At 44.0% G+C, this 42,562-nt stretch carries 36 protein-coding genes and 3 pseudogenes; 17 read left to right on the forward strand and 22 right to left on the reverse strand.

Going from position 1 to position 42,562, the window contains the following annotated elements; genetic code table 11:
- Positions 1-64: 64 nt before the first annotated feature.
- Together ACX5KA_RS09905 and ACX5KA_RS09910 are read left to right on the forward strand one after the other, a co-directional pair.
- Positions 65-3,319 (forward strand): WD40/YVTN/BNR-like repeat-containing protein, encoded by a 3,255-nt coding sequence (locus tag ACX5KA_RS09905; protein ID WP_458731019.1) that lies wholly within the window; start codon positions 65-67, stop codon positions 3,317-3,319.
- Between the two features lie 251 nt (positions 3,320-3,570).
- Positions 3,571-5,526, forward strand: a complete 1,956-nt coding sequence (locus ACX5KA_RS09910) for a TonB-dependent receptor (protein WP_458731020.1) — start codon at positions 3,571-3,573, stop codon at positions 5,524-5,526.
- Here ACX5KA_RS09910 and ACX5KA_RS09915 read toward each other — a convergent pair.
- Positions 5,521-6,078: a PepSY domain-containing protein gene (locus ACX5KA_RS09915; protein ID WP_039218424.1), complete on the reverse strand. Its 558-nt coding sequence runs from the start codon at positions 6,076-6,078 to the stop codon at positions 5,521-5,523. The genes ACX5KA_RS09910 and ACX5KA_RS09915 overlap by 6 nt on opposite strands.
- Before the next feature lie 113 nt (positions 6,079-6,191).
- Positions 6,192-6,683 (reverse strand): hypothetical protein, encoded by a 492-nt coding sequence (locus tag ACX5KA_RS09920; protein WP_458731021.1) that lies wholly within the window; start codon positions 6,681-6,683, stop codon positions 6,192-6,194.
- Between the two features lie 214 nt (positions 6,684-6,897).
- Here ACX5KA_RS09920 and ACX5KA_RS09925 point away from each other — a divergent pair, with 214 nt between their 5' ends.
- The 5 genes from ACX5KA_RS09925 (at position 6,898) to gloA (ending at position 9,612) form a co-directional block, all read left to right on the forward strand.
- Complete coding sequence (locus ACX5KA_RS09925) at positions 6,898-7,083, forward strand: hypothetical protein (protein ID WP_458731022.1); 186 nt, start codon at positions 6,898-6,900, stop codon at positions 7,081-7,083.
- Between the two features lie 10 nt (positions 7,084-7,093).
- A complete protein-coding gene (locus tag ACX5KA_RS09930; RefSeq protein WP_458731023.1) occupies positions 7,094-7,336 on the forward strand; it encodes a hypothetical protein in 243 nt (80 codons plus the stop codon).
- 12 nt (positions 7,337-7,348) lie between these two features.
- On the forward strand, positions 7,349-7,996 hold the full coding sequence (locus ACX5KA_RS09935; protein ID WP_458731024.1) for a DUF547 domain-containing protein: 648 nt from the start codon (positions 7,349-7,351) through the stop codon (positions 7,994-7,996).
- A gap of 247 nt (positions 7,997-8,243) precedes the next feature.
- Entirely contained in the window at positions 8,244-8,894 is a 651-nt protein-coding gene (locus tag ACX5KA_RS09940; RefSeq protein WP_039218421.1) for a YehS family protein, read from the forward strand.
- Positions 8,895-9,063: 169 nt separating this feature from the next.
- Positions 9,064-9,612, forward strand: a complete 549-nt coding sequence (gloA, locus tag ACX5KA_RS09945) for a lactoylglutathione lyase (protein ID WP_014950300.1) — start codon at positions 9,064-9,066, stop codon at positions 9,610-9,612.
- 170 nt (positions 9,613-9,782) lie between these two features.
- Here gloA and ACX5KA_RS09950 read toward each other — a convergent pair whose 3' ends face one another.
- The 7 genes from ACX5KA_RS09950 to ACX5KA_RS09980 all read right to left on the reverse strand — a co-directional run bounded on the left by ACX5KA_RS09950 (position 9,783) and on the right by ACX5KA_RS09980 (position 20,439).
- Positions 9,783-13,271, reverse strand: coding sequence for a DUF748 domain-containing protein (locus tag ACX5KA_RS09950; RefSeq protein ID WP_458731025.1), 3,489 nt, complete (start codon positions 13,269-13,271; stop codon positions 9,783-9,785).
- Positions 13,272-13,404: 133 nt separating this feature from the next.
- Positions 13,405-13,995, reverse strand: a complete 591-nt coding sequence (locus tag ACX5KA_RS09955) for a DUF2780 domain-containing protein (RefSeq protein ID WP_039218415.1) — start codon at positions 13,993-13,995, stop codon at positions 13,405-13,407.
- 306 nt (positions 13,996-14,301) lie between these two features.
- On the reverse strand, positions 14,302-15,543 hold the full coding sequence (locus tag ACX5KA_RS09960; protein ID WP_458731026.1) for a M56 family metallopeptidase: 1,242 nt from the start codon (positions 15,541-15,543) through the stop codon (positions 14,302-14,304).
- Positions 15,536-15,928 (reverse strand): BlaI/MecI/CopY family transcriptional regulator, encoded by a 393-nt coding sequence (locus tag ACX5KA_RS09965; protein ID WP_039218410.1) that lies wholly within the window; start codon positions 15,926-15,928, stop codon positions 15,536-15,538. The genes ACX5KA_RS09960 and ACX5KA_RS09965 overlap by 8 nt, the downstream gene beginning before the upstream one ends.
- 251 nt (positions 15,929-16,179) lie before the next feature.
- A complete protein-coding gene (locus ACX5KA_RS09970) occupies positions 16,180-18,165 on the reverse strand; it encodes a class I adenylate cyclase (RefSeq protein WP_039218406.1) in 1,986 nt (661 codons plus the stop codon).
- A 180-nt stretch (positions 18,166-18,345) separates the two neighbouring features.
- Complete coding sequence (locus tag ACX5KA_RS09975) at positions 18,346-19,713, reverse strand: HAMP domain-containing sensor histidine kinase (protein WP_458731027.1); 1,368 nt, start codon at positions 19,711-19,713, stop codon at positions 18,346-18,348.
- Positions 19,714-19,725: 12 nt separating this feature from the next.
- Positions 19,726-20,439 carry a response regulator gene (locus tag ACX5KA_RS09980; protein ID WP_458731028.1) on the reverse strand — a complete coding sequence of 238 codons (714 nt, stop codon included), beginning with the start codon at positions 20,437-20,439 and terminating at the stop codon, positions 19,726-19,728.
- A 166-nt stretch (positions 20,440-20,605) separates the two neighbouring features.
- On the opposite strand from ACX5KA_RS09980, the gene ACX5KA_RS09985 reads away from it, so the two are divergent.
- Entirely contained in the window at positions 20,606-21,055 is a 450-nt protein-coding gene (locus ACX5KA_RS09985) for a Spy/CpxP family protein refolding chaperone (protein WP_039218401.1), read from the forward strand.
- A gap of 105 nt (positions 21,056-21,160) precedes the next feature.
- On the opposite strand, the gene ACX5KA_RS09990 is transcribed toward ACX5KA_RS09985, so the two are convergent.
- Positions 21,161-21,757 carry a DUF4136 domain-containing protein gene (locus ACX5KA_RS09990; RefSeq protein WP_458731029.1) on the reverse strand — a complete coding sequence of 199 codons (597 nt, stop codon included), beginning with the start codon at positions 21,755-21,757 and terminating at the stop codon, positions 21,161-21,163.
- Positions 21,758-22,089: 332 nt separating this feature from the next.
- On the opposite strand from ACX5KA_RS09990, the gene ACX5KA_RS09995 reads away from it, so the two are divergent.
- Together ACX5KA_RS09995 and ACX5KA_RS10000 are read left to right on the forward strand one after the other, a co-directional pair.
- Entirely contained in the window at positions 22,090-23,151 is a 1,062-nt protein-coding gene (locus ACX5KA_RS09995; RefSeq protein ID WP_458731030.1) for an L-dopachrome tautomerase-related protein, read from the forward strand.
- A gap of 28 nt (positions 23,152-23,179) precedes the next feature.
- Positions 23,180-23,725: a DsrE family protein gene (locus ACX5KA_RS10000; RefSeq protein WP_458731031.1), complete on the forward strand. Its 546-nt coding sequence runs from the start codon at positions 23,180-23,182 to the stop codon at positions 23,723-23,725.
- Positions 23,726-24,314: 589 nt separating this feature from the next.
- Here ACX5KA_RS10000 and ACX5KA_RS10005 read toward each other — a convergent pair.
- The 3 genes from ACX5KA_RS10005 to ACX5KA_RS10015 form a co-directional block, all read right to left on the reverse strand.
- Positions 24,315-24,791 carry an invasion associated locus B family protein gene (locus ACX5KA_RS10005; protein ID WP_052235418.1) on the reverse strand — a complete coding sequence of 159 codons (477 nt, stop codon included), beginning with the start codon at positions 24,789-24,791 and terminating at the stop codon, positions 24,315-24,317.
- 35 nt (positions 24,792-24,826) lie between these two features.
- Positions 24,827-26,113, reverse strand: coding sequence for a hypothetical protein (locus ACX5KA_RS10010; RefSeq protein WP_458731032.1), 1,287 nt, complete (start codon positions 26,111-26,113; stop codon positions 24,827-24,829).
- 299 nt (positions 26,114-26,412) lie between these two features.
- The gene (locus tag ACX5KA_RS10015; protein WP_458731033.1) at positions 26,413-28,089 is read right to left on the reverse strand and encodes an acyl-CoA dehydrogenase family protein; all 1,677 of its coding nucleotides are present in this window, start codon (positions 28,087-28,089) and stop codon (positions 26,413-26,415) included.
- Positions 28,090-28,317: 228 nt separating this feature from the next.
- Here ACX5KA_RS10015 and ACX5KA_RS10020 point away from each other — a divergent pair, with 228 nt between their 5' ends.
- The 3 genes from ACX5KA_RS10020 (at position 28,318) to ACX5KA_RS10030 (ending at position 31,066) form a co-directional block, all read left to right on the forward strand.
- A complete protein-coding gene (locus ACX5KA_RS10020; protein WP_458731034.1) occupies positions 28,318-29,118 on the forward strand; it encodes a PaaX family transcriptional regulator in 801 nt (266 codons plus the stop codon).
- 48 nt (positions 29,119-29,166) lie between these two features.
- Positions 29,167-30,279, forward strand: coding sequence for a hypothetical protein (locus tag ACX5KA_RS10025; protein WP_458731035.1), 1,113 nt, complete (start codon positions 29,167-29,169; stop codon positions 30,277-30,279).
- Positions 30,280-30,598: 319 nt separating this feature from the next.
- Positions 30,599-31,066: a DUF3718 domain-containing protein gene (locus ACX5KA_RS10030; protein ID WP_458731036.1), complete on the forward strand. Its 468-nt coding sequence runs from the start codon at positions 30,599-30,601 to the stop codon at positions 31,064-31,066.
- Positions 31,067-31,270: 204 nt separating this feature from the next.
- Here the strand turns inward: ACX5KA_RS10030 and ACX5KA_RS10035 are convergent.
- Positions 31,271-31,846, reverse strand: a pseudogene (locus ACX5KA_RS10035) (M24 family metallopeptidase); the annotation flags it as partial.
- A gap of 15 nt (positions 31,847-31,861) precedes the next feature.
- Here ACX5KA_RS10035 and ACX5KA_RS10040 point away from each other — a divergent pair.
- Both ACX5KA_RS10040 and rlmF read left to right on the forward strand, forming a co-directional pair.
- Positions 31,862-32,020, forward strand: a pseudogene (locus ACX5KA_RS10040) (redox-sensitive transcriptional activator SoxR); the annotation flags it as partial.
- A gap of 6 nt (positions 32,021-32,026) precedes the next feature.
- Complete coding sequence (gene rlmF, locus ACX5KA_RS10045; RefSeq protein WP_458731037.1) at positions 32,027-33,016, forward strand: 23S rRNA (adenine(1618)-N(6))-methyltransferase RlmF; 990 nt, start codon at positions 32,027-32,029, stop codon at positions 33,014-33,016.
- Positions 33,017-33,134: 118 nt separating this feature from the next.
- Here the strand turns inward: rlmF and ACX5KA_RS10050 are convergent, their stop codons facing one another.
- The 5 genes from ACX5KA_RS10050 to ACX5KA_RS10070 all read right to left on the reverse strand — a co-directional run bounded on the left by ACX5KA_RS10050 (position 33,135) and on the right by ACX5KA_RS10070 (position 40,028).
- A complete protein-coding gene (locus tag ACX5KA_RS10050) occupies positions 33,135-33,857 on the reverse strand; it encodes a TorF family putative porin (RefSeq protein ID WP_052235417.1) in 723 nt (240 codons plus the stop codon).
- Between the two features lie 138 nt (positions 33,858-33,995).
- Positions 33,996-35,213, reverse strand: coding sequence for a choline transporter (locus tag ACX5KA_RS10055; protein WP_039218377.1), 1,218 nt, complete (start codon positions 35,211-35,213; stop codon positions 33,996-33,998).
- A gap of 170 nt (positions 35,214-35,383) precedes the next feature.
- Positions 35,384-37,033, reverse strand: a complete 1,650-nt coding sequence (gene betA, locus ACX5KA_RS10060; RefSeq protein ID WP_458731038.1) for a choline dehydrogenase — start codon at positions 37,031-37,033, stop codon at positions 35,384-35,386.
- 18 nt (positions 37,034-37,051) lie between these two features.
- Positions 37,052-38,518 (reverse strand): betaine-aldehyde dehydrogenase, encoded by a 1,467-nt coding sequence (gene betB / locus ACX5KA_RS10065; RefSeq protein ID WP_458731039.1) that lies wholly within the window; start codon positions 38,516-38,518, stop codon positions 37,052-37,054.
- A 646-nt stretch (positions 38,519-39,164) separates the two neighbouring features.
- Positions 39,165-40,028, reverse strand: coding sequence for an META domain-containing protein (locus tag ACX5KA_RS10070; protein ID WP_458731040.1), 864 nt, complete (start codon positions 40,026-40,028; stop codon positions 39,165-39,167).
- 180 nt (positions 40,029-40,208) lie between these two features.
- On the opposite strand from ACX5KA_RS10070, the gene ACX5KA_RS10075 reads away from it, so the two are divergent.
- A complete protein-coding gene (locus ACX5KA_RS10075; RefSeq protein WP_458731041.1) occupies positions 40,209-40,724 on the forward strand; it encodes an Mpo1 family 2-hydroxy fatty acid dioxygenase in 516 nt (171 codons plus the stop codon).
- Between the two features lie 58 nt (positions 40,725-40,782).
- Here ACX5KA_RS10075 and ACX5KA_RS10080 read toward each other — a convergent pair whose 3' ends face one another.
- The 3 genes from ACX5KA_RS10080 to ACX5KA_RS10090 all read right to left on the reverse strand — a co-directional run bounded on the left by ACX5KA_RS10080 (position 40,783) and on the right by ACX5KA_RS10090 (position 42,119).
- Positions 40,783-41,439, reverse strand: a complete 657-nt coding sequence (locus ACX5KA_RS10080) for a crotonase/enoyl-CoA hydratase family protein (RefSeq protein ID WP_039218364.1) — start codon at positions 41,437-41,439, stop codon at positions 40,783-40,785.
- A 106-nt stretch (positions 41,440-41,545) separates the two neighbouring features.
- Positions 41,546-41,752, reverse strand: a complete 207-nt coding sequence (locus ACX5KA_RS10085; protein WP_014977119.1) for a hypothetical protein — start codon at positions 41,750-41,752, stop codon at positions 41,546-41,548.
- A gap of 1 nt (position 41,753) precedes the next feature.
- Entirely contained in the window at positions 41,754-42,119 is a 366-nt protein-coding gene (locus tag ACX5KA_RS10090) for a hypothetical protein (RefSeq protein ID WP_458731042.1), read from the reverse strand.
- Positions 42,120-42,302: 183 nt separating this feature from the next.
- Here ACX5KA_RS10090 and ACX5KA_RS10095 point away from each other — a divergent pair.
- Positions 42,303-42,562, forward strand: a pseudogene (locus ACX5KA_RS10095) (amino acid decarboxylase); the annotation flags it as partial.

A 42,562-nucleotide genomic window follows, 5' to 3' on the forward strand; every position in this document is an offset into this window, starting at 1 on the left:
GCCAGTCAGCTTAACTGACTGGCATTAGGCTTGAGCCTCTATAAAAACACACTGGATAACAATAATGAAAAAGCTTCTTAAAGCGGCAGTTGCTGTATCAGCTGTACTTTCGTGCACGCCCGCCTTTGCAGACAAAAATGACAAAAATGAAGTCTTCACCAGTTCAACATTCAAAGCGATGGAGCTTAGAAGCATTGGACCTGCATACATGTCTGGGCGTATAGCCGATATTGCAATTGACCAAAACAACCCATCCACTTGGTATACTGCGGTTGGCTCGGGTGGCGTATGGAAAACCACTAACGCGGGCACAACGTGGAAGCCAATATTTGACGACCAACCTGTTTATTCAATAGGTGACGTAACCATTGCGCCAAGTAACTCAAATATCATTTGGGTGGGAACGGGCGAAAATAATGGTGGCCGTCACATTAGCTTTGGCGACGGTGTTTATAAGTCACTAGATGGCGGCCAAACTTGGAAGAACATGGGGCTTAAGAAGTCAGAGCATGTTTCAGACATTATTATCCATCCTACTAACCCAGATATCGTATGGGTTTCAGCGCAAGGGCCACTGTGGAGCGGTGGCGGCGAGCGCGGTCTATACAAAACCACCGATGGTGGCGAAACTTGGAAGCAGGTACTAAAGCCAGCTGATAAATGGACCGGCGTAACGTCATTACTTATTGACCCGCGTAACCCCGACAAACTATATGCTGCGACGTGGGCGCGCCAGCGTTCCATTGGTGCTTATGTGGGCACTAACGAAGGCGCTGGTATTCATACTTCTAACGATGGCGGCGAAACTTGGACTGAGCTTAAAACAGGCTTGCCACAAGGCAACATGGGTAAAATTGGAATGGCCATATCGCCCATGAACCCAGATGTTATTTACGCAACTATTGAAACCGACAATCGCGGCGGTGGCTTCTATCGCTCAGCCGACCAAGGCGCTAGCTGGACTAAAATGTCAGACGAAGTAGGCGGTGGAACAGGCCCTCATTACTATCAGGAAATCTTCGCTGACCAGCATCAGTTTGACCGTGTTTATATTGCCAGTAACTACAGTAAAGTGTCGGATGATGGTGGTAAGACGTGGACGCCCATTAATACAAAACGCAAGCACGTAGACGATCACGCCATGGCATTCCACCCAACCGATCCGGATTTTGTTTTAATGGGATCTGATGGTGGTATTTACATGTCTCACGACAGAATGGCTAACTGGCGCTTTATGGCGAACTTACCGTTGACCCAGTTCTACAAAGTTGCGCCAGATGATTCAAAGCCATTTTACAAAATTTACGCAGGTGCACAGGATAACTCTACCCAAGGCGGTCCTTCGCGCACTATGCGAGAAGAAGGGATTAAGAATAAAGATTGGTTCTTGACGTTAGGTGGAGACGGACACGGCCCGGCAACAGAGCCTGGTAACCCAGATATTATGTATTCGCAATGGCAGCAGGGAAATTTGACCCGCGTGGATATGAAAACCCGTGAAGGGGTTTATATTAAGCCTCAGCCACAGCCTGGAGACCCGGCAGAACGATACAACTGGGATGCACCAATTAATGTGTCGGCACACGACCCTGCACGTATTTACTTTGCTTCGCAGCGCGTTTGGCGAAGCGATGATCGCGGCGATAGCTGGACGCCGGTATCGGGCGATTTAACGAAAAACGGCAATCGTATGCACTCGCCATTGATGGGGCGCACATGGTCGGTAGAAGCCGGTTGGGATCTGTACGCCATGACCGAATTTCACACCATTGCCAATTTCGCTGAAAGTCCGGTAGATGAAAACATTCTGTGGGCGGGGACTGACGACGGTATTATCCAGGTGACTACAAACGGCGGTAAGTCTTGGAAAAAGATTGAGTTAGACGATATTAGAGGCATTCCTGCCAATTCGTATGTAAATGATATTCGCGCTGACTTGTTCGACCCCAATACTGTGTATGTGGCGCTTGATAATCATAAATACGGCGACTACAAGCCTTATTTAATTAAGTCGACTAACTTAGGCAAAAGTTGGACTTCACTGGCCGATGACTTACCTGAAAAGCACCTGGTGTGGCGCATTGTGCAAGACCATGTAAACAAAGACTTGCTTTTTATCGGTACAGAGTTTGGATTATTTTTCTCGGTAAATGGCGGTAAAGACTGGGTTGAGTTAGAAGGCGGTATACCTACCATTTCAACCCGAGATGTGAAAATTCAGCGTCGTGAAAACGATTTAGTTGCAGGTACGTTTGGTCGTGGGATTTACATTCTTGATGACTACGCGCCACTGCGTTCGTTAACTGAAAAGTCGATGCAGCAAGAGGCTATCTTGTTTGCCCCGAGCCGTCCGGTTAAGTGGTTCCAATTAGATGACAATCACACAGACTCCGACGGTGACGATCGCTTTGTGGCCGAGAACCCTGAGCACGGTGCAACGTTTACTTATTATCTGAAAGACAGCTTGCTTACGGCAAAAGAAAAACGCCAGGAAGCAGAGAAAAAGCTAATTAAAGATAAGAAGTACCCTAAATATCCAAGCTGGGAGGCCGTTGAGGCAGAAAATCAAGAAGCGGTACCCGCTATTTACGTTGAAATAAAAGATAGCGAAGGCGACGTTATAAAGCGTGTAGAGGGTAAAGTGAAGAAAGGCTTACATCGCATCACCTGGGATATGAAGCATACGTCAACTGCGCCGCTTACTGATAAAGAAAGTAAGGATAGAGGTTTAATGGCACTGCCTGGCACCTATACCGCTACTTTATTTAAGCGCGTTGATGCTAAGGTAACGCCACTTTCTGAAGCTGTTTCGTTTGAACTACAGCCAATTTATCAGGGCGCGCTTGAGGGTGCGACTTATGAGGAAATAGCTGCTTATTCAAATGACGTAAGCCGTGCTCAAAAACGCGCACTGTCTTCTACTACCGTGCTAACGCAGCTTAAAGATACAATGGCACTATTGCGAACGGCTATCGACCGCACACCCAGTGATGTGGCTAAACTTGAAGCGCAGTTTGCTGCTATTCAAGATGAAATAAACGAAGTGAACAGAGCGTTTTATGGTCTTAAATCTCGCGACAAAATGGGAATTAAACCGGCGAACATTATGAGTCGCTTGCGCTACGCGCGTTCTGCGTTGGGCTCTTCTTACGGCCCCACACAGCAGCACAAAGATCAGCTTGGCTATGCGCAAAATAGCTTAGATAGCGTGGTAACGCGCATCAGTACGTTGCAAAACACCGCTGTACCGAAGCTGCAGCATGCAGTGCTTGATGCGGGTGGTCCATGGACTGCTGGTCTGCCTGTAATCGCGAAATAGCGGTCACTGGGGCTCATTGGACCTAACACGCGGCAGTAGATTTACTGCCGCGCCTTTCATCTTTTTACCAAATTTATCGGTACATACTTATTTTTTCTTTTGTGTATCGCTTAGTGAGACCGTCATTGTTTTCTTTTTTGTTTGCATCAAAATCTTCAGCTTTTGTTAAACGCCCATCAGGCAAACCTGTATCTACTACTTTACTAATATTTTCTTTGTCGCCGGTTTGGTCGACGCTTTCGTTATCCCTTTTGTCTGTACCAAGTTTTGCACAAGGTGAACCCTATAGCGAACTTGAGCGCTACACGGTAACGGCCATACGCCCCAACTATGACGAAACGCTCTCGCTCATTTTCCCACAATATGAGTTTGATAAGAGCAGTTTAGTAGCGCCTTTGAATACCAATGACGTTCTGCTTCAGTCCCCTTCTGTGTCGTTAAATGGGCAGGGAGGGCAAATACAAAGTATCAGTATTCGAGGGTATTCCCGGTGGCGAATTCAAACCCTATTAGATGGTGTACCGATTGTGAGCGACAGGCGGGCAGGCTCAAGTATTGGCTTTGTTCCACCTGATTTTATTGCGTCAGCAACCGTATTACCGGGCGCCGCTTCCACTTACCTAGGCTCGGGAGCGATAGGTGGCGCGGTGAACTTGCATTTTGGGGAAATTCAAACGCCTCACCTTCGCGTTGGCTACAGCAGCAATCAACAAATGAAGGCGCTGAGCTATGCTGGCAGCACACGCCATGCAGACAATAGCAACAGCCTAACTGAAGAGAGCAAGACAGACTGGAACATTTCATACAGAAGCGCCGACAATGGAGAAGATGCGAATGGCAATTCGTTGCTTGACCAATTTGAACAAACAGGCCTGTTTCTTAGGCACAGACCTGAAGACAGCGTCATAAAAGAAGCGTGGACGCTTTATTCTGATAATAACGACATTGGTAAGTCGAGCAGTGACTTCCCAGAAAGTAGAATAACCACCTACCCAGACAACACGCACTGGCTTGGCAAAATAGCGTTTGAAAGTCATCTATTTACTGGAAATGTCTGGTGGCATAAATCTAGCCTAGACACCTCGGTGTTGCGACCAGAAAGCCGCATCAACGACAGTGAAAACAAGGCGTTTGACTATGGGTTTAACATAAGTACAGATACGCACTTGAAAGACTGGGATTTGAACTGGCAGCTGCAAGTTACTGGTCGAGACGGCGTAGTGGCAGATGAGAGAGAATTTACATTAACACTAAAGGAAAGCGCGTTACCTGACACCACACCGCCCAGTTTCATAATAAACGCATTTGAACCAGAGCTTGCCTATGAAGTGCGCACTCTCGATGCAAGTGAGATTACTAGTGCAGCGGTTGCTGATGCCTCACGTCAGTGGCAAAGCTTGTCGCTCGCCCTTGGCGCACGGGTCGACTGGCAGCGCCAGTCTGATGATTCAGGTGCCAATACATTCCAATCTAGCACTGCTAAGACTAACATTAATCTAAGCGGGTATTTAGGCGCAAATTATCAGCTTTCTCAGCATTGGGCGGCCGGTATGTATGTGTCTAGCGCGTTTCGAAATCCGTCTTTAACTGAACGTTTCTTCGCTGGCGAAACGCCTCGCGGTACTGTGTTGGGCAGCCTCAAACTTGAAACAGAGCAAGCGTTAAATATGCAAGCCAGTGTTGCTTACAGCAGTGAGCAACTGCAAGGCTCGATAGAGGTGTTTAATCAGAAAATTGATAACTATATTGAACGCATTATGGTTGCTGAAGATGTGCTTCAATATTCTAATTTAGACAGTGCAACGATAGAGGGGGTGAGCTATCAACTTAGTTGGCAATCGCACAATGACGCATTAGACGCTCGACTTAGCGGAATGTGGATTAGCGGTGAAGACGATTTGGGTAATAGCATCGCAGATATACCTGCAAACAGTCAGAGGCTTGATTTAGGTGTTCAATGGCAAGCTATGCGTTTATTTGCGGTATTTGCCTATCGTGCAAGTAAGACGGATATTGCTGACGGAGAACGAGCGCTCGATGAGGTTTTTACACTGGATATGGGCGCTGATTGGCAGTTAAACGAGCGTATTCAGCTTCAAGCTAGCTGGCGCAACTTAACCAATCAACAGTATTACACCAGTGCCGATGACAAAGCGGCATTTGCACAGGGCGAAAGTGTTCAACTGGCAATAACTTATCTGTTATGAGTTGTTTAAGGGCTGACGAAATTTGTTCTTTCGATATTTGCTTTTCATGGTGGTGTACAGCATAACAAGGCCCGTTACCCACAGCACAAAAAGTAAAAGGGCGGCTGGCAAAAACAGCCATAGCTTGGCACCTTCAAAGAACCAACTACCGTCATGAATTGCTTCAATGGTGTCTGTGCGTCGGTACGCAACCTGAAGTACATCACCATTTTGTGCATTCAGTTGAACTTCCCAATGGTTCTTCCCTCGCACTTTAATGATGCCTTTTGTGGGGCGCACGTCTAATCGGTCTATATCGTCCCAGCTGTTTAAACTAACCTCAGGCACTTGTTTTACGGCTTGTAGCACGTCGTCGAAGGAAATCGTAGGCCCGTTGGTTTGGGTATTCTGCACTTTTTGAGTTGGTGGTTGGATCCAGTCGAATTCTTTTTTAACCTGCAATAATAAACCGCTCGCAATAACAATGATCACAGGAATGAAAATAACCAGCGACAGCCACAAGTGAATACTGCGGCTGTATTTGCGACTGTTCTTGCGAAAGGAACCGGACATGAAACAACACTAATACCAAAACAATGAAAACATTGCTCACTATACGGTAATCTCAATAGGCAGTAAAAACACTCTAACGCGAGGTTTACCCGTTTAAACGGAATTGCTTAGCGTCATTTGATTGCAGGGTGATTAAAGTGAAGTTTCGTGTCGCAGGTAAGGGAGACCACAGATTCAGTCAATGTAATTTCACCTATCTCTTGCCATTGGGCTTTATCTATCCCTGCATCGTTAAAATTGGCAGCAGGCAAAACCCAAGATAGCGTCTTATTTGGGTAATGCTGCAACGATAATTCATCCCTAAAGTCATCTCTATTCACTAGCGGTGTATCAGGTTTTAACGACGCTTTTAGCCAGTAAGGGCCTTGCGTTACATTCTTCGCTTTTTCGTCGTTAGGGAGCAGAACTTCTGCTAAATGTGAAACAGGTCTGAAACGCGCATTCGCTTTTTCACCGCTAAACCCCTTATCGGCTTCTTCAAGATCGCTTTCCAAGCGATATGCGGTTAGCAATTGACTAAAAGGCGGCAATTCGCCCAGTGCGGGCTCGTTAGTTAAAGGTAAGTTGGCGACATGCTGGGTTTTAGTGCCACCCAGCGAGTGCATTAAAAATATGTTTTCAGTAACCGTACTTTGAGTATTGGGGAAAGCTTGATTGCCATACCAAAAGCACGCTTATCTCGCTGCTTTGTACCGCTCAAGCTGACTGACGCTCTTACAATAACCGGCACGTTTGTGCGTGCTTGAAAAAGCCCCGAATAAGGGCTGCTGTGATTAATTTTCCATGTGCAAGCACAATGCCGAGCGCGATGAACATATATTGAAACCTCTGACATATACCGACCGCCGCGGGCAGAAAAAGCAGTACCAGCCACTTGGAGAACGCTACAAACAAAACAATGTAATACCCATTCGCGAAATCCCAGATACAGCAACACCTAGTTCGCTGTCTGCAAATGCGATTAATACAAATGGCAAGCGTCACCACCCAGCCAAAAGCGTGTAAGGAGAAGATTATGAAGCCTCGTCGATTTGCTCAATCTGAGCGTATGTTAGCCATTATCTTGTCCATATTGCTGCTATATATTTTACCTACTGCCAACAGTAGCCAAGCGTCTGAGGGCGGGTTAAATATTTACAGTGCTCAACCAATTGAACTAGCGCAACTTAAGCAAGGCTATTTCAAAGCGACACAAGATTGGGAATATGTACTTGAAAACTACGTAGATGAAGCGGGGCGAACCGATTTTAGGGGGTAATCTAAAGATATAGTGCCCCTTGAAAACGTCATTAATTTTATTAGTTTTGCTAGCCCTGACGCCACGCCTGAATTGTTTGACTCACCACAATCCGTTATGGCCTATTACATCAATAGCTATAATGCGTTAGCCATGTACGGGGTTATAGAAAAAGGTATTCCAGATGGCTTTACCAGTTTCTTTTCACGAGCAGCTTTTTTCAAGTTTCGCGATGTGGTGATTGGCGGTAAAGTCACAAATTTATATGATTTTGAAAACGATGTAATTAGACCGCTTAACGAGCCCAGAGCCGACTTTGCGCTTAACTGCATGGTAAAAGATTGCCCAAGGCTACCGCAAACGCCGTTTTCTGCAAAAACCTTAGACGACACCCTTGAACAAGCCACCCATGAGTTCTTCGGGAATAAGAAACACTTTTACTTTGATGACAAACGCAAGCGCGTGTATGTTTCGGAAATCCTCGATTTTTATACTGAAGACTTTGTCGCTTCAGGTAAAGCAAAGGACTTGCCTCAATATATTAACCAGTATCTAGCCGAACCTATTCCTAATAATTATAAGCTGCGGTTTATTGATTATGACTGGCGTATCAATGCACAACCGGAACAACCGAAGGTTTCAACATCTACAAATGGCGACAATACTAATGCTCAGCAATAGGTGGCTACTCTGCCTTGGCCCAGTAATACTCATATAAAAGCCAAAAAACACGCTCTCGTTGTTTGGGTCTCTGATACCAACGACCCCTCGCCACTTCAAGTTGCAGCGTCTTGGTGGCTCTCTTAAGTAAGGGAACACTCTCGATAGATGCGAATGGCCAAGTAGTGTAAAATATGCGAAAGCGCGTGTTGCGCTACACTTTAATCCATACCAATTACTGGCTACTCCACTTTTCAGGCCCATTTTCATGATCCACAACGATGTTCTACGTCGCCTTCGTTATGCATTAGCGATAAACGATACCGCCGCCATAAGTATTTTTAAATTAGTTAACTACGACATGGAAATTGATTATTTACATGCCGTGATGAAGCGGGAAGGCGAAGACGGCTATCTGCCGTGTCGCGATAAGATTATTGCGCTGTTTCTAGATGGACTGATTATTAAAAACCGTGGTCGTCAAGAAGGGCAAACGCCTCAAGAACTGGGGCCAAAAGAGCGATTAAGTAATAACGAAGTGCTGCGCAAAATCCGTATTGCGATGAGTTATAAAGATGACGATATGATAGCGGTGCTAAAATTAGCAGACTTTAGAATAAGTAAAGGTGAGCTGTCAGCATTTTTTAGAAAGCCAGACCATCGCAATTACAAACCCGCAGGCGATCAAGTGGTTCGTAATTTACTGCAGGGTATGGTGAAAAAATATCGACCGGAGTCAACGCGACAAACTTCGCCTAAAAAATCAGATAGCCCAAGTACTTCTGGTACTAAGCCAAGCTCATTTAATAAAGGCGCTAGCAAACAAAAAGAAGCGGCTGGCAAAAACACCAATACTAAAGTGTCGCCAGTGAAAAAAAGTGATGCAGGTTCGGTTTGGGGAAAGCTCCCTAAAAAATAAAAGCGCTGTAAAAATAGACGTTGAATAAAACGCATCTGAGGTAAAGCGCGTAAGAGGATAGACTAAGTGCTGTTGTGAAAAGAAAATTACCCCTCACTTCTATGCACTCGTTTTTAGGCAAAGCAAGATTGCCTTGCCTTAATTATCTATATCGCTAAGGACGACTATTATGAGCCGACATTTCGATAAGGCCGAAGGCCTGTATGAAGAGAAAGATGCCGCGACACAAGGTTTTGTGTTCAACCAAACTATGCTGCGCATTGCCGACCCCAAGCGTTCGCTAGATTTCTATACGCGAGTTATGGGAATGACGCTAATTAAGCGTCTAGATTTTGAAGAAATGAAGTTCAGCCTTTATTTTTTGGCGGCAGGTGATGATTTCTCTGATATTTCTGACGATGTAGACGAACGTACTCAGCAAACTTTTGGTCGCCCGGCTATGTTGGAGTTAACCCATAATTGGGGCGATACACCAGAAACAGTTGATTATCACAACGGAAATACAGAGCCAAAAGGTTTTGGGCACATTGGTTTTCATGTGCCTGATGCTGAAGCTGCATGTGCACGATTTGCATCACTAGACGTTCCTTTTCAGAAAGGGCTTAATGATGGTTCTATGAAAGGGATAGCATTTATCAAAGACCCAGACGGCTATTGGATTGAAATTTTCAACGCGTCTAATGTATCCGCAACTTGCGCGCCCCATTTGAAGAAGTAGGCGAGGCACGCACTACGGTACCATTTGCTAGCTGGGTTTTAAGTAGCAAGTAGTATCAGAAGTCACTGTTTACAAAAAAGGGTAGCTTAACTGAATAAGCTACCCTTTTTTGTTTAGTGACCTTATGGAACCCTAAATTATAGGGTTTTATTTTCAAGCCAACCCGTTCATTACTTCGCTTCTAACGTTAATTCCACACCGCTAAATTCGGTATGTAAGTCGTGCTGAGTATTTAGCAAGAATAAGCGATTCGCTTCAACTTCAGCTTCATTTGCCAAATAACCTTTCACCGCTTTACTGCGCGCGTCAGCCAGTTGAACTAAGTCACTTTCAGGAATAACAATGTTGTTACGTAGTTTGTTGTATCGGGCAATGCTTAATGCTCGGTTTACACTTTCTTCGTTAACGACTTCCTTATTGTTATCAGCACTCTTTTGGCTTTGTTCATTGCCTGAATTTGCGAGTTCAGGGTAAAGCTGCGCCACCATGTTTTCGTATTCTTGATTAAGGTCAGGTGTAAACACCTCAACATAGTAGGATAAAAGCGCGTCGGCTAACGGGCCTTCCAGTGGGATGCTACTGCCACTTATTGAGTCGCGCTGTACGCCGCCAAGGGTGTTGGAATTTTCATTTTCACCGCCAGCAAGAGATTTTTCGTTAGTACTAACGTTGCCGGAAGTAGCAGATGAATCAGCATAGCCGCCTCTTGTTAAAAGTGTGGTGTTCAACTGACGTTGCGCTAGGGCACTTGCATCAGACATGGCGTTGACAGTACCTTCGATATTAACCCTAAGTCCTGGACGTTTTTTAAGTGCTTTGGCAAGGGTATTCAGTTTTTCTTGAGCGTCGGCATTTAGCGAATGCTCTCCAAACCCAAACTCAACGTTGTCGAGTTCGTCGTCACTGCCAACTAGGTTCGCAAGTAGCGAAAACGGTGCAGTTACTGCTTTGGTAATAATGTTACCAATGGCATTGAGAATAATAGAGCCAAAGCTAAAGTCTGGGCTGTCGATATCGCCAGATACATCCAAGCCCAAATCAATAACGCCGTTTCTGTCTTCTAATAACGCAATGGCAAGCCCAAGCGGTAAGCTTAATGCCTGATCAGAGTTCGACTTCTTGCCCAACGTTAATTGGTCAATAACAACATGATTCTTACCTTCCAGCGCCTTACCGTTTAGTTTGTATTGCACAGCTAATGATAGCAAGCCTTTGTCAATGTAGTAGCCCATGTAGGTGCCTGAGTAGGGGTTAACTGAAGTCAGTTCGGCGCCTTTGACTGAAAAATTTAAATCAAGGTCTATATCATCTTTTAATGGGTGAATAGTGCCTGCTAGTTTTACCGGAGCATAGTTGTCTATCTTTCCGGTGATATCCACATTGGCAGGGGAAGTTGAGCGAGAGTCAATTCCCAATACTTTGCCATTTAAACTTTCTATAGCAGACGCAAATTTGGGCGTTAATGAATGGTCAGCAAAGTACGCTTTGCCGTTTTCTATTGATATGGTGTTAACGGCAATGGCCAATTCGTTGGCTTGTGAAGGCTCAGCTGTAGTGCTTGCATGCACGTTTGCGTTTGATGCTTTCGACGTGGTTGCGCTGCCAGTTTCGCTGGCACTTTCACTGTTAGCGGACTTGTCTGATGAAGCGACAATCAGCTTACTCACATTGGTCTGTTTAGCTTCATCAATAATAAGTCGTGCAAATGGCGCTTGTAGGTGAATGTTGTCTACGCTTAGCTGGTTCGATGTGTGGTCAAATTCGATGTTGTCTACATCTAAGGACTGCCACTGTAGTAGGGGAGAGCTGTCGTCATCCAGTACGCTTAAATTATTAATGCTAGTACTCGCCTTAACGTTCAGTGAGTCGATATTGTCTTTATCAGCGGCGTTCATAAATGCCCCATCAAACTCAACGTTTAAATTAAATAGCCCATCTTCAAGGGTCACATTTGCGTGGGGAGAAACGTACTGCTGGAACTGACTTAGCACCAGTTGCTCAATCGCTGCTTTACCCTGCACAGTTTGTTCTGCAATAACTACGCTGCCGCTACTGCTTAGTGCACCTTTGGATGTGTCGCTAAACGTCTGTGGGTCGGCAGAGACATGTAAACTGGTGGTGTAGGAAATAGGTTTAGAGAAGTCAGTAGTGACTTTTCCGCTTTTAATATTGAGGTTGCTGATGCGGTAGTAAGTACCGTCACTTATGCTACGCTCTAAAAGGTCAATGCTACCGTCATTAAATGCAAATTGGTGAAGCTCAACATACCACGAAGTGTCATGTGCGAGTTCTTCTGTGCTGTCGGTTGCTACGTTAGAAACATTCTCATCTTCTGTTTCACTATTTCCCTTTTGCGCCGTGCTATTACTTGTATGCGCTGTGCTATTACCTTCTTGCGCTGCGCGGGGGGGAGCGTTAGCTGATGTAGCATCTGCCGCTGGGCTTTTTAGGGTAAACAGACGCTGTAAATCAAGCCCTGACTCATCAAATAGGGCCGACACTCGAACATTGTCGATGGCAACGCCAGCAATGCTTACTCGCTGTTCTAAACCGTTTACGTTTACATCGTGTATGGCAAACGCGGGTATGGCAATGATCTCCTGCGAACTCTTGGCGGTGCCTGTTGTGGCAGGCGAAGAACCAGCGTTAAACACAAGGTTGTTAACAGCAAATTCGCCACGTTCTAGAATAAACTGAAAGGTTGTGTCTTGTTCAAAAACTTCAGCATGCAGGCTTAAACTCACCTTGCCGTCTACTAAATTTGCTTCTATCAAATCTTTCGAAAGTGACCAAAGCGGCGTAAGCGCTACATCGTTTATCGTGATGTCTGTCGTAACTTTCAGTGGAGATAATTGAAACTCGCCATCAATGGCGATGTTACCTTTCTCTGCGGTGAGCAAGTTAAATTGATATTGATTGAACGCTAACTTACCTTTTGATTGATCACTCTCACTTTTATCGCTTTTAGGGTTAGCGTTTTTGTTGCCAACACTACTTGAACTGATCAAAGCGTGAGTATCCAAATCTTGCAAGTCAACGCTCAATTCTGGGTAATCAAGTAGGGTGTTGGTCACCTTGTCTTCAATAACCACTCGCCCTTCGTTAAGTGCAAAATCACGTAACGTAATTCGGGGAATTTGCCCTTCGCTAGTGTCATTAGGCTCTTCAGGTGCTTTTGTACTGCGTTTCTCTACGTGGGTAAGAATGTCAGAGAAGTTGAAGATTTGTGTGTCTTCACTTTCGCTTAAACGTGCAATGGAAACAAAAGGTTCGTCTATGGTTAGCGATTCAACGGCAGGAGTGAAGGTGAAAAGTGATTGCCAGAATCCAAGGTCCAGCGAAACACTGCCTACGCTAAAAAAATGATTTTCTTGGTTCTGGATTACGGCGTTATCTTCGCTTTCATTTGAAGAGTGTATATTTGGATAGATAACAAGATTAGTCACTTCTATCTTTAGCAAGAAAGGATTGATTGCAATATCTTCAACAGCAGCATCTCTTCCAATGTTTTCTTTCACTATGTTGGGTAACTTTGCCTTTAACACCGCAGGCGTAACTACGCCGATAAGAAGCGCGTAAGTAAGGTAGATGAGAACAAGATAAGTGGATAGTCGAAACCATTTGGGCTTCGTAGAAAACCGAGATATGGCATTTTGCATAGGCGATTAGGCTGTGTATTTGAGTGTAAAAAGATAAACAGGAGTTGCTATTTCACCAAGCTAAAAGCCCCTGCGAGAAAGTTAAAGCGTATTAATTTGGATTGTAGAAGAGAATTAATACGCCTTAGACAGGTTACAGAGCGGTTAGCAAATTATCTAGGCCAGATTTAAACAACGCCTGTGTTTCTTCATCTGCATTTACATTTAAATACGAGCTGATTTGAGTGACAAAGCTGGCAATTATATCGGTTGAAAGGCCTAGCGCTTCAAATTGTTGCTTTAAGTCGTTTACCGATTTAAGTGTAGAGCTGTACTCAGAGGCCTTGTTGAGTAAGCCTGATAGTGAAGAGCTTGAGCTTGCTGCTGAGTTACCACTAAGAGAGGGAACATCTTCAAGCAGGCTATCAATACCTGGAATGCTGCTTGCCAACTGGGCGTAATCAGCGCCTGAAAGGTTGCCTTGTACATAGTTCATAATAGAGGCGATGCCGCCTTCTGATTGAGTTTCAGAAACACTCAGATTGTCAGAGACTGTGCTTATTAAGCTGGCTAAATCAATACCTGATGCTGCATTGGTTGCCATCTCAGTGAGGCTGGTCGAAGTTACTGTCGATTCCGCTTTTTTGTCGCCTAATAGGCCTTTAAGCTGATCAATATTGGCATTTGCGTTGGTCGTAAATAACGTAAGAGCGACTACTGCAGGTGCTAAAACGATACGGTTCATATTTGGCTTCCTTTTAGTACGCCAGGAGCGCCAGCTCATCTGGAGTAACATGATTGAAAATAACCGTAGCAAGTGTGCTATCGACTATTTAAACCTTCCATAAATTAGAAGTTTTCAGGTGTGTAAATACTCACATTCTAACGTAGTGAGGTCGTAAATTCTCTATAGAAATTGTAAAGGCACTTTACATTTTATAAGAGACTTGGGTGATCGAGTGGTAGTGTGCAGTAGGCAGGAACTAAGTCAATTAGACAAAACACTAAAAGGAGCAATACGCTCCTTTTAGTATTCTGATAATTTTGGGGCTTACTTGCTCTGTTTGGGTGGAACGATTATACGCTCTACATCAGGTGAAGCATTTTTTTCAACACTCGCCGTATCAAGAGAGGTACCAAGTTGATAGTCTAGCTGCACCAGAAGACCTGTCTGCCTCACGCCTTTGCCACCTTGAATACGAGGCTTGTATTCCCATTGTTTCAGGGCAACTTTTGCGCTTTTATCAAACACGCCAGCAGGTACCGATTTTACTACTTTTACATTATCTGTAGCGCCCGTTTCAGTAATATCGAAAGAGAGCACAACGAAGCCTTCTACATTTTCTTGCGCTGCTTTCTCTGGGTAAGTTGGTGGAACCCGTTTAACCGGCGATGCCTGGTTAATCTTAGCTTCAGATTTTGTCTCTGCGACTGGAGCATTTGCTAAGGCGGTGTTAATAGTGAGCAGGGCGGCAACTGAAAGTACGCCTGCAGCCAGTACTTTATTGTTACGCATAGGTTGCTTTATCGCGTTTAAACGTTTGATCATAGTCCTTTTTTCTCCAAAGGTTGGGTAAAGCCCGCGTGTAACGTGCAGGGCGTTTGAACCATGCTCGGCACACTGCACGAGTGCTTTTGCATAGATAAGTTTTTCGTTGTCGGTCTTGTCTTTCAATACAGCGTGATCACAAGCCAGTTCTTGATTGATTCGGAAGGATTTTAGCGCTAGCCAAACCAGTGGGTTGAACCAAAATACAATTGCTATAATCAGCGCTGACATATTCCACAGGTGGTCGTGATGTTTGCGATGAATGTTCTCATGTTCTAATACCAGCGCTTGTTGCTTAGTTGAAAACACACTTTTAAACGAGAAAGGAATAAGCACCTTAGGTGAGATAAAGCCAAACAGCATGGGTGTGGTAGTTTTGTTGGAATAGTAGGCATTAGTATGGATAGCGCGTTGTTTTCCTATCGATGCCCAAATCTTAATGTGATGCATTAGTACGTAGGCTGTGATCACGCTTGCACCAGTTAGCCAAATAAATAAAACGGTTTCGAATTCAGCGGTCTCTATTGTTGGCTTAACGCCAACCACGTAGCGAGTAAAGCTATTCGATGGCATGTTAACCAGCGACATAGGAAGGTTATTGACTATTAGGCACCCTGGAATTAATGCCCATAACTTATAGGTAAGTGAAGCCCCAATTTTATGGGTGAAAAAATGCTCGCACACCATCAACAAGACAAGCACTACCGACAAAATACCTTGCTGAGCAACAATCCAATCAATCATTGTTTTGTTCCCATTCCTTTATAAGCGCTTTCAGCTCGCTTATGTCTTGTTTAGACAATGAATTCTGATTGGCAAAGCCAGCGATCATAGGCGTTATTTTTCCTTTAAATAAACGACTAACAAAGCTAGCTGTTTCTTTTTTTGTATAGTCTTCTCGCGCAATCAGCGGGTAATAAAGGTACTGCCGTTGCTGTTTTTCAAACCCCAATACTTCTTTTTTCACCAAGCGGCCTAATAATGTTTTTACGGTTTTTTCATGCCAGTCTTTTTTGTCATTAAGCCGTGAAATAACTTCATTCGACGTGGCTGGGTGGCTGTCCCACAGTACATCTAGCACCTCAAACTCGGCGTTAGAAATTTCGGGTTTGTCAGACATTTTGCTCATAGGAACGAAACCTATCTTTGTTGATTACAGTTGTAGTCCATGTGTTTAGATTACACTTGTAATTCTACAGTGCAAGCATTTTTTGTGTATTTTTAATCCAAAAGGCTTTTTTATAACTTTAGTGAGGAAGGGAATGGTTTAATAAATTCAGCGATTAAGGTCGCCCAAAAGCGCAAATTAAAAGTGTGAAAATGAAAGCGTGGTTCACACTTTTTCAATTGAAAGAAAGAGTAAGAGCGGTGCCGGTCCTTTTAATAAAGGACATTGAAGTTAAGGTCGGTTGATTCCAAGAACTCGCCCAAAATGCGAGATTGTTGATTCCCCCTTGGCACCATGACATAGCACGCTGGCAGGGGGATGACCTCTTGTAATTCGTACCACAAGGTATCCAGTATTTCGTTACCGAATTTTAAAAACGTTTCGCCCCAAGATGTTTTGTAGATAATAGCGACATCTTCAACCGTGGCTTTTTGGCGTAAGGTAGGAAAATTCACGATCGCAAAACATGCGGTTATGCGTTCCGGTGCAAGTAAATCGTTACGAGGTAGCGACGAGACTTTAACTGGTGGAAAGTACTTGCACAAGTGTTTAAGAAGGTCGTTAAGGTCTAGCTCGCTTACTTCACCATAGTTGTAATCTAGATAAACTTTGCTGTTGGTATCAATTATCTTACTTGAAACCAACCATACCATTAACGCAATCGCGCTAGAAGCTTGGGATATTTTCTGAGCTTCATCAATGATGCCTGATTTACTTAATAAGTCACCCGCATAGGCCGACCATACCTCGGTGCCGTTTTTTAGCTGGCGCATGGCAATGGTGATTTTCTCGCAGTACAGACTCTCGTCGAATGCACGACGTAGAAACTCAATTTTAGCTTCTTTTTTAGCGTAGTAGGTACTTAAGCGCCTACCCAAAACCGTCATGTCTTTCTCATCCATCACTTGTTGGTAGTGGCCAAGTTCTTTAGAAATGCGTCGGTAGCATTTTAAGAGGAAACTGTGAACCCGACGACTAAGTTGTACGCGTTCGCTAAATGTCCAATCTTGTTGATTATCTAAATGGAGGATCTGCTTTCGGCTCCACCCCCAGTGCCTGGCGTAAGAGGCTAAAATTCTACGTTTAAAGTTTGGCTTTTCTCCTTCGAAAAGGGATTGGCTTAATGGGCAAGCACATTTTAAGTACAAACATTGCTGAAGGACTTCTATGTCTTCAGCCTGACCGTTAACTTTGTAGTGGGTGATAAGTTCGTCGAACATTAATGCGTAAGGGTCGATGTCTGCCACATGGCCCGGCGCTTCAGCGCCGCGATGTACATGCTTTTTAAGCAAGTTACATAGCGGTTGTCCATTAGATATATTGGCTAAATACACTTCAAGCTTTGCCATTTTTAAAACCGACTTGAAGGGGGAGTCCATGGCTTTACCCAATTGCCAAATAGCAGCGCCGAACAGTTCACTGGCATCAAGCTTCTCTAAGTGGCCTAAGTCCATAAACCAATCAAGATCTGGTGAGCCACCTCTTTCAAGACTGTTGTAGATGGCCTGATATTGTTTTTCGCTGGCTTTTTCCGGTGTAAGCCACCAAAAAGGGGCCTTGCCTGCCACCACAATATTGGTGTTGTAAAACTCAGCTTTTAAAAACAGGGCTTGCGCTGAACCCGCACTTTCACCTTCAGCAACACCGAAATCGTTTTGCTTAACTTTGTCTATTTCAGATAGAAAGAAATGTACTTCAATGCCAAAAGTGTTGTCGGCCCACTTTTCAATGGCGGTAAGTTTTTGCTGAAGTAAGGAAAGTTCTACGTCTGAAAATTGATTGCCATCAATACACACCCAATAATCAAAATCTGATTCATCGGTTTGCGCAATTGTGCCCACGCTGCCCATGAGGACCAGTGATTCTATGGCTCGTTGCCTTGGCCAGATTTGTTTAACATCCGCAAAAAGGTGACTCTCAGCGGGAAAACACCGTAAAAGCGCCTTTTCTATATCAGACCTAAAAGAGTAGTTATTGATGCCGAATGGAACAGTTTCGCCCGAAGAAAGTGGGCCTATATAACCTGGAAGTGCTTCGTGATTAACGTGTACAAGGAAAGGGAGCACGTGAAAAAGTGGCTTGTGCTTTTCAGGCATGAGCGTAAGCGCTCGTTCGATACGGGCTTTGTTATACCTTAATACACGCAATAACCTAATGGTAAGGTTTTGCTGAACGGAGAGAGGCTGCTGCGCTGCCATTATGTCAATCTACACTTCTTCATGCCGCCAAGCATAACGCTAATTCGCATCGACTTCCTCTATTTTCGGCAACAACACAAGCTATGTCGTTTTAGTAAAGTTTTATATAAAAGCGATGTTTAGTGTACGAACGACTACTTTTCTTTATTAATGCCAGCAATATGCGTCTGTAAACAACATTTACAAATGTGTCGGCGCGTTTTTAGGCAGCGTAATTTTGACACGAAGACCACCTTCTGCAGGGCTTTGCATTACAAGCGTTCCAGCGTGCTTTTCTACTGCTTTTAGCGCAATAGTTAAGCCTAGACCAAAGCCTTCAGTATGCATTTGGTTTCCGGCTCGGTAAAAAGGCTGCATTAACTTTTCAATCTCAGCGTCGTCTACGCCAATACCATTATCCTTAACAACAATAACAACGCTATTAGTACTAAAAGCAACGTCTATAGCAACAGGTTGGCCTTTATTCGAGTACTTGCAAGCGTTACCCACTATATTGTCTAACGCTTGATGCAAAGCTTCAGGGAAGCCATTAATAATGGCGTCTTCTTCACGTGATTGATTGAACGTTAATGTGGTCGGAATACCCGGGTAGTTTACCGCCATGTCGTCTAATACACGGTTACATAACGCAATAATGTCACATGGCTCAGCTTTCTGAGGCGTCTGTTCCAATGTCGAAAAGTTTAAAATTTGCTGAATGAGCTGATCCATTCGTTGGCAGTCATTATGTATTTGCAGTACGTGTTTGTTTTTAGGTTGATGCTGTTCGATGATTGCAGCAGATGCCTGAAGCCGTGCAAGAGGGGCTCGCAACTCATGAGATACGTCATGTAATAATCTTTGTTGGGCACCAATCGCATCAGCGGTTTTGCGAACCATAAAGTTAATATCGGCTGCGAGGTCGCTTAACTCGTCGCCACGAGTAAGAAGTTGAGAGGGGACTGGTGTCGCAGTCTGGTCGTTGGCGTATTTTCGGCTAAAAGCCCCTAAATATTTAATAGGTTTAACGATGCTCAAGCTAAGCAGAGCACTCACCAGTGCCGAGGCTAAAAATATAAAAACAAACTGTATTGACTGAAAGCGACTAAGCACTTGTTTGTAAATTCGAGGTGTTTGCGGTTGCCTAAATTGAGCGACATAGCGGTTGTTTGATGGCCCGTATATTTCACGTGTGATCCTGTGCTCTTCAGGCACTTTGTTCAGTCGATAGTGGTAAACGACTTCGTTATCAGGCGTTGAAATAAGCATGGGAATTAGCTGGTTTTCTCGCCCATTTCGCCTTTTGACCCATTCTTTGATCTCACTTCTAGCTCTACCGTTTGTGAATGCTTCGTGCTCGTATCGCCATACAATCCTTTCAGCCTGATTCGTCGCATCATCAAGAAAACGCTTGTTGTAGCTACTTGCAGTATACTCGTTAACTAATACGTAACCGGTAGCCGCCATTACCGCTAGGCTGGCTACCCAAAAAGCAACAAAAATTCGCCAGAATAAGCGCTTGAAACCCAAGTTAGTTTTTATATCTGTCCATTTAACGTTACTGACCATTGCCTTTGTCTTTTATTCCGATTGCTGAGGAGCAGTTAGCATTTGATACCCCACGCCGCGAACAGACTGAATGACGTTGGAAACACCGACTGCTGTCAGCTTTTGACGAATTCGGCTTACGTGGACATCCATCGCTCTATCATAGGTTTCCAATGGACGTTTTAATACTTCCTGCGTCATTTCTTGCTTCGATATAGTTTGGCCTACACGCTCCATAAGATAGCTAAGTGCATTGAATTCAGCGCCAGTTAGCGCAAGAGATTTGCCATTAACCGTGGCTTGCCGTGCACCTAGATCCAGGTATATACCGTGCAATTCACTTAGCGAAGCGGAGGGCGTGGCCTTCAGATATTGCGTTCTTCGAATTATGGCGCGAATACGGGCACCAAGTTCCCTGGGGTTACAAGGCTTTGGCAAGTAGTCGTCAGCACCTAACTCAAGCCCTACTATTCGGTCTATGTCATCGCCACGACCTGTTAGCATAAGAATTGGGGTTTGTTTTTCGGCTCTTACCGATTTCAGTACATCAAGCCCCGATATGCCGGGCATCATGATGTCTAGCACAACAGTGTCGTACTTCTCGGTGTTTAGTAGTGTTTTTATTGCTTCATCGCCGCTGTGAATGGCATCTACACTGAAGCCGTCCCCTTCTAAAAACTCTTGGAGTAGGGCGCATAGGTCTTTGTCATCATCGACGAGCAACACATTGATTTTTTCATTTTTCATGCCCGAATATTACCCCTATTCACTGCGGTATTTTTTAACTTTACCCAACTTTACACTAGCTTAACCCTACTTATCGATTGATTCATGCATACTTAATTCCGTTGATGAGACAACATTATTTTTAAACGTCATGCATAACCATGACAAAACAAGTAGGAAGATTAAGATGAAAAAATTAATTACCGGTGTTTTATTAAGTGCATGTATCGCAACCACTGCTTATGCAGGCGGTAAAAATTCTGATGAGCGCAGAGGTGGTGATTTCTTGCCTTTGCATAAAATGGAAAGAGTACTCGACTTAACTGAAGAGCAAAAAGTGCAATTTCAAGCGCTAAAAGAAGAGCTTAAGGCTGAGCGTGAGGCCAAGCGAACTGAAATGGGAGAAGAAGGAAAGCGCAGAAAAGTTAATGCGTTAGCGGGTCTAAATCCTGACGACCCTGACTATCAAGCGAAAGTGGAAGCTATTGCGGATCAAAAAGCTGAAAAAGCAAAAGCTCGCTTTCTTAAACGTGCAGAACTTCGCATGAAAGTAGCGGAAATCCTAACCGATGAACAGCTTGAAAAGTTTGATAATATGAAAAAGAAACGTGGGAAAAAACAGCGTCAACATAGCTAATTCTTACCACGTTTAATCAGTAAAAAGCGCCTTTATGGCGCTTTTTTGCTAACGGCCATTGGCAAGCCGCGTTTGTAAATGATGGCCCGTGTGAAATGTATTTAGCTAGTTTTGAATAGCACTTGATGGATACTGTTCTAGCAATGCTGTAACTAATTCATCGAGTTTCTTTTGAATGCTTATGCTGTCTTTAGATTCAAGCTCAACACTACCTGAAGCGCTATAGATAAACCTACCATCTTTCACCATATCTATTTGAAGCCCCTGCTGTAGAGACGTTTGCTCTCCCACAGGTATGCTAAAGATACTGCCGAGTGAAATGCCGCCGGAGCGCCCAAATGTTCCTGTACCTAATCCCAAATTTAATGTGGTTCCATCTTCTTTTGTGGTCGTTGAAGGAAGATAACCAACTGAAACATCAGCCTCGTCTTCTGCCGTTGGCGTTAAACCTTTGGTAATTAATCGCTGTGTGATGGTTGAAGACAAATGGTTGGCGAGAGTTTCGTTGATAGGTTTTAACGGCGCTTGAATGTAAAAGGTTTTAATGTCAGCAAAGTTTTGCGAGTCGTCAACGCTCACTTGGGGTTTGCTGCTGCACCCAACAACTAACGCTAAACTTAACAACGACAATAAGGCTGACTTAATACCATACTTCTGTTTCCAAAAGCCTCTGTGACATTTTGTTGAAGTGCTACTTCGCATAACAAATCCTCTCTAATTTACTGCTGTTAAAAGGATGCTCCGTCAGCAGAAAAGTTTAACTATTTCTAACTTTAACGACAGAATACCCTATTTTAGATCTGAATTAACACTTAACGGGTTGACGATAAGCTACAGCTTACTGCTCACTGAACGTAATTCGCTGAGTTGTCGTCACTCATCGTCGAATTGTGTTCTGCTAAGGTATTTAAACCGTATGCTTTGTTATCAAATACTTCTTACTCGTTTTCTAATATGCATGCCAAAGCGCACGCTTGAACGCGTACGGTAAGCAAGTGACTATGTTTAAAGAAAAGACTTAAAGGGTAAAGGATATGCATATAAAGCAAGTTAAGCGCACGTTAACTGCCACTGTCATGGCGGCAGTTTTTTCTGTAAGTGCAGCAGCAAACGAAGCAGAGGGTTCTCAAGTTGAATTGGTTGGTGACATTAAAGGCACACAAATTACTGGTGTAACGGTAAGTAACGATGGGCGAGTATTTGTGAACGCGCCCAATTGGCGAGACGGCGTGAGATTTTCTGTGGCTCAGGTTACCGATACCGGTGAGTTTGTTGCCTACCCCAATAGCAAAACAAATGAGTGTGTAGCGCAAAGTAAAGTAAGAAAAGATTGCTTTTTAGCCGTGCAGTCAGTGGTTGCCCATAATGATAAACTGTATGTGTTGGATACTCGCAACCCTAAGTTTCAAGGTGTGGTGGATGCACCTCGCTTGTTTGTGGTTGATTTAGCCTCAAACGAAATCGAAGGTATCTTGCTCCTTAGCGAAGACGCTTATCACACTGATTCGTACATTAATGACTTGCGAGTAGATGAAAAAACGAATCGCATATATATGACCGACTCGGCTCATGCGGGTTTAGTGATATATAACCTAGATGACAATACTAGCTATCGCATTTTAGATAATCATGAAACTACAAAAGCGGAAGTAGAGTTGTTAAGTATTCAAGGTAAGCCCTTCAGCATGACCGTTCAATCAGACGGCATCGCGTTAGATACGTTGAACGAAACATTATATTTCCATGCTTTGTCAGGTTATTCACTGTATGCCATCAATACCTCTGATATAAAGAAAGCATCGAATGAGGAAGTGGCTAAAAAAGTACGAAAAGTCGCTACAACAGGTGCGCCAGATGGCATGATTTATCACGAAGGCAATGTCTATTTAGCTGACCTGGAAAAGCAAGAGGTGCAGTACCTTACACCGAGCCTCGACCTTCGCACACTTGTAAAAGGCGATGTGGTGAGCTGGGCTGATACCTTTAGTATTTATAACAACAAACTTTACTACACGAACAGCAAAATCCAAGATGCGGGCAGCGATGTAAGTAATATGACGTTCGAAGTATATAAAACAGCGCTACCTGCACGTTAAAGCACGAGAAATAATTGAGGAAATGGTCATGACAAAAGGGAGCGGAAGCGCGTCACTTTGTTTGGTAGCAGCATTGTTAATAATAGGGCAGGCTTCAGCTAAATCAGATTTTGAGTATGGGCCAGTGTTCAGCGCCTTCGGAAAACATGCGCCAGTGGATGGCGTTAGTTTTACTGAAAATCAAGTATTCAAAGTAGCGTTTGACGTAGCTAAAGCAGCAAACCCGGGTGAGGTTAACCGCAAGTTTGAGTCGCTGGCTCGTTTTATAAATATGCACGTTGCCAACGGCGTTAAACAGCAAAACCTTTCCCTTGCTCTCGTGGTTCACGGTTCTGCCACAGAAGAAATGCTTAAGGGGGAATTCTTCAAACAGCGCAAGGGGCAACGTAACGGTAATGAAGTTCTGCTTACTGCACTGATGGAACAAGGCGTTGAAGTGATACTTTGCGGGCAGTCTGCTACGGCTCATGGCATTGAAAAAAGTGCCTTGATAGACGGAGTGAAAATGGATTTGTCAGCCATGACAGCCCACGCGCGCTTGGCGCAAAAAGGTTACTCGGTTAACCCTTTTTAACGAATTTAACACACTCGAAGAGTGCGTCTATGTAACGCAATAGACATCATGCGTAGCTCAGTGAGGGTAGTCTGGTTAAGACCAAGAGCGGACCTTATGGGAATAGGCTGTAAACTTCCGAGTTGTGCCAAACGTGGCCGTTTACGAGCAGGTATCATAACGGCACATTCGTACGTGATATGGTCATTTAACCTACTTTATTTGCCAAAGCAAAATTAACTATAAACGGCCGTAATTTGGTTGAAAATTGAATCCATTAACGGACTGTTGAGCTAAAACTTGGCCTATGGCCTGTTTTTTCATTCAAACAACGCTCAGTAATTAACGTTTTGTCATGGCAATGATGCCTGTCATTTTTAGCAAGTCCGTCTAATACATACATCACGCCACGACACGACACGAAAACCACTCCTTGTCATTTCGGCGTCTACGCGACCCAACCAACCAGAATCTGTAAAACAACAAGGGCACGTGGACATCAAGTCAAGCCCGGTGTGACAAACAAAGTGATTCATAGTTTTGAGCAAACCATCAGATAAAAAAGGAGGTAAACACCTCCTTATTGAATAAATACAATGTTTTTGCAATTTCAGATAGTGCTCAAAGCGTCGGCAAATCCCTGCAAATAAACCGGCAGGGTAATTTGCTTATCGTTAATATCAAAATACGCGACAGCCATCACCTGCCCCTGCTGCATCTGCGCCAATAATATGGAGTCAACAGCAATGTTAGACTCACATACGTTGCTATCACATTGCTTCAGAGGCACCCGAATTGCAGAATGATCATCAATTTTCATCCCCAATCCATGTTTGGCATTGGCCATCGGCGGCACCCGCAAAGTTAGGATGATGCCCATACGCGTTTTACTCACTGTCGCGCCGGCCACAACGTGGGACGTGCCCTCATGTGAATACGTCACCTTTTGTGTCAGCATACACTGGTTGGCATCGTTACAGCTGCGTTGCCACAAACCAAAGTCCGAAGTGTTACTTTGCTTAGCTATACCCGAATCTGTGACCAGCAACAGGCTAACTAAACCCAATATTATGTAAATTCTTTGCATGATTATAAAACAAGGGACTTACGTCCCTTTGTCCATTACGCTGCTTGACGCAATGCGCGTTGACGGCGCACAAACATCAGACCCAAACTGCACATGAAAAGGCCAATGCTGGCTGGTGCCGGCACACTGGCCACATTATCCGAAACAAACTCAACCAGCGCTGTTTGCGACATATCCACTTGACCACTACCGTCAAATGCGATGTTGGCTACAAAGGCTGTTGGGCTATTCGGATCCACCATGTTTGAGGTATCAATGCCGGTAATACGGACGCGATCCACCGGGTTAATAAAAGTAAATAAATCGCCTGCCTGCCAATCTGCTTCCGCGAGTTCCCAGTCACCCATTGCTGTATCCCATAAGAAGATATCAAACAGGTCATCATCAAAACCGGTTGGCAACTGAATTGCTGAGAATAGTGGTCCTGAATTTACCTGATAATCGTAACCCACCGCGACATCCGGATCTATGGCGTATAGAAAGCCGTCTTGCACGTCGAAGTTAAAGCTCCACGAGCTGGTTTCTTCGCTTACCGAGCTAGGCAAAATTGGGTTATCGGCACTGCCTGGGCCTTCGGTAACTAATTCAGGGGTAGTTGGCGCAGGGTCATCATAACTAAACGAAGATACAAGACTAAGTTCGTTTCCTCTCATCTCCAACAAATGTACACCGCCACCCTCTGCCGGTGAAAAACCTGTTGGAATATATGGATTGTCCTCGCGATACCACTGTAACTGGTCATAACGAAACTCAATGTCATAATTTTTACCCGAATCTTCCCAACTGGTATTTAAGTCTTCCCGCTCAATGATCACGACCTGGTACTCATTCTCATATACCTGAGAATAAGGACTCCTATTGTCTCTTTCCTGCAAAACAAAACCTGGCTGATAGTAGGGCACGTTAATTTCATTTGAGAAGTAAAGTGAGACCGCGTCTCGGCCACCTACGCTTCCCTCAGCGACCCGTGCCGAACCGGAATGTGGCGCGAACCCAATATTTTCTTGACGTACCAGGTCAATGTATAATTCTGGCCCGTTGCCGAATACTGGATCCAATTGGTAAGCATCCCGCGGCAATATATCACCGTTGATATGGACCAAAACGTCAGAGGTATAGTCAGGCGGCGTTACCACAAAAAAGCCATCGGCAAATGAATCATTGTAATCGACAGAATGAATTAAGTGTGAATATTGAATGCCCAAACCATCAGAACCACCAAAGTCGTAACGTAAATTGGAAGTTTGAATGGGTTCTGCTAGGCTCCCTGCAGAGAATATAAAAGCCGATGCTAAAAGCGCTGAAGAAATATTTTTATACATTTTTGGTCCTTAACTTATTGTATTTCCCTTACTTTTAAAACTGTTTTAGCAAAAATGGTGCCATTCCACTTAATCCTAGAAGATATATAGCGTTCAGCCTATATGTGGCCGTGTTATAAAAGCGTGTTTGTAAATTTAGCTGACATTAGGTTGGTTAAATAATATGCATGCCAATAAGTTCAATGTCGGCAAGACGCTCTAGCGATACTTTAAACCCAATATTTTCGTTGAATTTAAAGCGAGATTGAACAACATTGGTTTCAACCATTACCATCTGCACCGAAATCCTATGGTACTGCTCAAGCACGTGAAACCTGACCAAGCGCAATAATGCGCTCAAATGGGGTTGTGTCGGGCAGTGTACCAAGAGCGAAACCACTTCCGTTGCCTAGCCTCGACTCACAGAACGTGTGGGCAATATCTAAAAGGGCGTTGTCGTTATCGACTGACGTTGCAAGAAGAGAGCATGCTTGCAGTGCTAACGCCATTTGTTCGGTTAAATAGCGGCTACGCGTTTCCATATTTTGTGTTTTAGATAGCTCATCGAACAGCTTACTAAGGTGAATATCGTAATCCTTGTTTTTGCCTACCTGTGTTTTAAGTTCGTTGAACAGGGCCTCTTTAACATTAGGCTCTTTGGCAAGTGCGCGCAGTACATCTAGGCATTGCACGTTTCCACTACCTTCCCAGATAGAATTAAGTGGGGCTTGGCGGTAATAACGGGGCATAGGATTTTCTTCAACGTAACCAATACCACCTAAACACTCTTGCGCTTCGTTTACAAACATAGGCGTGCGCTTACAAATCCAGTACTTTCCAATTGCCGTGGCCAGCCTCGCCAGTGCAGCTTCATGATTATCGCGCGATGCACTATCAACTGCCTTTGCGACGCGCATAGTAAGCGCAGTAGCAGCAGCACACTCAATAGTGAGGTCTGCCAACACATTTTGCATAAGTGGCTGATTGACTAAGGTTTTGCCGAAGGCGTCGCGGTGGCTTACATGGTATAAAGCGTGAATCAGTGATTGCCGCATAAGTGCTGATGATCCAATCATGCAGTCAAGTCGGGTAAGCGACACCATATCGATGATCACCGGCACGCCACGGCCTTCTTCGCCAATCAAGTATGCCGTGGCTTCTTGAAATTCAACTTCAGATGATGCGTTGCTCCAATCGCCCAGCTTGTCTTTCAAACGCTGAATGCGCACGTTATTACGTTCACCGTTTGCAAGTATTCTTGGTAGTAAAAAGCAGCTTAGTCCGCCTTCGGCTTGCGCAAGGATAAGGTGGGCGTCGCACATAGGGGCAGAGAAAAAGAACTTATGCCCTACAATGCGGTAACTGCCATCAGCCTGTTTTACCGCTGTAGTGGTATTACGCCTAACATCCGACCCGCCTTGTTTTTCGGTCATGCCCATGCCAATAGTCAGCCCGTGTTTCTGACTCGCGGGTAAGGTGCGAGGGTCGTACACGCCATTGGTGGTTTTATCCAAGTAGTAAGGCGGTAAGCTTTTTCCATATCGCATGGCGGGGATCGCTGCGTGTGTCATTGTCAGTGGGCAAGATGTACCAGACTCTGCTTGGTAATGCATATACATCAGGGCTGCTCGGATGGTGTGTGCGCCTTCGATACCTTCATGCTTCCACGAATAGTTATGTACATTATGCTGCATCGCACTTTCCATAAGCGCGTGATAGCTTGGGTGAAATTCAACATCGTCAATGCGGCGGCCATAGCGGTCAAATGTATGGAGGACGGGCTTGTTTTTGTTTGCGAGTTCTCCATGGCTCATAAGGATATCACCCGCAATTTGGCCATACTTTTCTAACAGGCCCTCATCGTGCTGATGTGAGGAGGGGAGGTGCTCATTCACAAATATACGTAGCAACGCATCATCACGCCACACATTGTAAGGGGCGGCAATAGTGGGCTGGTTGTCTACAATGTGCGTTACAAATCGATTTGATAAAGTCATGGCATTTCCACTTAGTGGTTACACAAAAAATGTGTCTTTGTCTTTGCTCTCTATATTGAACATTACATCATTAGTCTAAAATTAACAAATAAAGTAATGTTTGTGCCTTGCGTGTGTTTATATAATGATGGAAGTCGCGTGGTTGGCCTCAAGTGGTTTATGTAGTCAACTGAGTCGAGGCTTGATTAAGTATTTAGGCTCTATCTAAAACAAAGAAGTAAATAGAACTTGCAGCTAGAAAAAGAGAAAAAGCCCGTCGCACGAAAGCTTCTGCTAAAGCTATTGGGTTCCCGAGACAATATTAAAATGAATGCCAGTGCAGCTGTTCGCGTGGGAGCATTGTTTGGTATTTCTGAAAACAACATTCGAGTAACGCTAACCCGCTTACAGTCTGCACACCTAATCACCTTGGTTGAACGCGGTTATTACAAACTAGGCGACGAAGGTATTCGTTTTGCTAAAGAAATACACCAGTGGCGAGAAGATGAAAATGGGCTTGTACCTTGGCAAAACGATTGGGTTGTCGCTCAAACTAGCCCCATTGCCAAAAGTGATCAAAAGCAGAACAGAAATAACGAGCGTGCACTTAAGCTTGCGGGAATGAAAAAGCTGGCAAACGACTTTTACATTAGGCCGAATAATTTTTCAGGCGGAGCAGGCGAAGTAAGAGACAAACTTTATTCACTTGGTTTGTCGAGGAAGGCCCTATTGTTTAGCGCCTGCGACTTTGACAGTAAGACACAAACCAAGGCGATGGAACTATGGCGCCACTTAAACCTAGAGTCGCTGTATAGAAACGGATGTAATGAAATAGAGGAATCTCTCGCTCGTTTGACTTCTTTACCCCTTGAAGAAGCCACAAAAGAATCTTATGTGATAGGAGATAGAGCGTTATATCACTTGGTCTTTGACCCTTTGCTGCCAACACCACTTGTAGATGTAGCAATGCGCGAGCGTTACCGTAACCTTGTAAAAAAATACGATGATATAGGCGCACAGATATGGTTACGCTTTTTAAACCAAAATTGAGTGAGTAGACGCTGAATTAGAACGGAAGTAGCTGAAATGGAAGTAAATATGACCGCATCAAGACCATTATTTAAACATATTCGTAATCATACCGCGCTTTTCAGTGAGCTTTCTCAATATAGAAACGCCGCGGTAGAAACATTAGGGTTTTCAGGCTTTGAATTTCATAAAACCCCAAAGTTCGTAACCGAAGATGGTAGCAGGCTTACTATAGAGCCTGAAAGAAGTATTGTTCTCCCAAAAGTGAAAGCACTGGCAGGGCTTAAAAATAAGTTAACGCAAGCCATCTCTACGTTGCACATGGTTGAACATAGTGAAATAGGCTATCGCTATCCAACAGCAGCGTTAGCAGGTCTAGATGCTCCATTTATAAAGCGCATGCGCTCTGAGTATTTTCATAAAGTGGATGAAGACAGAAGTATTTGCCGCCCTGTGAATTTGTCTTTCGGAATTAAAAGTCGCGGAAAAGCTGACAACCGACAAGAATACGAAGTGTGGATGCCAGACGAAGCGCCAGATCAAAATCCGCTTCCTTTGCTCATCAATGCCTATGGCGAAGACTTACCCGATGATGTAAGACACTTTGTTGAACAACCCTCAAGAGTACACGGTTGGATGGGGGTTAAGCGAGCAGCATTTGAAGCACTTTACACAAACAAGCAACATTGTGGTGATTTGATCATTTGCGTCGCCATGAGTGTAGACGCCTACAACATTGGCGCTAAACCCGATCTAGCTTATTCTCCTGAAGCAGAAAGCTCTATTGCTGTAAGCAACGCAGAGTTTGAGTGGGAAATAGAGGGGTACTATGCTCCGCGAGGCTGGGCGTTTGACCACGATGAAGTGTGGGCAGCAATAAATCACACGTTAGAAGCTATCAATGCGCCGCTTGATGATTTATACGGCAACGAAATTATTCCTATTGCCGAAAGTAAAACGGAGCGAATTTTGTCAACATTGCAATCACTGGGCGTTAGGCAGGAAGAAGTAGACGAACTTAATCTTCAGCCTTGGGAGTTCATGCTAACCGAAAGTGAGCATAGGGTTAAAGCGCACGATCCCAGCCGTTCAGTTAATTTGTTAGGTAGACTAAATCGACTCTTTTACCAACCAGAGCAGCAGTTGCCTTCACTAAATTGGATGCATGATCTGATTTTATAGTTTTAAACTTTTAAGATTACTCTACTGTCCGATTTTAGTTCATATCGTTCACAAAGCTAGGCGCGCTGAAAGCAATTCCATGCGCGCTTTTTTATATTCCTTCTGAAGTCATTCTGTAACTAAAAAGACTTATATGTAAAATTTTATATAAAATATGTTTGTTTTTGTAAATAACTTTCAGTTTTGTCGTGATCTGTCTGTTTGTTTTACTATTTCTGTAATTAAATTACGAAAAATGCTTTATTTTTTGAAATTATTGTTCATAATGTATTCATCGCTCAGGTGATATCTAATTTAGTTACAAAATAGGAATTCAAAAATGAAACTGTCTACTTTCGCAATTGCTCTAACACTATCTGTTGCTGCCACTCAATCTTTCGCAAAAGATGTCGTACTAAAGCCAATTAACGACAACATCGAAACACAAGCATGTTTAACTGCTGCTGAAGATGGTTTTGGTCCTGCATTGCGTCTTATCCGTTCAAAAGGTTTTAATGCAGAAGAGTTCAGTGCATCTGTACGCTGCAACGGCGAATCACTTCGCACTTTTGCTTACATGTACAAAAACAACAAGGCGACTGAAAACGCGAAAACTGTAGCACTTGTTGCTAAGAACCAAGATATTGCGTCACAGGCTTGTCTAGAAGCGCTTTCAGTAGGTAAAGAAGCGGCACTAGCGAAGTTTGGTTTGGAAGGTGAGAACATTATTTGTAACCACAAAACAATGTCTGATTTTGTTCGCGAATACAGTGCAGAGAACGTAGTTGTTCGCACTGCTGCTGAATAAGGCTGCGTTCTAGGATAGCAACCTACTGCTAATATTTAGTACAGTTTCATGGCCTTTCGCTTGATAGGGCGAAAGGCCTGACACTTTACGCTTCGCTTGATTTAATTCTACGTAAGTCTTCTCGCATCGGCCAGCCTTTAGCCGCACCGTTCAGTTTTTTCATTTCGTATAGGCATTAAAATAGGCGTAACGCTCCACCTATAGTTATTGGTTTTCATCTGAATGAATCAAATGAAACTCAGTTTGCCTGCCATCTAAATAGGTTACTGACTGACCGTCAAAAAATGCATCTTCTTCCAGCATAATTCTAATTTCTTTGTTCCACTCTTTAATAAAGCTTGCTGCATTGAGTTCTATCGAATAAGCCGTTTGTGCAAACACTGGATAGTCACCTTGAACTGGTACTCCTTCCTGTGCATCCCACATTCCTATCGTTGGACCTGCCGCGTGCCCATGAAAACCAAGCGGGTGGGTGTAAATAGCGGGCGTAATGCCTTGTTCGATAGCCTGCTGTCGCGACATATTCAAAATAGTGTTACCTGTTCTGCCTACTTTAAAATTACCGGTCAGAATGTCCTGCAACTGGTTTCCAGATTTAAGTGCTTCTTTAAGTGAAGCTGGCGCGTCTTTTTCACCAGGCTTTAACACGTAAGCATGCTGCTGTTGATCAGTATTAAGTCGAAGGTAAGTAATGCCGAAATCGACATGAATGAGATCGCCCGGCCGAATGATGTTTTCACCAGGACGCTTGCTAAACGCGGTAATTTGGTCGAAGACTTCGTGCGGAAATCCAGATTGAAGACGTCGTTAGAAGGCTGTATTGGCTGTGGGTGTTTGTCATTAGACCGATGTAGGCTTTACAATACCGACGATAAAGCGGCAGCCCGAGGTAGCGGTGCCCAGTTGCTCGATGAAAACGTGCAATCCCAATTTTTAGTTTCACATAAAAAGTAGCGCTTCATGCATTCAAAAAATCTCCACAGAAACGGCTATCCTATGGATGCGCTGTGCCAGACATACCCAGCGCTTAAGCCTTTTCTCGTTCGTGCTAAAAGCGGCAATACCAGTATAGATTTTACCTGCCCACAAGCGGTGAAGGTGCTTAATGCGGCCTTACTTCATCACTACTACCGTCTTGAATATTGGGATATTCCTGATGGCTACTTGTGCCCCCCTGTACCTGGAAGAGCAGATTATATCCACGGTATTGCTGATTTATTAAAATCAACGAGCAGCAGTGCGCAGGGTGAGCAGAGTCAACAGGGGAAAGATCAAAACGTTCGTGGGCTTGATATAGGCGTGGGCGCAAATGCTATCTATCCTATTATCGGCGTTACATCCTATGACTGGTCGTTCGTAGGGAGTGACGTTGACGACGTCGCAGTAAAAAGTGCTAAAGCTATTGCTAGTAAAAATAGTGTGTTAGCCCATAAATTCCAAGTGCGTAAACAAGCGAATAGAGCAAGTATTTTCAACGGCGTGATTAAAGAAAACGAACGGTTTACTTTTACGATGTGCAATCCTCCGTTTCATAAGTCTGCCCAAGAGGCACTATCAGGCACGCGAAGGAAGACATCTAATTTAACCCGTAATAAACAGAAACGAAGTGGTACAAAGTTCACCGATAATCGTGAGCAAGGTTTTGGGCATCGTACATCCAAGCTACAAGGTAAAAATGCCGCTTACCAAGGTAAGGACGCAAACTTAAATTTTGCGGGCCAAGCGAATGAATTGTGGTGCGAAGGAGGTGAACTTGCCTTTATTCAGCGCATGGTTAAAGAGAGTGTCTCTGTAAAAGACAATGTAGAATGGTTCACCTGCTTGGTGTCGAAGAGTGCCCATTTGAAACCAATTAAAACCAGTATTGATTATTACGGTGCTGCGCAGTGTAAAGTGATTGATATGGGGCAGGGAAGTAAATTGAGTCGTTTTGTTGCGTGGACTTTTTAACCGTCGTATCGCTAAGTCAAGTTGTCCGAGTACAGTTGAAGCAGCGTAGTGCGAGCACGCATAGCATGTGCTAAGAAAAGTGGTTCTTGTTCTGAAGAACCACTTTCCAATTCAACGTTTAGAAGCTGAAGGTTTTTGATACACCAAACACAATGCGCTCATCGGCGGTATCAAAATCAAGATTGGTGTTTTCAGCAGCAATTTCGAAATCAAACCCTTCATAACTCGTTTGGTAAGCCAAACGGTAGTGGTAGAAAGAGGTGTCATCACCATTCCACAGCCACTTGTCACTGTCTAGTGAGTTAGATACGTCAAAGCTTGCACGTAAATGATGGTTGGGTGCGAGTTCAAAGGTATGAGCTACCATTGCGATAGCGTGTTTTGCGCCTGTTCCAAAGTAATCCCACGTGTACCAAAAGTTTAGTTCTGAGCTACCGTAGTCACTGGCATAACCAAACTTGGTATACACCTCTGGGTAATTGCCATCACTTGAATCATCGCCACCGTGATAAGAATAATAAGCGATGCCGTAGTCCAAACTCACCGTTTCGGTTAGCATTTGGTAACGACCCACGTAAAAATCCCACTCAAGGTTTGTATCGCCACCAAAATCTACATTAGATGCCCACGTGCCTGCATAAGTGCCGTTATCAAATGCTTTATCAACACCGCCTTGTAGTGCAGGGTCGTTTTGCGTTTGGCTAACGCCGTTGAAGGTATAATCTGAAACCGCAGAGATGTTGGCGCTCCAATCAGCGAATGAAGCTGAAGAATACAACGCTGCGACAATAGCCACTGTGAAAATATGCGCGGATGTAAAAAAAGAATTCAATTTTTTCATTGTTAAACACCTGTTTTTATCGTTGTTTTATTTGGCCCGCTTCCTAGTTAATGCGCTTTTACGCCGGTTTCGGGCAACACTTACCCCCATTGGCTCAAAGTGAGCCAATGTTAATGAGGTAAGAAGTGATTGATTTAATTAGTTGAGATTTTCTATCTTGGTAAAGTCGATTTTATTTTCTTTCGGCGATGTTTTGATGGCCGTCACCGATTTAAACTTCTGACTTAGGATGAAAGCAAAGCAACTAAAGAAGATAGCGATAACTAACGCACCCACCCACTGAATTTGCAAGAAGTCTAGTTTGAACAGCAGCGTGAGTAGCGAAAGTGCCACGATATTGAGAGCAATGTAATTGCCTTTACCGATGCGTTCAACGGTCATGTTTAGATTATCTGTGTACAGTCTAATCAGTGAATCAAGTGAGTTGATTACAAAAACGATACCTACAAATACCATTGCCATATTTGTAATCCCTTCCGTTGGAATACCTGCGCTGTGGTAGTGATACAGCACAGAGAACCATGCAGCGATAGGGATAGATGGAATAACCATCATAGCCAGCATAACTTGATAAGTTTTAAGACCGCCCACGAAACGAGACGTAAACTGACCAATCATGATGCTCCAGCTGAACCACCAGAATAGATAGAACTCGTGATACTCATTAATGGGCAATACGAAGTTATCGATGTTCGCAAAGTACCCGCCAATAAGACCTAGGTTGGTAAAATAAGCCGTTATCTCACTTTCGCCAAATACAAATGCTGCCGCCCACATGCCAACAATGAGGGCGATGAATACCCATGTGGTTGTTAGGCTTAAAATACGCACGTATTTAATGCTAGTGCTCGAATATACGGCAAAAGCAATGGCTGCAAACACAATCAGGTAGAACGCAGGCACGACAGATTCTCCGTCGCCTATAGACGGTAAATACCACGGAAGGTTAGACAGTAATAGAAACGCCGTGAAAGCACAGGTTCCGATGATTACAACGTTGTTTACGAACTTAACAACCGGAAGCTCGAAGAACTTTACTTTCGGTTCGATTACGCAGAAATAAAAACAAGTAAGAAAGTAGAATCCCCAAATTAAGAATCCCCAGAACCCAAACTCAATGGCGAGCGGATTGGTGAAGGCATATTCAGGACTTGCGCTTATGTCAGCATAACCAGCAAATTCAGTGAGCGGGAACATAATAAGGCCCACGTCCAAACCTGAGGTAAAGAGAATGGCAATAAAGGTAAAGGTTCTAACTGGCGTTACGCCGACCACTTTCATGTTGCCCCATTTAAACAAAATATAGGCTACAGAAAGTAGGGTGAAAATAATGCCTGCACTAAGCCATACTGTCATTATCACCCTCCCAATATTGATAAAAATGAAACATGCTTTTTCCTTTTTTTCGTTATTAAACAGTCCACCCAACTACACATTAAATCCTTATATTGAAGGCGGCATGTAGGCACTGTGGAAGGTGCGCTTGCTTTAACAACAAGCACACTGGTGCGAGATAGTTCAGAAATTTAGCGTTGCTCTGTTTGCCAATGCGGATGAATATCCACGGGCACATTTTGTGGTGGCAAAGCGGGTTTACCCAGAATGATGTCTGCCGCCTTTTCCGCCACCATGATGGTTGGCGCATTTAGGTTTCCGTTTGGAATTGTGGGGAAGATAGAAGAATCCACCACTCGCAATCCTTCTATGCCATGAACATTGGTTTGAGAATCTACAACTGCCATCTCATCTTCACCCATTTTGCAAGAGCATGATGGATGGTAAGCGCTCTCAACGGCTTCACGCACAAAGGCATCGATTTCTTCATCCGTCTGAATGTGCTCGCCAGGCTGAATTTCGCCGTCTCTGAAGTCGTCGAATGCTGACTGTGCGATGATTTCTCGTGTAAGTCTTACGCATGCTCTAAACCCTTCGATGTCATCTGGATGCTGCAAATAGTTAAACAAAATTTTAGGTGGAACCGTCGGGTTAGCCGACTGAAGGGTTACGCTACCTCTACTTTTAGGTTTGTTGTGACCTACGTGCACTTGAAAGCCATCGCCATCAAACGCGGACTTTCCGTCGTATCGAATAGCGGCAGGCAAGAAGTGGTACTGAATGTCAGGCCACTCTACGTCTGCTTTCGAGCGAATGAAGGCGCAAGATTCAAAGTGATTCGTAGCGCCTAACCCAGAACGGTTTAGCAACCAGCGAGCGCCGATCAACCCTTTTGAAATTAAGCCCAGTTTGCGATTTAACGTAATTGGCTGTTTGCACTTGTACTGGAAATAAAATTCCAAATGATCTTGCAGGTTTTGACCCACACCCGGCAGGTGGTGCTTAACATCGACACCCGCTTTTTCAAGAATATCTTTGTCGCCAATTCCAGAAAGTTGCAGGATGTGTGGCGAGCCAATAGAGCCGGCACTTAAAATCACTTCGTTAGAGGCGGCAGTTTCGGTTTTACCGTTCACCAGATATTCAACGCCTTTTGCGACTTTATCTTCCAGCACGACTTTAGTAACCAGCGCGCCAGTCACTATAGTTAAATTCTTACGCGATTTTACCGGGTCAAGATATTCACGGCTTGCCGAACTGCGTACACCGTCTTTCACGGTCATATGCATAGGGCCGAAGCCTTCTTGCTGCTTGCCATTGTAATCGCTAGTGATGTCGTAGCCCGCCTGTTCGCCGGCTTTAATGAAGGCCGTATAGAGCGGGTTCTTCATTTCGTTACCGTTGTTAACGCCGAGTTCACCATTGCCACCTCGGTACGCGTCTTTACCTTTGTACCAGGTTTCAGCTTTTTGGAAATAGGGGAGGCATGCTTGATAATTCCAGCCCTCTGCGCCGTGAGCTTCCCATTCGTCAAAGTCTTTAGCGTGGCCGCGTACATACACCATACCGTTAATGGATGACGAGCCGCCCAACACTTTGCCGCGTGGGCAGTGCATTTCACGGTTGTTTAAATAGGGCTCTTTTTCAGTGTTGAATTGCCACGCATACTTGTCGGTATTCATAGGAATAGACAGCGCCGTTGGCATCTTGATGAAAATGCTTTTATCTGAGCCACCGGTTTCCAGTAGCAACACCTTGTGCTTTGGGTTTTCTGATAAGCGGTTCGCTAGCACGCAGCCAGCAGAACCAGCTCCAACAATAATGTAATCAAATGTCTGCATATGTACTCCTACTGCGGCTTAAAACGGGCTCTCAATTTGGCTCATACCTACATAAACCGACTTGGTTTGTGTGTAGCTATTAAGCGTTTCAACGCCGTTTTCACGTCCAATGCCAGACTGTTTGTAGCCGCCTACAGGCATTTCAGCCGGAGAGTTACCATATGCGTTTATCCAGCAAATACCGGCTTGAAGCTGGTGGATAACGCGGTGCGCGCGCTGGATATCCTTACTAAATACACCGGCAGCTAAACCTAGATCAGTGTCATTCGCGCGTGCGATCACTTCGTCTTCATCATCGAAAACTAACACGCTCATTACTGGCCCGAAGATTTCTTCTTTAACGATAGTCATATCGTCAGTGCAGTCGGTGAAAATTGTTGGTTCGACAAAATAGCCATTAGGTGCGGATGCCGGAGAGGCAGCGTTACCACCGGTTAACAGCGTTGCACCTTCTGCTTTTCCTTTAGCAATATAGCTAAGTACCAGCTCTTGGTGCTTTTTAGAAATAAGTGCGCCTAGGTTTACGTTAGGGTCGAGCGGATCGCCCATAACAATGTTGTTTTCGGTGCGGGCTTTAAGCTCATGAATAAAGGCTTGATACACAGAACGTTGAACGTAAACACGGGTGCAGTTAGTGCAAATTTCGCCTTGGGTGTAGAAATTTCCAAGCATAGCGGCGCTGATAGCTTGGCTAATGTCGGCATCTTCGAATACTACAAGCGGTGACTTCCCGCCAAGCTCCATTGTTACGTCTTTTAAGTTTGACGCAGCGGCGCTTTGCATCACTTTTTTACCTGTGCCTACCTCACCAGTAAACGACACTTTCTCAATGTCAGGGCTGTTTGTAAGCCACTGGCCTACTTGTGCTGCGCCTTGAACTACATTGAATACGCCGTCAGGTACACCAGCTTCAGTGAAAATTTCAGCCAGTTTAAGCGCACCCATAGGGGTTTCTTCTGACGGTTTAAATATAAACGCATTACCTGCGGCAAGAGCAGGGCCTGATTTCCAGCAAGCGATTTGAATAGGGTAGTTCCATGCGCCAATACCGGCACAGATACCTAACGCCTCTTTGCGCGTATAAAAGAAGTCGCCACCCACAGGCTGCTGGGTACCTAGTTGAGTAGGAGCAAGGCCGGCATAGTACTCGATGACATCAGCGCCAGTTTCAATATCAACACAGTCGGCTTCTTGAATAGGCTTACCGGTATCGAGTACTTCAAGCTTAGCGAGTTCGTCATTACGCTCACGAAGCAATGCAACCGCTTTATTAAGAATGCGGGTTCTTTCAATTGGCATCATTGCTGACCACACTGAAAAACCTTCTTTAGCGCTTTTAATTGCTTCTTGTTGAATAAACTCATCAGCCACTTCTACGTGGTAAATTACCTCACCGGTTGCGGGGTTGGTTACTGCAAAGGTTTCTTTGCTTTTGTTTGCCATCGGCTTGCCGTGAATGAAATTCTGATAAGTCGGTAATGACATGCATAAACTCCTACTTTTAAAAGGACTAAAACTTTCGCCAATTTGCGGGTACTGCGCGTTAACTTCTTTTACGAATATCTAATACGTAGGAATAGTTTCAAAACGATGAATAGTGTTGAAACTATTTTCGCTTTTTAAAAAGCACCCTGTAAAAAAACATCATTACCTACTGCGTCAATCACGCATGATTGAAGGCTTTCAAACGCAATTTAATACGCCTTTTTAATGATGATTTTATTTTAATTGATCGTTCAATAAAAATAAATTGTATAGTGTTCTAACTATTGTTTCAACTTGTGAACTTTGTTTAAGGTTACATTTCTAAAGGGTTTATGTATTTGGGTTGAGGTTAAGTTAATGATTTTAAAGTTTAATATTTTAAATATTAAATATATAAAGAATCGGTTAACTAATTACCTAATTCGCTTCTTATTGGCTAATTAAAGGTGTAAAAATGTTTAACTGAAACTAATTGAGTTAAACATACAGGACTAAATGCAACTGCTTTATATAACTTTGATGCACAGTTTGATAGGACTGGAAAGAGTCGCTTAATGGGTAGCTATGAAGTGACCCCCGATAAGTAGACTATCCAATTATTAGGGGTCTTTTTTTATTGTGTTTGGTATACGCTAAAAGCGTCGCTTTAGGTGCTTAAATTACAGTGGTAATAACCTGAGTTGATCGAAAGGGTGGCAACATCACCTTTGTTCCAAAACACCACGTTCTTGTTGTTGGTGTATTTGGCCCCCGATGCTGAACGCGATAGCTGAACGATGTGATGGGTATTATTTAATAATAAGGCCAGTGTGTCTGGCCCCAGCGTATTTACTCGTAATGTAGCGAGATTGGCATTAGGCGTTTCACATGTGTACGTTTTGGTCGACTCTTGTTCATTGGCGCTAATAACATCTTGTTTTCGCGATGATGCCTGGTTAAGTAACTTAGTGTTTACACTGTTTTTTGTTGCACTAGCCGGTTGACTGGTCGTCGATTGAGAGAGCTGTGCAACTATCGCCTTAATCGTTTCATTGCCATTACCGTCATAAAGCACCAACCAAGTGTTTTCCACTATCGAATAACTTTTCGATGCGGCTAGCATATCGATAAAGCGTTGTTCTTGTTTCATTAGTGCGGGCGCACATGCCTTTTTGGTGAGAATGAGCTTATCAGTGGAAAAGGATTCAGTTGTGGTTTCATCACTAAATACTGTTTCTGCTTCTTCTACATTAAGCGCTCCAGTAAACTGATTACAACCTGTACTGCCGCTGATTCTGCTTGTGTCGCCTCTTGTATTTACGTTAAGCGTAACATGACTGAAATCAATAATTCCTGCCTGACCTATACTTTCAACTTGCCAATGACTGGCAGCCAACGTAAGCGGTTTGCCTTCGGTATGCTTTTCACTGCCCTCGCTATTATTCGAATAGAGTGAGGGAGCCGAGCTGCACGCTGTTAAAAAAAGAAGCGCTGAACCAGTCAAAGCACAAAGGTACTTCCTGTAAGTCATGAAAACTCCAATTGCTTTAATCAATTTTACTATGATTCGTGATTGCCTATGAAGTTCACCCTAAGTTTCCTGTTCTAAATGGCGCAATAGACGTTGGTTTACTTTGTCGTCAAAACGACAGTTTGTGACTGCGGGAGCAGAGTAAACTAAAACTTCGATTTAACTTGCGGTTGAAGCAGCATGAAAAATTTAGAACAGCACTTAAGTGAGTACGCCAAGTATCACCGAGATCAAAGAAACATATACACCCATTACGTCGGTATTCCGCTAATTGTTTTCTCGGTTTTCTGTCTACTAAGTAAGCCTGCGTTTCTAGTGAACGCGCCAATCTTTGGGGATATGATCATAAGCCCAGCGCTGTTTGTTTGGGCAATTGGTAATGTGTTCTACATTAAGTTAGATATAAAGCTTGGCGCAGTGATGACGTTAATAACGGGCGCTATGGTCTATTTCGCCCAACCTATCGCGCAAAATGAAATGGGAACATGGCTTGCTATCTCACTTGGCATTTTTATAGGTGGTTGGGTGCTACAGTTCATTGGTCATCACTATGAGGGCAAAAAGCCTGCGTTTGTCGACGACATTATGGGCTTGGCGATAGGGCCACTGTTCGTGCTTGCGGAATTAAGCTTTGAGCTAGGCCTAAGAGGTGCCCTTAAAGAAGAAATAGAACGCCGTTCTGGCCCTGTAAAGTAATTACTTCTAAACAACGCGTTGAAATATCAAGCCTCAACGCGTTGTTACAAACTAGGGCCTAGGCTTGCATCTTGGCTATTGTCTCTTTACGCATCTGAATTTTAGACTCAGCAAAAGACTGTCTAGGCAACATTTTCAGTTTTTCTGCATAACCCATAGCCGTTGCTAAAACCTGCTCTTGAGGTACTGCAGCATCTAAAAAGCCCGCTTTAACCGCTTCGCTGCCTTGGTAGATACGCGAGAAAAGTAAGGCTTCGGTTTGGCTGGTGTTGGCAAGTCTAGCTTTAGCTAGTTCCATTCCGAATGGCGGAAGCACCATACCAATGGCGGTTTCATTAAGCCCATACTTAGTATCTGCGTCTTTACCAATGCGCAGGTCAGCAGCCATAAGCATAATAGCGCCCATTGCAATGCTGTGACCTTCAGCAGCAACGACAACAGGTAGTGGGAAGCTATATAGGCGTACGATTAATTCAGCGCCTTTTGATACCAACTCGTGTTGTTTTGCTTTGTCGTCGGCTTTCATTACCGATAAATCAAACCCGCCGCAAAACTTGCCTTCACCTCCGTGTAATACAACCGCTTTTGCGTTTTGCTCTGCTTCATCTAAGGCATCGTTGAACTGCTGAATAAGCTCAAAGCCAACGGCGTTAACTTTTCCGTCGTCAAAGGTGATTACTGCAATATCGTTATTAATAGCTAAATTAAACGCCATGGTATGTCCTGTCACTTTCTTAGTAGGAATTAATGTACGTTACACCCTGTTCAGCGCAACTTTCTAGCAGTGATTGTAGGTAATTGATTTCTTTTATGATAGTGCTTTAGGCTTCATCTTCGGGATATGTGCTATGAATATCGGTAATAATTCGCGGAAGTTCTGCAATAAGCTTCTTTTTGTACCGACGTTGCCTGCGACGCGCTTTCGCGTTATTAGCCCGCCATTGCGCACGTTTATCTTTCACAATTCGCTCTAGGTCTTGGCCATCCTCTATTAAAATTGCGTCGTTAATGGTTGTTCGTTTTGTCATACTAAAACTCCAGCTTTAGCTGCTTATTGCGCCATTGTTTCGAGTGTTGGTTGAGTGCGTGAAGCGAGACACTCTCAGTGGCTATTTGTTTGGCAAGGTTTAATGCAGCGCTGGCTTGCTCGTCGGTCAGGTTTTTATAGGCCGGAGACGGAATGACCTCATACCAAGCGCAGCCGACAATATTGTCTAAAATCACCCGCATAAAACAGTGGTCATAATGTATTGGCCAAGTGCTTTTCTTCGTTGAAGCAATAGAAGGGAGTACCTTTTTCGCGTAGTGTAAGAATTCTCGTAGGTTACTTTTGTGCTCTGTTGAGTTTGAAAGATAAGCGTGTGGGAATTGGTTTTGAAGGGAAGGTGTGTGCATGAGTGATTTAGCCCTCGTCCAGTTCGTTTACGCACTTTTATTACGACATAGCAAGAGTTTACACGACACCAGTTAAATTCAGAGTTACACTATTTTTAGTTTTACTGTTTTTGTTTATAGATTCTTAGTTTTATGAGTTTTAGCCTAGTGCTAAATGCTCATTATTAATTACATGGTTGGTTAATGCGCCCTCATTTAAAAATTCTTGTTATAGAAGATGCTGTTGAACTGTTAGAACAAATTACGTCTAGTATAGGTAACACCATTGCTTACTTTGACCGAAGTGACGTTGAAATCAGCCTGCTTGAAGCGAACTCCGTCGCAAAGGCACTACAATTTGTTCGTGAAGACGGTGACATTCAGGCTGTGGTATTTAGCTGGGATGTGGTGGCGAAGGTTAAAGAGCTGACAGACCTAGGGTCTGTTGATCTTTGCTGTACATA

It is taken from the genome of Alteromonas alvinellae (genome assembly GCF_902705805.1).

Coding starts and splice junctions, on each gene's coding strand:
- ACX5KA_RS09905 (WP_458731019.1), top strand. CDS start 65: ATGAAAAAGCTTCTTAAAGCGGCAGTTGCTGTATCAGCTGTACTTTCG.
- ACX5KA_RS09915 (WP_039218424.1), bottom strand. CDS start 6,078: ATGTCCGGTTCCTTTCGCAAGAACAGTCGCAAATACAGCCGCAGTATT.
- ACX5KA_RS09920 (WP_458731021.1), bottom strand. CDS start 6,683: ATGCACTCGCTGGGTGGCACTAAAACCCAGCATGTCGCCAACTTACCT.
- ACX5KA_RS09930 (WP_458731023.1), top strand. CDS start 7,094: ATGAAGCCTCGTCGATTTGCTCAATCTGAGCGTATGTTAGCCATTATC.
- ACX5KA_RS09940 (WP_039218421.1), top strand. CDS start 8,244: ATGATCCACAACGATGTTCTACGTCGCCTTCGTTATGCATTAGCGATA.
- gloA (WP_014950300.1), top strand. CDS start 9,064: ATGAGCCGACATTTCGATAAGGCCGAAGGCCTGTATGAAGAGAAAGAT.
- ACX5KA_RS09950 (WP_458731025.1), bottom strand. CDS start 13,271: ATGCAAAATGCCATATCTCGGTTTTCTACGAAGCCCAAATGGTTTCGA.
- ACX5KA_RS09955 (WP_039218415.1), bottom strand. CDS start 13,995: ATGAACCGTATCGTTTTAGCACCTGCAGTAGTCGCTCTTACGTTATTT.
- ACX5KA_RS09960 (WP_458731026.1), bottom strand. CDS start 15,543: ATGATTGATTGGATTGTTGCTCAGCAAGGTATTTTGTCGGTAGTGCTT.
- ACX5KA_RS09965 (WP_039218410.1), bottom strand. CDS start 15,928: ATGAGCAAAATGTCTGACAAACCCGAAATTTCTAACGCCGAGTTTGAG.
- ACX5KA_RS09970 (WP_039218406.1), bottom strand. CDS start 18,165: ATGGCAGCGCAGCAGCCTCTCTCCGTTCAGCAAAACCTTACCATTAGG.
- ACX5KA_RS09975 (WP_458731027.1), bottom strand. CDS start 19,713: ATGGTCAGTAACGTTAAATGGACAGATATAAAAACTAACTTGGGTTTC.
- ACX5KA_RS09980 (WP_458731028.1), bottom strand. CDS start 20,439: ATGAAAAATGAAAAAATCAATGTGTTGCTCGTCGATGATGACAAAGAC.
- ACX5KA_RS09985 (WP_039218401.1), top strand. CDS start 20,606: ATGAAAAAATTAATTACCGGTGTTTTATTAAGTGCATGTATCGCAACC.
- ACX5KA_RS09990 (WP_458731029.1), bottom strand. CDS start 21,757: ATGCGAAGTAGCACTTCAACAAAATGTCACAGAGGCTTTTGGAAACAG.
- ACX5KA_RS09995 (WP_458731030.1), top strand. CDS start 22,090: ATGCATATAAAGCAAGTTAAGCGCACGTTAACTGCCACTGTCATGGCG.
- ACX5KA_RS10000 (WP_458731031.1), top strand. CDS start 23,180: ATGACAAAAGGGAGCGGAAGCGCGTCACTTTGTTTGGTAGCAGCATTG.
- ACX5KA_RS10005 (WP_052235418.1), bottom strand. CDS start 24,791: ATGCAAAGAATTTACATAATATTGGGTTTAGTTAGCCTGTTGCTGGTC.
- ACX5KA_RS10010 (WP_458731032.1), bottom strand. CDS start 26,113: ATGTATAAAAATATTTCTTCAGCGCTTTTAGCATCGGCTTTTATATTC.
- ACX5KA_RS10015 (WP_458731033.1), bottom strand. CDS start 28,089: ATGACTTTATCAAATCGATTTGTAACGCACATTGTAGACAACCAGCCC.
- ACX5KA_RS10025 (WP_458731035.1), top strand. CDS start 29,167: ATGACCGCATCAAGACCATTATTTAAACATATTCGTAATCATACCGCG.
- ACX5KA_RS10030 (WP_458731036.1), top strand. CDS start 30,599: ATGAAACTGTCTACTTTCGCAATTGCTCTAACACTATCTGTTGCTGCC.
- rlmF (WP_458731037.1), top strand. CDS start 32,027: ATGCATTCAAAAAATCTCCACAGAAACGGCTATCCTATGGATGCGCTG.
- ACX5KA_RS10050 (WP_052235417.1), bottom strand. CDS start 33,857: ATGAAAAAATTGAATTCTTTTTTTACATCCGCGCATATTTTCACAGTG.
- ACX5KA_RS10055 (WP_039218377.1), bottom strand. CDS start 35,213: ATGACAGTATGGCTTAGTGCAGGCATTATTTTCACCCTACTTTCTGTA.
- betA (WP_458731038.1), bottom strand. CDS start 37,033: ATGCAGACATTTGATTACATTATTGTTGGAGCTGGTTCTGCTGGCTGC.
- betB (WP_458731039.1), bottom strand. CDS start 38,518: ATGTCATTACCGACTTATCAGAATTTCATTCACGGCAAGCCGATGGCA.
- ACX5KA_RS10070 (WP_458731040.1), bottom strand. CDS start 40,028: ATGACTTACAGGAAGTACCTTTGTGCTTTGACTGGTTCAGCGCTTCTT.
- ACX5KA_RS10075 (WP_458731041.1), top strand. CDS start 40,209: ATGAAAAATTTAGAACAGCACTTAAGTGAGTACGCCAAGTATCACCGA.
- ACX5KA_RS10080 (WP_039218364.1), bottom strand. CDS start 41,439: ATGGCGTTTAATTTAGCTATTAATAACGATATTGCAGTAATCACCTTT.
- ACX5KA_RS10085 (WP_014977119.1), bottom strand. CDS start 41,752: ATGACAAAACGAACAACCATTAACGACGCAATTTTAATAGAGGATGGC.
- ACX5KA_RS10090 (WP_458731042.1), bottom strand. CDS start 42,119: ATGCACACACCTTCCCTTCAAAACCAATTCCCACACGCTTATCTTTCA.